This window comes from uncultured Vagococcus sp. (genome assembly GCF_963518325.1).
In the GTDB taxonomy this organism is placed as follows: Bacteria; Bacillota; Bacilli; order Lactobacillales; family Vagococcaceae; genus Vagococcus_D.
In genome coordinates this window covers 1-57,671 of record NZ_CAUQJB010000021.1, presented here as the reverse complement: position 1 = coordinate 57,671, position 57,671 = coordinate 1, and the positions used below count along the sequence as shown (strand labels likewise).

Below are 57,671 nucleotides of genomic sequence, written 5' to 3'. Positions count from 1 at the left end.
CGCAGGTAATATGTTTAATACGAAGTAAGAGAAGGGGATGTCATGAAAAATCAAAGTAAAATTATCGTCGGGTTCATTTTAGTTTTTATCGTGGCGATTTTTTCCGTCATTAATACAAGTAAAGTTGCTGTTAATTTCGGTTTCGGCACGATTCAATCACCTTTAATCTTTATTATTTTAGGTTCAACCGTCTTAGGGGCCTTGATAGTGTTTGTGACGTGGTTTTCTAGTTTTTGGAAGCAACGTAAAGAAATCAAAGAAATGAAATCAACTATTGCTACCTACGAAAGTGAAATTGAAGAACGAGTGGAGCAAGCTCTTGCAGCAGAACGAGTTGAAACGGAACAAGTGATAGCGGGAAAACAGCTGAGAATAGATGAGTTGGAGCAACAATTTCGCGAATTATCTGGTGAACTCTTTATTGAGCCAGAAGAGACGGAAGAGAATACTCTGTTGTAAAAGGGTAGGATGAGGCAGACATAGCAAGTCAATAGGATAACCCATCTTACCTGTTAGGCAGAGGGGTTATCTTTTCTTTTGGCTTCCTCATTAAAGGAATTGTCACTTTTTCAAGCGCTATTCTCGATTTTTTGGTATAATGGTAATAAGTCTTTCGTAAAATAATAGAAGACCAAGTCACTGGATAATAAGTGACTCCTCTTTGGTTGCGGAAAATTAAACAACTAAAATGACTGAATTATGATGATTAGTACGGCTTTTGTCAGCTCTACAGAAAGTCGTTAAATAGGGAAAGTAATAAGGCGAAACAGATCATTTTCCTTGCCTTTCTGCAGTGTTAGGGCTTAAAAAGCGTTTATAAAGGGAGTGGATATTTTTGAAACAGGCTAATTTTTCATGGCAAATACATCAGGATAATCCAGAAGCTGAAGCCTTAATACCTTGGCTAGAGTCTCATCAGTTTCCGGCGTTTTTTGCTAACATGTTATGGCACCGTGAGATCCGAAGTGATGAGCAATTGGAGGCTTTCTTCTCTCCTGGATTGGAACAGTTGCATGATCCATTTCTGATGTTTGATATGGACCGGGGGATTGGACGGATTCAACAGGCTGTTGAAGAAGGGCAACCCATTTTAATTTATGGTGATTATGATGCAGATGGTATCACCAGTACAACAGTGATGAAAGAGGCTATAGAACTTCTTGGAGGTGAGGCCTTCTTCTACCTGCCGGACCGTTTTAAAGATGGCTACGGCCCTAACAAGGCTGCTTATGAGCGTCTTATCGAAGAATATGGCATTCAATTGATTGTCACCGTTGATAATGGGGTATCTGGGCATGAGGCGATTGACTTCGCTAAATCAGTGGGGGTCGATGTCATTGTGACCGATCATCATGAACTGCCTGAAGTGTTACCAGATGCTTACGCCATTATTCACCCGCGCCATCCAAAAGGAAATTACCCTTTTGGTGATTTAGCAGGGGTGGGTGTGGCCTTTAAAGTTGCCTCAGCTTTACTAGAGGATGTTCCTGTGGAAATGTTAGATTTAGTTGCGATTGGGACCATCGCTGATTTAGTGTCAGTTACGGGTGAAAACCGAGCGTTAGTTAAATTAGGCTTGGATATTTTTAAACAGAGCGATCGTATTGGTCTGCAAGCACTTTGCCAAAAGGCGGACTTGAGTCAAGAGGCGATCACAGAAGAAAATATCGGCTTTGGAATTGGCCCACGATTAAATGCCATTGGCCGTTTAGGGGATGCTTCACCAGGTGTGACTTTGTTAGGAACCTTTGACGAAGAAGAAGCGGTGGAACTAGCAGATTTTATTCAATCAAAAAATAGTGAGCGCCAAACTATTGTTAAAACTATTACAGAAGAAGCCTTGGCGATGGTTAAAGAGATGCCAGCCCACGGTGTGTATGTTTTGGCGAAAGCGGGATGGCACGAAGGGGTACTAGGCATTGTTGCCAGCCGGATTGTCCAAGAAACGGGACGACCAGCTTTAATCTTAGGGATTGATGAGCAAACTCAAGTAGCCAAAGGATCTGGCCGAAGCGTGTCTCAAGTTAACTTGTTTGAAGCCATGAGCGCTGCCAGCGAGCTGTTTATTAATTTTGGGGGTCATCACATGGCAGCTGGAATGTCATTGCCTATGGACCGTTTAACCGACTTGCAAGCCGCTCTGGATTTATTTGTTGCTGAAGCAGCCGTTGATTTTTCGAAAGGTCCTGAGCTACAAGTAGAAGCTATTTTGCCAATTGCCGACGGTACGATTGAATTTATTCAACAGCTGACGTTACTTGCGCCCTTTGGCACAGATAATCCGTCCCCACAGTTTTTGTTTGAGCATGTTAAAGCCCTCAATTTAAAACAAATTGGAGCAGGTCAACATCATTTGAAATTCCAACTGACACAACATGGTGAGTTACTTGATTGTATTGGCTTTGATTTTGGCAAGGACTTAGAGGAGTTAGCGACAGCTGATGAGTTGCAGTTAGTGGGTCAACTATCGATCAATGAATGGAATGGTAATCGTAAACCGCAAGTTTTTGTGAAAGATTATCAGGTAGCCGATTTTCAATTGTTTGATTTACGGGGCAAGCCTTTTAATGCTAGTGATTATTCAGTTGAATCGACGGTTTTATTGACGTTTGATCCTAAAAATTATCGCCGTTTAACTAAGGAAGTCCCTCACAAGGTTCTCTTAGTGGCAGAAGGGCAAGTTCTATCAGATGAAAACTGGCAAGAGGCCGTGATTGTCGATTGTGGTCTAAAAGCTGAGGACGTGAAAATGGTGATTCAAGCCCTTGATGTCTCACGTGTTTATCTTTATGCAGAGTCTCAGGAGCAATGTTATTTGAATGGTATGCCAGGTCGGGAACAATTTGGCAAATTATTTAAATTTATTGATCAGCATAAGCAGATTGATGTTCGCTATAAAACAAAAGATATTGCCACATTTTTAAAAATTGAAGAAAGTGTGTTAATTTTTATGATTCAAGTGTTTTTTGACTTGGAATTTGTTACAATAGACAGTGGCGTGATGAACAAGGTGGAAGCACCAGCCAACCGCGCTTTGAGCGAAAGTAAAAGCTATCAAGAGCGTGAGTTAAAAATTGAAGCTGAAAAGTTTTTATTATATAGTAATGCGAGTGAGTTACGTGACTGGCTTTTGCTACAGGAGGAAAAATAGTGAATTTAAAAGATTATATTGCAAGCATTCCAGATTATCCCGCAAAAGGTGTTATCTTTAGAGATATCTCACCATTAATGGGGGACGGTGCGGCTTACCGCGAAGCGACGAAACAAATAGTGGATTATGCCAAAGAAAAGCAAGTTGACATGGTTGTTGGACCTGAAGCTCGTGGCTTTATTATTGGTTGTCCAGTTGCTTATGAATTGGGTATCGGTTTTGCACCAGCGCGTAAAAAAGGCAAATTACCGCGTGAAACCATTGAGGTGGATTATGGCTTAGAATATGGTGAAGCGACGCTAACCTTACATAAAGATGCTATTCAACCAGGACAGCGTGTGCTGATTTGCGATGATTTATTAGCAACGGGTGGTACGATTGAAGCGACGATCCAGTTAATTGAAAAATTAGGTGGTGTCGTTGTTGGCTGTGCCTTCCTTGTGGAATTAACTGACTTACACGGTCGCGATAAAATTGAAGGTTATGATATTTTGGCTTTAATGGATTTTTAACTTAAAAACTGTCTGACACTTTCAGACAGTTTTTTTGGATAGGAGGAACTAATGGCGCACATAACGTTTAGGCCTGCCTTAGTAAGTGACGTTCCATTGATATTACAATTTATTAAAGAACTGGCTGAGTATGAAGGGCTATTGAAGGAAGTCGTGGCAACGGAAGCCTTGCTAGAGGAGTGGTTGTTTGAAAAGCAACGAGCAGAGGTCATCATTGGTGTAGTAGAAGGTCAAAATGTGGGATTTGCTCTTTTTTTTCATAATTTTTCAACGTTTCTAGGCCGCTCGGGTATTTATTTAGAGGATCTCTATGTCAAAAGGGAGTATCGAGGAGCGGGTTATGGACAAGCTTTTATGAAAGAACTGGCTCGGATTACTAAAGAGCGAGGGTGTGGGCGCTTGGAGTGGTGGTGCTTAGATGATAATCACCCAAGTGTGGCATTTTACCAGTCATTAGGAGCAGAGGCGATGGCAGATTGGACCGTATTTAGAGTGACAGGTCCTGCTTTGGAACAACTGGCCAAAAAAAAGATCAACTAGTCCTTTGGGACCGTTGATCTTTTTTTTATTTCTTGAAAATACCAAGTGGTTTTCCCACTGGCAAGAAGGTATAACCGAAGTGTTTGTTTAAAACAGCTGCAGCACTTCCGTAGAAAGACATAATGGCGATTAAGAATTCAGCAACTGCCGCCAGCATATGGAAGAAGTCAACGGCGATTCCTAAAGTGGAAAAAGCTAAACCGATAAACAAAAAATCGATTAAAACAAAAATAGTGAATAACACTTTATGTGTTTCAGCAGCTCCAATCGTCATAAAGATTGAAAAGATTAAGTAGCCAATAAACGCAAAACCTAATTGTTTTGGGTCATAGCTAGCGGCTAGCTGTTCACCTAATAAACCGTTTTGAATCATCCAAGAGCCGGCAACGCCAAGCCAGAAAAAGCCAAAACCGAAGAAAGCAGTCGCGCCAAAGACGTTGTTACATTTGGCATCGTAAGCTCCTGCTACGAGCTGAGCTGCTCCACCTAAGAATAAAGCCCAAGGAATGACACCACCGACGCCTTCAGTCCAACCTAATTTTTGTGAAGAAGCAACTAGTGTGACCATTGCTAAGCCGAAAAGGCCAATAGCCGAAGGGTCAATCAGTTGATGTTTTACTGTGATTTCTTTTTGTTCCATAATAATCTCCTTTAAATTTGAAATATACACAACTTATTAAAAGTATCATCTTGAGAGTGGAAAGTCAATGAAAACTATTTGAAAGTGAGGAAGAGAAAGGGCTGGAGTGATTTCATTTTCTGAAAATGGACTTGTGGCGATGAGTCTACTCGCTCTCTTTTTATATTATTTCAAGTGTTAACTTTCTTTTAGAAAAATCATCGTTGTCTATTTTAACCCTAGAATCATGTTCAGCCAATCAGGTAAGGCGGCTATTGGCCGCAGTAACCCTTTTAATTTTAGCCATTTCTTATTCCTTATCAGTTGTTTTAACCCAAAATTTAGCTGAGGAGTTAACGTCGATTGTGAGCGTCTCTAATGGCGATTTTTTTTACAGAAACATACATATATAGGGTTATTGTAGGTTTAAAGCGCTTAATACAGCTAATAAGTAAAGGGAGTTGACAATTAGCAAAATAAAGTGTATTTTAAAACATACCGATTGAATGTTTTGGTTTAATTAAGTCGAAAATGGATAAATCAATAAGAAAGAGGCGTAAGGATGATGTGGTGATTTGAAACAAACGTCCTAACTGTTTTGATACTAGATTAAAGTAGGGTTGAAGTCAGAATGGTTAGCGTGACAGATAAATGGGATGAATGTAGAAGAATGGGGCGAATATAATGGAAAAAAAACAAGGAACTACCTTAAAAAGAATAGGCAAAACATTTTTAAAAATCATCATTGGCATAATAGTGGTAATCGGGATTCTTTTAGCGGGGATATTTACGGCTCACCGTCTAAGTTTACGAAGTGAAGCCAAAAAAATAGAAGATTACGGCCAGAAGCTTGCCGTTTTTGATGGGACAATGAACGTGGCTATCGATGGGGAGGGACCTGAGACGGTGGTTTTACTGACAGGTTTTGGAACAGCCAGTCCCCGACTGGACTTCACACCACTAATTGATGAGTTGACAGAGCACTATAAAGTGGTCACTATAGAGCCTTTCGGTTATGGCTTAAGTAGCCAAACGGGCCGTGAGCGCAACTTGGAAAATATGGCTGAGGAAATTCATGAAGTGGTCAAACAATTGAAATTAGAGCACTTTATTCTAATGGGGCATTCGATTTCAGGATTGTATAGCTTGGAGTATGTCAATCAGTACCCAGGAGAAGCAACAGCTTTTGTGGGAATCGACAGCAGTGTACCAAAGCAACCATGGCCAGGTTATAATTCAGCGCCTATGGATTTATTGGCCAAATCAGGTATAATGCGAGCTTTTTTGAAAATCTCTGGTGGGGAAAAACCGAAAGATGAAGCAGAAGCTCACCGTAGCGAACAGATGCATATGATTACTATGAAAGTAACGGGAAATGAGACCTTGGCTAGGGAAGCAACGTCTTTGAGTAACAGTTTTGTAGAAGCGCAACAATTAGCATTTCCAAAAGACTTGCCGGTATTATTATTTGCGGATGAAGGATCAGCGGTCAAAGATTGGACAGAATTACATCAGGAACAAGCAGATAGTGTTACTAATGGGAAGTTAGTTCTGTTAGAGGGCTCCCATTATTTGCATCATACTCAATCAAAACGAATGGCTGAAGAGATGGAACAATTTCTAGGAGATACTCAATAATTAACTAAATAGAAAAAGGGAATTGGCTTAATAAAAAGATTGAGCCAATTCCCTTTTCTATTTAATTGAATATATTTGATGGTTACGGTTTACCAAAATGTTGTTAGATGACTTGAAGTGTTTTCAATATCATAGGTAATGAGGGATGTTAACTGGTTTTTATATAACTGCTCGTGTAAGCGAATAGACTATAGCAGAGGAAATCAAGGTTTCATGAGTTTCTCCTTGCGATTATACAAGCATCAGATATTATTTACATATTTTCTCAAGACGATAAAAAAGGGGAGATTCTATCCGATAAAATGATACTCTTTCATTAGGTAACAACGGTTTAAAAAATGACTTAAATGAAGTGGTTTTGTTTTTTTGTTATCGTATGTTTAGTTTATATGTTTAAAAGTGTTGGTTAATCTTTTTTTATATCCTACTTGTGTTGTAATGGAAGAAACTTTCTCGCGAAAAGTGAGTAGTTTTTTTTCTGCTACGAAATTTTCTAAAAAGGAAGAGGGGATGAGCGTTGGTAAAGAATTGAGTGAATATTTTTCAAATTAAATAACACTATCCTAGTGTATTAATTATTTTTTAAGAACCACTTCCAAACTAGGAATTTTTTGGCAGAAGTAGTATGATGGTAATTCGTACTGAGTTTAAAAATTTCCAAACTTGAGTGAATCAAGTTTATAGAGAAAGGTTTGGAAGAGTTATGAAAAGAAAAAGAAAGAGTATCATTGGCAGATTGTTTATGCTTTTTCTTTTGATCGTATTAATTATCGGAATCAGATATATATACATGTTGAAGAAGCAAGTAACAGAGGTCAATAAATGGCAAGAGACAGTGAGTCAAACAGCTGAAGAATATGGCATTAGTGAATACGAGGATATCGTCATGGCGATTATCTTGACGGAAACTAAGGGCAATCATATCGATTTAATGCAAAGTAGCGAAAGCAAGTATGGAACGACCAATCAAATCACAACATCAGAAGAAAGTATTCATTCTGGCGTCGCGCATTTAGCTGAGGTTATTAATGAAAGCAACAATCAAGGCACTGATATTTGGACGGCTGTTCAGGCCTATAACTTTGGTAGTAATTATATTAATTACGTTAGTAAAAATGGCAATAAAAATACGATTGAATTGGCCGAAACATACTCTCGGGATATTTTGGCGCCGATGTTGGGAAATAACACTGGAAAACAATACCGTTACATGAATCCTCAAGCGTTTATGCGCAATAGAGGGTATTTATACGAAAATGGTGGGAACTTTTTCTATGCTGATATTGTCAGATGGAATATGTCAATTATGAAAAAAATTGACAAACTTCCATTCTAAGACGTAACTAGATGAGTGAGAAAAAGGAGACGTACATGGAAAATTATTTAAAGACTCAGCAGGGGTTAACGTTGTCAGAAGTTAAACAACGTCAAGCAGAGGGTCAACAAAACAATTACGAAGAAAACGTAGCAAAGTCAACTAAAGATATTTTAAAAGATAATGTCTTAACGTTGTTTAATTTATTGAATGTACTGATAGGTGTGGGGTTGGCTCTTGTTGGGGCTTATAGCAATATGGCTTATCTAGCCATTATTGCAGTCAATATTTCCATCGGAATTTATCAAGAAATTCATGCCCGTAATATGGTGGCAAAATTATCCCTTGTGTCAAAAGAACAAGCAAGTGTAATTCGTGAAGGCGAAGCCGTAACCATTGACGCGACAGACTTGGTATTAGGTGATTTAGTTCGCTTGAAAGCAGGTGAGCAGGTTCAGTCAGATATGTTAGTAGTGGCGGGGCAAGCTGAAGTTAACGAGTCGTTATTAACCGGGGAATCAGATTTAATTGAAAAAGTGGCTGAAAGCGAATTGTTATCAGGTAGTTTTTTAGCAAGTGGTCAATGTTTAGCTCGTGTTAATCGGGTTGGTAAAGATAATTATGCCACCAAAATTGCCGATGAAGCAAAGGTTCATAAACCCATTCAATCGGAGCTGGTTAACTCAATTCGCAAAGTGTCGAAGTTCACCAGTTTTATTATTGTGCCATTAGGTTTGGTCTTATTATTAGAAGGTTTGTTTTTACGGCAAAGTGATCCTAAAGTAGCCGTTGTTGCAGCCGCAGCGGCTCTCTTGGGGATGCTACCTAAGGGGTTGGTGCTGTTAATCAGTATTGCCTTGGCTACAGCTGTAACGAAGCTTGCCAATAAACGGGTTTTAGTCCAAGATATGTATTCAGTGGAAACATTGGCTCATGTGGATACCTTGTGTCTAGATAAGACAGGAACGATTACCGAAGGCAAAATGAAGGTCCAACAAGTGGAATTATTTGAGACGGATGAGCAGTATTTTTTAGACATTATTGGTAGTTATTTAAAGGCTTCGACCGACAGTAATATTACCATGCAGGCGATTCGTGAGTACTTTCAAGAAAACGAAGCCTTTAAGGCAGAGGAGACCATTGACTTTTCTTCTGAACGAAAGTGGGGAGCCGTTAAATTTGCTGGTTTAGGAACTGTTGTTTTAGGGGCTCCCGAGCGTCTTGTTTCAGAGCGTGACTTGCCGAGTACGGTTTTGAATGGGCAAAAAGAAGGCTATCGAGTTCTAATGATGGCGATAAGTGTTCAGCCGATTGTGGACATGACTTTGCCTCAGCTTAAGCCACTGGCTATTTTTGAAATCGATGATCCGATTCGTCAAAATGCCGATAAAACGTTGGCTTATCTACATGCTGAAGGTGTAGAATTAAAGGTGATTTCAGGCGATAATCCTGTGACGGTTTCAAATATTGCGCGCCGTGCGGGCCTGCCAAATTATCAAAACTATGTTGATCTGTCTTCAGTCGAAACGGAAGAAGAGGTTCGTTTGGCCGTCACTAACTATACAGTTTTTGGCCGCGTATCGCCTCAACAGAAACGAATTTTAGTAAATGAATTAAAGGCCCAAGATCATGTGGTAGCTATGACCGGCGATGGGGTTAACGATGTGTTGGCGCTCCGCGAAGCTGACTGTAGCATCGCCATGGCCGAAGGAGACAGTGCTACACGGCAAATAGCTAATCTGGTCCTATTGGATTCTGATTTCACAACATTGCCTGATGTGTTATTTGAAGGTCGTCGAGTCGTTAACAATGTCACTAAAGTAGCAAGTGTATTTTTTATTAAAACTATTTATTCTTTTTTCTTATCGATTATCTGCGCGTTGACGGCAATTGCATTTCCTTTTGTGCCTATACAAATCACCTTGATTGATCTGGCCATTGAAGGGTACCCGGCCTTTTTCTTATCCTTTGAAGGCGATAAGCGAAAGATTAAAGGTAAATTTTTGCCAACGGTCTTGAGAAACGCGCTACCTAATGCGCTGTTAGTCTTAATAAACGTGATTGCCGTTTACCTGATTGGCGCCAATCGTGGTTGGTCAGAATTAGAAACAACCACCCTCATGTATTACTTATTAATCGCTGTTAGTTTAATTGCAGTTATTAAAGCTTGTTTGCCCCTTAACCCTTTGCGAATCTTTTTAATAATTACTACGTCAATTGGGATCTATGTGGCAGCGATGTTATTTCATTCGATTTTGTTTATTGGGTTTTTAACTAGTCAAACCCTGCCGTTTTTCATCGTTTTATTGGCAATCACGATTGTCCTGCGCCTAATTATCAGTTATTTCCGCCAACGTGATGATTTGAAGTTTGACTGATCAGCTATGGCTGTTTGATTCTTTTATTAAAGGAATCAAACAGCCTTTTCTTCTTTTGGGAAACAGGTATAATAGAGTCAGGCAAAAGTGGTGCTGAGGAGGCCCTTCAGTAATTTGCCTAGTGATAAAATAGACATAGGAGGTTAGTCATGACTATTAGAATTTTATTTTTTTCAGTTTCAGGAAACACTCGAGCATTTGTCAAAAAACTGCAAGCTTATGGTGAGGTTCAGCGAACCTTGTCCCAAGAGATGCCTTTGATTGAATTAAAGGAAATCACCGATCAAAGCCATTTTGAAGATGAAGCAGAACCTTTTGTCGCCTTTGTGCCGACATATCTTGACGGTGGGAATGGATTGGATAACGGTACAACTGAAATTATGACCAATACATTGGGAGAATATATTGAGTACCATGCTAATCGTAGCATGTGTTTAGGAGTGGTTGGCAGTGGCAATAAAAATTTTAATTGGCAATATTGTTTAACAGCCAAACAATACGCAGAAAAATTTAATTTCCCCTTTTTAGCCGATTATGAATTAAGAGGAACGCCAACTGATGTTGAAACCATCTATGGTATTCTCCAAGATTTAGTTAAGAAATATGCATAACGAATGTTTTTTGATGTATAAAACTTAATTATTGTAATTTAATGGTACAATAATAAGTGTCATTTTGCATTGAATGATAGTAAGGAAGGTGAGTTAATGGAAATACGCATTGAAAATTTACAAATGCGTTACGGCGTCAAAGAAGTCCTAAGTGTGGAACATCTGCGTCTGGAACAAGGAAAGACCTATGGTTTGGTTGGTCACAATGGGGCTGGGAAAACCACTCTGTTTAAATGTCTGACAAACATCATCGCCACTTATTCGGGTGATATCTTTATCGGCGACGCCAATGTGAAAGAAGACAACCAAGTGTTGTTAAATGTGGGAATTGTGCTAGATGGAATGTCGGTTTATCAAGACCATACTGGTTGGTTTAATATTCTCTATTTTTCTGGATTACGTGGCGAACAGAACGAGGAGGAGGCACGCCGTTTAGCGGTAGAACTGGATCTATTGGACGCTTTAGATGAAAAAGTATCTCATTATTCCTATGGCATGCAAAAAAAGTTAATCTTATTAATTGCTTTATTGCATAATCCTAAGATTCTAATTTTAGATGAACCCTTTCGTGGTTTAGACGTTAAAACAGTGGCGTGGTTTAAAGAGTATTTGAAGACACTGACTAAAAATGGTCAAACACTTTTAATTTCGAGTCATGTCCAAAATGATTTGGAAACCTTATGTGACGAAGTGATTGTGATTGATAAGGGAAGAATTTTAGAGTCAATCGACCTTGTTGAAGAACGTAAAACAGCTGTCCGTCTACTTTTGACTACTGACAATCAAGCTGTAGCAGACATTCTGCGAGAGTATCAAGTGCCATTCCAAATGAATAAAGAAGGGGTTATTAAGTTAGATACGGCTAACCCACAATGGATGGAAGTGTATCACCTGTTGTACAACAAACATATTATGATTACCGAGATGAGCAAGGTTCCAGTCTTGGCAGATAAATTAAACTAGGAGGGATGATTCAATGACTGGTGGATTAATTTTTAAAATGGAGTTGTTTAAATTCCTCCAAGATAAAAAATATTTATTGGCAGTCGCAATTTTAGCGGCTTTAAACACACTTACAGCGTTATTTTATTCAATATTATTTACGACAACCCAACATCTCGGCAGTGAAAGCTTTTTAATGAGATTTTCATCTATTATGACGGTGATTTTTGTTTTACTGATTTTTGCTAATGGTATCTTTTTATTTCTGTTTCCCTTTCACGTGTTGTCCATTGACTATAAAAATAATGTCATGGCTATGATGATCGCGTCTGGCGTGAACCGTTCCAAGTTATTTTTTGCTAAGATTGGGGCGGTGATTTTATTATCTTTAGGGGTTTTTATAGCGGTTATGGCAGGACCGTTTGTGATTGGCTTGGTTCAAATGACAATTGGTGGTCAAATCAATGAGGTCTTCAAAGGGTTTGTTGAGCTCTTTAATCTCCTAAATCTTGATATTGATGTTTTGGTAATATTGTTTAGCAGTCTCTTATCTGTCTTAAACAGTGTGGTGATGATTACGGCGGCTACGATTTTAATGAAGGGGCGTAATACGGCCATCCTAGTGTCAATCGGTTTTAGTATGGCCAATAGTTTTATCAGTAATTTTTTCAACATTTTTGGCTTTTCAACAGATATTTCTGTTTCGAGTATGAGTATGGTTCAAGGGATGACGGCTGTTATCTCAATGGCGATTTTCATCTTTATCGGACTGAGAGCTCTACAGACTCAAAACTTATAACAGGCACTGGTAGCTTTCAATCAAAAGCTGCCAGTGTTTTTTTCTGAAAAACACATTTTTTATCTCTCTAAATGGTCTGTTTGCCATTTAAGACCGCTTTCTTTTATGTTATTCTAAAGGTGTTGAAGGGCAAATTAAAAAAAGCTCAACGTCATTCAACTTGCTCGTGAGATTCTGCTTAGTTAATTTTAGCAGTAAATATAATCAAATGGAGGGTTATCATGTCAAGAAATGCATTGAAAATCGTTACAATTGGTGGCGGATCAAGTTACACGCCGGAGTTAATCGAAGGCTACATCAAACGTCAAGATCAATTACCTATCAAAGAAATTTGGTTAGTTGATATTGAAGCAGGAAAAGAGAAATTAGAAGTGGTCGGGGCAATGGCCAAACGAATGGTTGCAGCAGCTGGTCTTGATTGGGAAGTTCATTTGACTCTTGATCGCCGGGAAGCTTTAAAAGATGCCGATTATGTGTCAACGCAGTTCCGAGTTGGCTTATTGGACGCTCGAATTAAAGATGAACGCGTGCCACTTTCTCATGGTGTCTTAGGTCAGGAAACAAATGGGGCAGGAGGGATGTTTAAAGCATTCAGAACGATTCCTGTTATTTTAGATATTATTAAAGACATGGAAGAAATGTGTCCAAATGCTTGGTTAGTTAACTTTACTAATCCAGCTGGAATGGTCACAGAAGCAGCCATTAAACATGGTGGTTGGAAAAAAACGGCTGGTTTATGTAATGTGCCGATTGGTCATTCCAAACAAGCTGCTGAAAAATTAGGCGTTCCAGAAGAAGAATTATTTATTAAATATGCCGGAATCAATCATTTCCATTGGCATCGTGTGTGGGATAAAGAAGGCAATGAACGGACGGACGAATTAATTGATTTAATTTATGGGCCTCAAGAAGAAGCGGACAGCCACTTAAAAAACATTCATTCAGCGCCATTCCATTACGAACAAATCAAAGATTTGGGAATGTTGCCTTGCGGTTACCACCGTTATTACTACATTGAAGACGAAATGTTAGCTCATTCAATTGAAGAATTTGAAAAAGGCGAAACACGTGCTCAAGTCGTGAAGGCAACGGAAGCCCGTTTGTTCGAACTTTACAAAGACCCTAAGTTGGATTATAAGCCAAAAGAGTTAGAGCAACGTGGCGGCACTCACTACAGCGATGCAGCTTGTGAGTTAATTGCCTCTATTCAAAATGACAAACGGACCGATATGGTTGTTTCAACTGAGAACAATGGGACGATTGTAGACTTACCTTACGACTGTGTGGTTGAAGTATCTGGACCGGTAACAAGTCATGGACCAGAGCCTTATAACTGGGGAAGTTTCCCACCAGCTGCTCGTGGTTTGATTCAAGGCATGAAAGGCATGGAAGAAACAACGATTCGCGCTGCGATTACAGGGGACTATGGTGCAGCTCTACAAGCTTTCACTGTGAACCCATTAGTGCCAGGTGGAACAATGGCTAGAACCTTGTTGGATGAGTTATTATTAGCTCATGAAGACCACTTACCACAATTTGCAGAGTCAATTAAACGCATTAAAGAGACTCAACCTGAAACAGTTAAATACGTTGAAGAATTGATGAAATCTAATTAACAAAAAACAGGCTAGTCGCGATATTATCGCCCTAGCCTGTTTTTTGTTTGACCGGGGGCCTCTCTATAGGTGTTCGTCAAAAAAATCGGCAATTTGTTCCATTAATTCAATTGTTACGAGATGTCCTTCTCCCTGGCCAGTTAAAAAGACCGTATTTTGACTATAGGATTGCTCTAGGTTGTCGAGATAAAAGTCGTAGGCCTGATGATACGGTATTTTTTCATCTTCAGTGCCGTGCCAAAAAAGAATTGGTCGGTTTGCCATTTTTTCGGGTTGAAGAGATAAATCAAATTGGGGAATCCAACTTAAAATTAACCTTAAATCTGCTGGCAAGGGATAATTATTTTGGCGAACTTTCGTTTGAATTAGCCTTAAATAATCAAAGGGTTTCGGCGTTCCCATGATACTTGAGGCCACTTTGATTTCAGGATGTTGGCTTAAAAGGGCGGCAGTAGTGATTCCACCCATGGAATACCCACCAACACCGATTCGCTTGTCAAGAATCCATTGACGATCTTCGAAATAGGCCACAATCACGTTGAACTCGATGATGTTGTATTGAATACTGGACCAAAAGGTGACGCCAGGAATGGTTGAAATCTCAGTCACTTTGCGTTCGCCGTGATTCATGGCGTCGGGCAAGATCACTCGGAATCCTTTTCCAGCAAGCCGTCGTGCTTGTGTTAGCATCAATTCTTTGTTGTTGCGCCAGCCATGGTAGTAAACGATAAGTGGTAAAGGTTGATTGGCTAAATGCTCAGGGACAACTTCTAGGGTCGGAATTGTCTGAATTTGTCGTTCTCTAATGCTTAGTTTCATAAATAGACGTCCTTTTATTTGAAAAATGATTGTCTTACTAAAGATAAGTTTATCTTTTTTGACTAAAAAAAGCAAAGTTAGTGTTTGTTAACCTAACCCTTTTTGTTTTAATTTGGACTATTTAATGAAATATTGTGAAAAAATGATTATTTTGTTGAAATTTCTATTTTTTTGCGGTAAAGTTATGATATCGTTCACAATACGTCCGTTTCGGTCGGTGGACGAAAATAAAATTGAAGGAGCACACTTTATGAGTAAAATAGTTTTAATTGGTGCAAATCATGCCGGGATTGCTGCTGCAAATACACTTTTGGATAGTTATCCAGAGAACGAATTAGTTATCTTTGACCGTAACACGAATTTGAGTTACCTAGGATGCGGAACCGCCCTTTGGGTTGGTCGTCAAATCAATTCCTACGAACACTTATTTTACACAAATAAAGAAGCTTTTGAGGATAAAAGTGCGAAGGTTCACATGGAAACTAGTGTTGAATCAATCGATTTTGACAAGAAAAAAGTATTTGCTAAAACAAAAGAGGGCGAAGAAATTGTCGAAAGTTATGATAAATTAATTTTAGCAACGGGTTCTGTTCCAATTGCACCGAATATTATCGGCAGTGATTTGGAAAATGTTCAATTCGTTAAATTGTTCCAAGATGGACAAACAGCGGATCAAGCTTTATCTGACCATCACGTGAAGGAAGTTGCTGTTATCGGCGCTGGTTATATTGGTGTTGAGATTGCTGAAGCTGCTAAACGTCGGGGCAAAAATGTTCGTTTGTTCGATGCAGCCGATACATGTTTAAATACGTACTATGATTCTTGGTTTACAAAAGATATGGACAAAGTGCTAGAAAACAATGGCATCCATAATCATTTTGGGGAATTGGTTCAGGAATACAAAGGTGTGGACAGAAAAGTAACGACTGTCGTGACTGATAAAGGTGAATATGCCGCTGATTTAGTCTTAATGGCCATCGGATTTGCCCCTAATAACACACTTGGAAAAGATAATATCGAAACATTTACAAATGGCGCCTATAAAGTTAACCTAAAACAAGAAACAAGTTTGCCTGATGTTTATGCAGTCGGCGATTGCGCGACTATTTACAGTAATGCCTTAGAAGATACGACGTATATTGCCTTAGCGACAAATGCTGTTCGAAGTGGGATTGTTGCTGGCCATAACGTTGGTGGAACCCCTCTTGAGTCGATTGGTGTCCAAGGTTCTAACGGGATTTCAATCTTCGGCTACAACATGGTTTCAACTGGACTAAACATTGCTGCCGCTGAAAAAGCTGGCTTTGAGGTTAAATACACGGAGTTTGAAGATTTGCAAAAACCGGCCTTTATGAAGGACAATGGGAATGTGAAGATCAGAATCATTTATGACGCTAAGACTCGTCGTGTATTAGGGACGCAAATGGCCTCAACTGAAGATATTTCAATGGGCATTCACATGTTCTCATTGGCAATCGAAGAGAAAGTCACCATCGATAAATTGAAGTTATTGGATATTTTCTTCTTGCCACATTTTAACCAGCCATATAACTATATCACCATGGCTGCTTTATCTGCAGAATAATCGTAACAGCGAAGGATTGTTTAAAGGTCCTTCGTTGTTTTTTTGAAAAAGTGCAGAAAAGTTATTGACAATTTTTTTCAACTTGTGTATAGTCATTATTAACAACTGAATTAATAGTCTCAAATGAAAAGAAGAGTAAATTTAGGCATCATTTTAAAGAGAGCCCTGTTTGGTGAAAGTGGGCAATGATTAATAAATTGAAGATGGTCTTGGATGGGCAATTGGTGAGAAGCTACTTTTAGCCAATTACGGTGAAGACACCCGATAGCGTGTCACAGTATGCAAAGACAATGGTGCTTTGTGAACTGGTTAAGATTTCTTTAGTGATAAAGAAATAAATCAAGGTGGTAACACGAATGTTTAACTTTCGTCCTTGCAGTACATTAAGTATTGCGAGGGCGGAAGTTTTTTTCTGTTTTCCCATACCCCGCCGGGAAAACCTTAATTCAGATGTCTGTAGTTTATCAATGGAATGGTTAAAGCGAGACGTGTAGATAAGGCGCTAGGTAGGCCCCTGAGTTAATGGGTTAGTGAGAACTGGAAAGACAGATTGATCGGAACAAATATATAAAATAAGTAAATGCGATGAAAAGGAAAGTAAGTAGGTCACACTTTTACAGAGAATCTGGCAATTAGATGAGAGCAGATGAAGTAAGTGAGCTAGTGAAAATGGTCTTGGAGCAGCGTACCGAGTGGGAGACCACAAGGCTACGATGGGAGCACCCGTTATAGTGCTAGAGTATTGTTTCAGTACTTGAAGAGGATTAAGATGGTAGTCTTAATCGAATGAAGGTGGTAACGCGAGTTAAATCGTCCTTCTAATCTGTTAGCGAATAGGCTGATGGGTTAGAAGGGCGATTTTTTTATAGACAAGAGGAGGATATAGGATGATTAAATTAGAAAACATTGAGGTTACCTTTACAGGTAAAGAGAAAGTTGTTAATGCCGTTCGTGATGTCTCGCTGACGATAAAAAAAGGTGAAGTTTATGGCATTGTTGGGTACAGTGGGGCCGGGAAAAGTACGTTGGTGAGGGTGATTAATTATCTTCAACCTCCTACGAAGGGGCGGGTTGTGGTGAATAATCAGGACTTGGGAACTTTGTCAAAAAAAGAACTTCGCCAAGCTCGCAAAAAAATTGGCATGATTTTTCAACATTTCAATTTAATGGAAGCTCGGACAGTATTCGATAATGTGGCTTATCCTTTGCGTGGTTCAGGTCTAACTAAAATTGAGAAGCAGCAAAAGGTGAATTCACTGTTAGAGCTAGTGGGGATTTCTGATAAAGCGAATCAGTATCCCAGTCAATTGTCAGGTGGTCAGAAACAGCGTGTGGCAATTGCTAGGGCTTTAGCTAATGATCCTGAGGTATTGCTCTGTGATGAAGCTACTAGCGCTCTTGATCCTAAAACCACGGTTGCTATTTTAGATTTATTAAAGGAATTAAATAAACGATTGAATCTGACCATTGTGCTAATTACCCATGAGATGCAAGTGGTAAAAGAAATTTGCCACAAGGTAGCAGTCATGGAAGATGGCCGTGTGATTGAATCGGGTGATATCGTGACCCTTTTCAGTAAACCTAAAAATGAGTTGACGCGTGACTTTATTCAAACGGCTAATCATTTAAATAAAGCCTTGGAAACTATCGGTGATCATCCAGCTATTGTTCAACTAAAAGAGAGTGATCAATTGGTCCATTTGTCCTATGTTGGCAGTCAAACCAGTCAACCTTTAATCGCTCATCTCTATAGTAAGTATCAGATTGAAGCTAATATTTTATACGGTGATATTGACGTCTTAAATCAAACGCCAATTGGCAATTTAATTGTCATATTAGTTGGGGACACCAAACAAATTGAGCGAGCAAAAGTCTATTTAATTGAACTGGGTGTTTCAGTTGAAACTCTAACTATCCAACGGTCGCGAACGATTCCTTTTGTTAAACAAGCAGCCGTTTAAGAGGTTTTAGTAATTGAATTAGTAGGAGGAAAGAGAATGAATGAATTTATTAACCAGTATTTCCCCAACGTGGTGAAATTATCTGATGAAGTGGTCCAGAGTACTATCGAGACCATTTATATGACGTTAGCTACAGCAGTGATTGCTGGCGCCTTTGGCATTATTTTAGGCGTAATTCTTGTGGTCAGCGACCGACAGGGTATTGCCCCCAATAAGGTTGTTTATGAAACATTAGACAAAATTATCAATATCTGTCGGTCGATACCTTTTATTATTATGTTAGCCGTAATTGCTCCTCTTACCCGTTTGGTAGTTGGGACAACAATCGGCACAACAGCTTCGATTGTCCCCTTGGTTATTGGGACGGTCCCATTTTTTGCCAGACAAATACAAAATGCCTTACTTGAAGTCGATGGCGGTGTGGTAGAAGCGGCTCAAGCAATGGGATCAAGTACCTTGGAAATTATTTTCCGAGTCTACTTAAAAGAAGGACTGCCTGGGATTGTTAGAGCTAGTGCCTTAACCGTCATTAATTTAATTGGTTTAACGGCCATGGCAGGGGCGGTTGGCGGTGGTGGCTTAGGTAACTTAGCCATTGCAAGAGGGTATAATCGATTTCAAAATGATGTGGTAATTGTCGCCACGCTCATCATCTTAATCTTAGTCTTCATTAGCCAAATGATTGGCAATTATTTTATTAGAAAAACAGAACATGCTTAAATAATTATAACAGGCTTAGAGCCATGAAAAGGGGAAACAATGATGAAAAAGAGAACATTAGCAGGATTAATCGGGTTAGTAGCGGTGAGTTTATTAGTAGTCGGCTGTGGTAAAAAGGCTGAAGAAGTGAAAGGGTCTGAAAAAGTGAAGTTAGGTGTGATTGGTGAAAATAATGAAGTCTGGGAAGATGTCCAAAGTCGTCTGAAAAAAGAGGGGATTGACTTGGAAATTGTCAGCTTTACAGATTATAACCAACCTAATGCGGCTTTAGCGGATGGGGAAATTCAATTAAACTCATTCCAACATCAAATCTTTTTAGATAACTACAACGAGGAGCATGGTACGGATTTGGTGGCGATTGGTAATACGGTAACAGCGCCTCTAGGGATATATTCGGAGAAAGTTAAAGACATTAAAGAACTAAAAGACGGTGCGAAAGTATCGATTCCTAATGATGTAACCAATGGTGGTCGAGCGTTGCTGTTGTTACAAACAGCTGGCTTAATTAAAGTGGATCCAGCAGCTAAATCAACACCTAGACCAAAGGATATCACTGAAAATAAATTGAATTTGGAAATTAGCGAGTTAGATGCGGCTCAAGTCGCCCGTTCATTGAAAGACGTGGATATTGCGATTATAAACAATGGATTGGCAATTGATGCAGGATTGTTACCTCAAGAAGATGCAATTTTCTTGGAGCCAATCGATGATACCTCAAAACCTTATATCAATATTATTGTGGCTAAAAAAGAAGACAAAGACAATGAGTTGTACCAAAAAATCGTTAAAGCCTACCAAACAGAGGATACGAAAAAAATTATTGAAGAAACCTCAAAAGGAAGCTCTATTCCTGCTTGGTAAAAAGTATCATGACTCAGAAGAATAATTAGGAGGAATTAGATGTCAGTTAAATGGGAAACAATTCAAGCTGAATTAAAGGCGTTGGAGCCTCAAATTATTGAGTGGCGACGTCATTTGCACCAATTTCCGGAAGCGAGTTTAAAGGAATACAAGACGCAAAAATGGATTCAAGAGAAACTAGCGGAATTCGACATTGACTTTGTAAGTGTCGGCGAAACAGGAACCCTAGGGACGATTGAAGGGGCCGGAGAAGGACAGACGATCCTTCTCCGAGCGGATATTGACGCGTTGGAATTACCTGATGAAACGGGCAAAGAGTATGCCTCTAAAAATGAAGGTCTGAATCACGCTTGCGGCCATGATGGCCACACTGCTTCATTATTAGGGGTGGCAAAACTGTTAAAAGAACATCAAGGGGAGTTTAATGGGACGATCTTACTGGCCTTTCAACAAGCAGAAGAAATTGGCGCTGGTGCACGACAATTTGTAGAGGCTGGTTTGATTGAAGGGGTTGACCAGGTGTTTGGAATTCATTTGGATTCAAGTGTCCCTGTTGGTCAACTAGTTGCCACGGCTGGACCGACAAACGCTTCTTGTGATATTTTTAAAATTTATGTTCACGGGGAAAGTGGTCATGCGGCTCGTCCTGATTTAGGTCGCGATGCAGTTTTGGCAGCGGCTAGCATTGTGGTTGAGTTACAAAAAATTGTCGCTCGTGAAGTCAGTCCCTTGGAAAGTGCGGTCGTGGCAGTGGGCGTTCTGGATGCGGGGACCCGTTATAACATTATTGCCAATGAAGCGCGAATTGAAGGGACTGTTAGAACGTTTAGTCACGAGACGCGAGGCTATGTGATTGAGGCTGTTGAACGAATTGCTAAAAATATAGCAGAGGCTCATCGGACGACTATTGATTTTGACGTGTATGATGCGGCGGCTCCGTTGATTAATGATCCGAAAGCGACTGCCTTGGCTGCTCAAGTGGCCGCTGAACTGGTGGGGGCTGATAATGTGATTACCAACAATCCTCAAAGCTTGGGTGCCGACGATTTTGCCGATTTTCTTGCAGTGGCTCAAGGGGTGTATGGTCGCGTAGGAAGTCGTAATCCAGATAATCCAGAGACGCAATATGGTCATCATCATGAGCGGTTTGATATTGATGAACGAAGTCTAGTTTTAGCTAGTGGGTATCATTTGAAGTACGCATTGACCTATTTAGGCGCATTGTAAGATGTCGAGATAGAGCCAGAGATGACTGGTTCTATCTTTTTTTATTTCTCAATTTTCTTGGGAGGTGATACAATGTGTATGAGATTATTTTTTAAGAAAAGGTGGCAACATGTTAGAGTCGTATTTGAATATTTTAGTGGTATTTGCGTTGGTTTTTATGGGCTACTGGTTGTCCTTTAAAAAGTGGTTTGATAATCGGACGATTGATCTATTTTCTAAGTTAGTGTTAAATATTGCCTTGCCTTTTAACATGTTTTTAAACATGACGGAGCGCTTTACAAAGGCTGAATTCTTGCACTTATTTACAGGCATGTTGTTGCCGATGGTTTCCATATTAGTCACTTTTTGTGTCAGTTATTTGTATGCAAAAATAACTAAGGTGCCTCAAAGTCGCATGGGTGTTTTTCAAACCATGTTTACGGCATCCAATACAATTTTTATGGGGTTGCCAATTAATTTAGCCATCTTTGGTGAAGTTTCAGTGCCTTATGTGTTGCTTTATTACATTTGTAACACGACTTTTTTTTGGACGGTGGGAATCTATCTGATTTCAGGTGATAGCACAGATCCGACCATTGACCGTGTGCAGATGGATGTTCTTGGAGTGATGAAATTATTGCTATCACCGGCCATGTTGGGATTTATTGTGGGGTTGCTATGGATGTTATTGGAACTACCTACTATTGATTTGGTGACCAAATTTTCACGGCATCTGAGTCATTTAACGACACCGTTGTCGATGTTTGTGATTGGAATAATTGTGTTTCAGACAGGGATTCGCAATTTGAAAATAAACAAAGACACGTTTGGTATTTTGTTAGGACGTTATCTGATTTCGCCTATAATTGTCATTTTATTATCCTTCGTGATTAAGGTGCCGGAGATGATGTTAAAGGTTTTTATTATTCAATCCGCCATGCCAGCTCAAAATTCAATGCCGATTTTGGCACGTCAATATAAAGCGGATGTTGAATTTACAACGACGACTCAAGCCTTAACTTTTGTCGTTTATCTGTTTATTATTCCTATCTTAATCTTTTTAGTGAATTAAATTTAGATATGAGTGGCAAATTGTGCTATAATGCAAAAGTGCTTTAATGGTCTGACTATCCCTTAAATGATGTTACATGAAAGCAGGGGAGGTTCCCTTGAAGGCGTGGGATACCCTACATTATTTTGATTGTTTTTGTAGGAGAAGCCGATTCACGCCCTGTAACTTAATTAATAACCCATATTTATGTAACAAGGCAACAGATGACTAGAAAATGAAGCAAAACAATCAAAAGAAGAGGAAGAGGTGAAGGTGTTGAGTTCTTTTAAACAATTTAATTTACAGCCTTATTTAGAAAAAGCTCTTGAAGCTAAAGGGTTTGTAGAACCAACAGAAGTTCAAGAAAAACTGATTCCAGTTATTAAAAAGGGCAAGAGTGTCGTCGGACAGTCCCAAACTGGTTCAGGAAAAACACATACATTTTTATTACCGTTAATGGATAAAATTGATCCAAGTAAAGATGAAGTTCAAATTTTGGTAACAGCGCCAAGTCGTGAGTTAGCCAATCAAATTTATCAGGCGGCTGTGGAATTAGCAGAAGCAAGCGATGTTGAGATTCGCGTCTCTCGTTTTGTTGGTGGTACAGATAAAAAACGTCAACTAGCAAAACTTGAAAAACAACAACCTCATGTTGCCATTGGGACGCCAGGACGTATTTTAGACTTGATGAATGAACAAAATGGTCTAGGTGCTCATACAGCCACGGCATTTGTTGTGGATGAAGCAGACATGACCTTGGATATGGGATTCTTGGAAGAAGTGGATAAGATTGCAGGTAAGTTGCCAAATAACTTACAAATGTTAGTTTTTTCTGCCACAATTCCTGAGAGTTTAAAACCATTTTTGAAAAAATACATGGTTAACCCCGTTATTGAGCACATTAAACCTAAATCAATTATTTCTGATACGATTGATAACTGGTTAGTGTCAACTAAAGGGAAAAATAATAATGAACTGATTCATAAATTATTAACAACAGGTCAGCCTTATTTAGCTATTGTATTTGCTAATACCAAACAACGTGTTGATGAAATTGCTGGTTATTTAAAAAATCAAGGCCTGAAAGTGGCGAAAATTCATGGAGATATTTTACCTCGTGAACGTAAGCGCGTCATGAAACAGGTTCAAAATTTAGAATATCAATATGTTGTTGCAACGGATTTAGCAGCCCGTGGTATCGATATCGAAGGTGTCTCTCATGTCATCAATGCTGAAATTCCTAATGAACTGGATTTCTTTATTCACCGAGTGGGCCGTACGGGTCGTAATGGCTTAGATGGAATTGCTATTACTTTGTATGATCCAAGTGATGAAAAAGCAATTAACGAGCTTGAAAAAATCGGCATCGAATTTGTTCCAAAAGAGATTAAAGGCGATGAAATTATCGACAGTTATGACCGTAATCGCCGGACTCAACGTAATAAATCTCAAAAGAATTTAGATACTGAAATGATTGGTCTTGTTAAAAAGAAAAAGAAAAACATCAAACCTGGCTACAAGAAAAAAATTAATTGGGCGATTGCTGATAAAGAAAAAATGCAACGACGAATTGAACGCCGTTCTCAAGCGCGTGTGATTAAAAAAGCCAAAAAAACCAAGAAATAATAAGACGCAAAAAAGCCTAATCACACCAAAGAGGGGATTAGGCTTTTTTGCATCTCAACATACAAGTTTCCTTCTTCAATGTATTCTTCAGAAGCGACACTGTAACCTAACTGATGGTAGAAAGGAATCGTTGAAGTGTGAGCACGGATCACTGAGAAAATGCAACCATTCTCAAGGGCTTTTTGTTCAATCATCAGCATTAAGCGAAAGCCAATCGAACGATTGCGGTAGTCTTCCAAGACACACAAGCTGTCTGGATGAACGGTATGTTCGTCTTTCTGTAGGTAACGGACCGCTCCAACCGGAATACCGTTATCCATCATCAGTAAATAGGGATGGTCGTCATTATCCAAATGATCAAATTCAACACTGGGAGAAACGCCCATTTCTTGAACGAACACAAGAGTTCTGAGATAAAAGGCATAGGTCTGCACCCACGGCTCATCAGAGAAATAAGTTTTCATTTATACCAATCTCCTTTATAATTGAAACTAAAGAATCCCATAATTAATTATATTATATACGAAATGGAGCACGAATGGTGAAAAAATTAGGAATTATTGTTGGAATTGTTGCGTTACTCTCTATAATAGTAGGATTAGGCTGGGGTGTCAATTACCTTTTTAACTACGCTATTGTTCGAGGAGAAAAAGATTTTCTTTCTGCCAGTGAAGCAAGTGGCAGTCAAGGGAGTGATTTTAGTAAGTGGGCTTTTATTAAAGAGGAACCGACTACTTTGCATCAAACAAGTTTTGATGATTTAAAGTTAGTTGCTACTCATTTTAAGCAAAGCCAGGAAGGTACGCCTAAATTAGCGATACTATCCCATGGTTATGGCAGTGATGCTGAACACATGCAGGATTTTGGTGAATTATTTTATGAAATGGGCTATGATTTACTTGTACCTGATGCACGTGCTCATGGTAAAAGTGAAGGGGAATATATCGGCTTTGGCTGGCCTGATCGTCTTGACTATGTTGAATGGATTAAAATGATGGTAGACAGCTACCCTGATGGCGTGGACATTATGTTGTATGGCATTAGCATGGGGGGCGCCACCGTTATGATGACCTCTGGTGAAGACTTGCCAGATAATGTTAAAGTTATCATTGAAGACTGCGGCTATGACACTGTGGCTAATGAATTGTCTTATCAGTTAAAAGACATGTTTAACTTACCAAGTTTTCCCCTGGTCCCATTGACTTCAGTCTACTCAGGCATTAAAGCGGGGTATAATTTCAATGAAGCCAGCTCAATTGATCAGTTGAAAAAAAATACCTTGCCAATGCTATTTATTCACGGGGACGCAGACAAGTTTGTGCCTTTTGAGATGTTGGCTAAAAATTATGAAGCTACCCAGGGACCGAAAGAGAAGTATGTGGTCAAAGGGGCAAAACATGGAACGAGTTTTAAAGACGACCGTGAAGGGTATCGAAATGTGGTTAGCCAGTTTTTAGACAAATACATGAAGTAAGAAGGAGCTCATGGTAATGGAGTTTTATGACTGTTTGCAGGTACATAATTGGAAGCAATTGACTGACGAGGAAAAGACTGAGTTATTCGCGGGAGTCATTAAGTTTTTTTTGAACCCGCGGCTGTCTCTTGATTGGCAGCGATTAGTGACCTTTGACATGTGTGGCATGAAATGCCGAACCTTTGAATTGATGATCAATGGCGAAATGTTCGTCTTTATTCCTGGTCAAAAAGAAGTCATTTTAGGTTGGGATTTCGGTAGCCAAGGGCTCAAAAGTCAGGACTTACTGAAGGAATTGAATGGATCCAAGGGTATGAGCCAAACGTATGGGACGCCTTTAACAGCTGCTGACTTATCGTCGTTGGGAGCGTCGATTGATTATGAGGGTGAGTCTTATGACTTTAGGTTCTTAGAAGATATTGATCGTTATATTAATCAAGGGACCAGTCCGTTACGGAAAGTTGACATTCCGCCAATGATTGTTGCCAAAAGCAGTCAACCAGTTGGCACTAATTTAAGAGGTTCCTATAATGTGGTGTCAGGAAGTTTTGTTGGAGATGAGGCTTTTTTTAAACCGCATCAAGAAGCTGTATCCCGTACGTTTAATCCGGAGCTGTCTTTAGCTGATAGTCTGGCATGGACCTATCCTGTTAGCCTTTTTAAAGTCGACCAGTATTATTTGGAGCAGCGACGTGACGATCCAGACCATTACCATGTCTACGACCATCAGGATTGTAATTACGGTGAATTGTGGTTAGCGCTACACCGGGTGGGTTTTCAGTTATTATCTGAAGATGCCTGGGAATTTGCGGTAGGAGGTGGGACTCGTCGTTTATTCCGTTGGGGAAATGAGATTAAATTAGATACCACTCACCCCTTTGAATCTGCTTTAAAAAAAGTCGGTCGTGAAAATATGTTTGGTTTGGTACAGCCTGATGAATTGGTACATTATGAATTAACCGATAATAACGACACGGTGAAGCTAGACATTCATTCGATGAAAGGGCGCCATTTAATTGAACAAATTTTACCTTTTTCCAGTTACTATCAGCCAAAGTATCAATTTAAGGTGAACGAAAAATTGGATCCACGGTTTTATCATTATCGCAAAAGCATCGTGATTGATCCTAACTAAAATAAGCCCTCCGACTAATAGTGGAGGGCTTATTTTAGTGGGAACTGGCGGTATTTTCCTTGACTCGAAAGGTGACCATTTTAGAAATCAAGTCATAAGGGATTTCTTTGGCGTAAGGGAATTGTACCGCACCTTTAGAGGTTTTGTATGGGGCTAAGTCCTCTGAAAATTCGCTGATGGCACTGGGGGTTGGGTAAAAGCCCAAATGTTTTTTTGCCGCGGCAAAATGGACCAAATTGCCATTTAAGTAATAAGTTGGCATTTGATAACTGATCTTTTCAACGCTGTCAGGGGCGGCGGCTTGGATTGTTTCTCTAGTTTTTGTTAGAATATCCTGAATGTCCGCCGGGTAGTTGTGAATGTAATCAGTAATGTCTTGGGAATGAATCATCGTTATCGCCTCCTGTTGGTAGTATCTATAGTTTACTACATCTTACTAGGTTGGGCGATAATAATCCATTTTTCTGCGATTAAAATTGACTTTTGGTCGTAGGTTTATTATACTTTGAGATGGAAAAGGATATGTTTTAGTGACGGGTGACGATTAGAGAGCTTTTTATTTGCTGAAAAAAAAGCCGTCTCACATTAAAATGCTCCCTTTAACGGATTTTGATAAGAAATTATCACGCCACTCTGCGTTATCGAGCTTAAGAGGTAATGATTGACATCATTGCAAACAAGGTGGTACCGCGTGTCGACGTCCTTGTTTTGCATGATGTTTTTTTGTGCCAATTTATCAGCTCTCAAAATAGAAAGGAAGTATTATCAATCATGAAAAAATTAAGTAGTAGCCAAGTGCGTCAAATGTTTTTAGATTTTTTTAAGGAGAAAACTCATTCTGTTGAACCTAGTGCCTCGCTTGTGCCGATTAATGACCCGACGTTATTATGGATTAATTCAGGTGTAGCTACCTTGAAAAAATATTTTGACGGAACTGTGGTACCTGACAATCCACGAATCGTCAATGCTCAAAAAAGTATTCGGACAAATGACATTGAAAATGTTGGTAAAACTGCTCGTCATCACACGATGTTTGAAATGCTTGGTAATTTCTCGATTGGAGATTATCAAAAGAAAGAAGCAATTCACTGGGCTTGGGAATTTTTAACCGATGAGAAATGGATTGGCTTTGATGCTGAGAAATTGTATGTGACGGTTTATCCTGAAGATAAAGAAGCTCGTCGTATTTGGGAAGAAGAAGTTGGGTTAAGCACGGAACGAGTGATTGATATTGCAGATAATTTCTGGGATATCGGTGCTGGCCCTTGTGGTCCCAATTCTGAAATTTTTTACGATCGTGGTCAAGCGTATAATGATGTTGCGGAAGACGATCCGGAAAACTATGCTGGTGGCGAAAATGAACGTTATTTGGAAATCTGGAACTTGGTTTTTTCTGAATTTAACCACACCTTGGAAGGGACTTATGAACCTCTACCGAATAAAAACATTGATACAGGAATGGGCTTGGAGCGTTTATTGTCGATTCTTCAAGAGGCACCGACAAATTTTGAAACAGATTTATTCATGCCAATTATTAATGCGACGGCTCAGTTAAGCGATGGCAAAGTCTATGGACAAGATGCTGCTACAGATACCTCTTTTAAAGTCATTGCCGACCATACTCGTGCGGTTTCCTTTGCGATTGGCGATGGGGCATTACCATCAAATGAAGGCCGTGGTTATGTCTTGCGCCGTTTATTACGCCGGGCTGTTATGCATGGGAAAAAACTGGGAATTGATAAGCCATTTATGTATCAACTTGTGCCAGTTGTGGGCAACATTATGGAAAGTTATTATCCGGAAGTCTCCGAGCAACAAGCGTTTATTGAAAAAGTGATTCGCACCGAAGAAGAGCGATTCCATGAAACCATCAATGAAGGGTTACAAATCTTAACGGATTTGATTGCTTCAATGAAAGAGAAAAATGAGAGGGTCTTAAGTGGCAAGGATATCTTTAAATTGTATGATACTTTTGGCTTTCCTGTGGAATTAACTGAGGAAATCGCCGAAGATGAAGGCTTAACCGTTGATCATGCAGGTTTTGAAACGGAGATGACGGCTCAGCGTGAACGAGCTCGTGCAGCCCGTCATACAGATCAATCCATGAATGTGCAGTCAGCTTTGTTAACAGACATTAAAGAGAGCAGTACCTTTGATGGTTATGGGCAAACTGATTTAAGAAGTGAATTAACGGTGATTATTGCCGATGAAAGGATTGTTCCTGAATTAGACAAAGGGGACGGCCAGCTAATTTTTAAGGAAACGCCATTTTATGCTGAAATGGGTGGTCAAACCTTTGATATGGGACTGATTAAAACCGAGGCAGGCGAGGTTGTGGCGAAAGTAGTGGATGTTCAAAAGGCGCCAAACGGTCAACCCTTGCACAAAGTTGAAGTTTTAGGGAATTTAGTTACGGGTCAAACCTATGAATTAGTGGTAGATCAAACTCGTCGCAATAAGATTTTAAAAAATCACACAGCGACACATTTGCTGCACCGGGCTTTAAAAGATATGTTAGGTGAGCATGCTAATCAAGCCGGCTCTCTTGTGACACCGACTCACTTGCGCTTTGATTTCACTCATTTTGGTCAAGTGACGAGTGAAGAATTAGCTCAAATGGAGCAAATCGTCAATGAAAAAATTTGGTCAGGAATTCCCGTTGAAACAATTGAAACGGATATCGATACAGCGAAAGGCATGGGCGCAATGGCTCTCTTTGGCGAAAAATACGGTCATGATGTGCGAGTTGTGAAAATGGCTGATTATTCCATCGAGCTATGCGGGGGAACCCATGTTTCAAACACGTCAGATATTGGTATTTTTAAGATTGTTTCTGAATCAGGAATTGGGGCGGGGGTTCGTCGTATCGAAGCGGTAACCAGTCAAGAGGCATACGAATTATTAAAAGGTGAGGAAGACATGCTGAAAGGCGTGGCAACCTTAGTGAAAACACCTCAACTGAAAGAAGTTTCTAGCAAAGTTGAACAACTGCAAAAGCAAATAAAAGAATTGCAAAAAGAAAATGAGAGCTTGAACGCGAAACTAGCAAATCAGCAAGCGGGTGATATCTTTAAAGACGTGGAAGAAGTTAATGGAACCAGTTATATTGCCGCACAAGTCTCTGTCAAAGACATGAATCAATTGCGTCAATTAGCCGATCAGTGGAAACAAAAGAATCTGTCGGATATCTTGGTATTAGGTACTTCTCAAGGCGAAAAAGCTAACTTATTAGTGGCAATGTCTCAAGCCGCAAATGATAAGGGGCTTAAAGCTGGGGATTTAATCAAAGCTATTGCACCAAAAGTTGGCGGTGGCGGTGGTGGTCGTCCAGATATGGCTCAAGCTGGTGGTAAAAATCCCGCTGGTATACCAGATGCTATTGAAGAAGTGGCTAACTGGCTAGCATCGTTTTAGGAATGGAAATCTCTGTTTTAACGTGAAACAGAGGTTTTTATTTTTGCAGTAATTTAGGTATAATAGGGGAAGATATTAAATAGTCTAGTTTTTGCGAGGGGCCTTAAGCCATCGCAAAAGCTTTACAAATAGGGGCTGAAAAGATGGATTTTAGACTGGCTGAAGAAGCAGATGTGTTAGAGATTTTGACGATTTTGACGCAGACAAAAGCGTTTTTTAGAGAACAGAAGATTGATCAATGGCAGGGAGATTATCCTGGAATTCCTGAAATTAGACAGGACATCGCTTTAAAACAATGTTATGTTGCGGTGGAAAAAGAGTTGATTTTAGGGGTGATTGTTCTTAGTTTAAATCCTGAAACCAGCTATGACTCATTGCTTGGAGGCGCTTGGAATAGTCAGGAACCTTATACGGTCATCCATCGTTTGGCTATTAACAATGATTATCAAGGTCGAGGCACGTCGCTGAAATTATTGGCATATGTAGAAGAGGTGACGTTAGACCTTGGTCGTCAGGTAATTCGAACGGACACTCACGAGTCAAATGATGGCATGCGTTATATGTTAACCAAAACTGGGTATCGCAATACAGGGCGATTGTTTTTAGACGATGGTAGTCCGCGAATCGGCTATGATAAGTTGTTAGGTGAAGCGGAATTAGTTGAGGGCGACGAAATAGAATAAACCAATAAACCACCTCTTGAGACTCTCAAGAGGTGGTTTAACTTAGAGGATAAAGCGTTCGATTGCTTCGGCAACAGCGTGGTGATTATGATCATTTTGACACTGGTAGTTGGCCTTTTCTTTTAATTCAGGCACGGCATTGGCCACGGCAACACCTAAGCCTGCCAACTGAATCATAGTGCGGTCATTCATATTGTCACCGATGGCAAGGACTTCTTCTGGTGACACGTCTAGGATTCTCATCAATTGGCGTAAGGCATTGCCTTTATTGACGCCGTGAGGGTTAAATTCCAAGTAGCGGTTTGAGGAATAATTAATGTCCAGACTCTCACTAATTTGGGGAGATAGGCTCATTTCAATCTCTTTTAAAAAGGCTAAATTTAAATGTTGAAAATTAATTTTTAATATCGGGGAATCAGCTAAATGGCTGATATCGGGTTTGTCTAATAATGTTAAAACGATGTGTCCATCAAGATAGTCGTGTTCATCCGAATTCATGTTGAGCGTATGAATGTCCTTTAAAGTGAACAGGTGAATCAAAACGTCGTGTTTAACGCCAAGGTCGAAAATATGTTGAACTAACTCAAAAGGTAGGGCCGTGGTGGTGATGAGCCGGTTGCGTTTATTTTCGGTGATTACGCCGCCATTGTAAGAAATAGAGTACTGATTTTCCAAATCATGAACATTTGTCAACTTTAAAATATGCTGAAAGTCATTAAAACTACGGCCAGTGGCAGGCACGAATTTAATACCTAAATCTTGCGCTTTTTTTATAGCCGTTAAATTTTCTTGTGACACATTTCCGTGGCTGTCGATAAGGGTTTCATCCAAATCGCTGACGATTAATTTATACATGTTAGTCATCCGTTCTATTCGTTAATTCGTGGATTGAACCTTCAGTTATGGTTTTCTTAGGGGTTTTTCTCAACGAATTTATTTTACGTTTCACTAATAGATTACCATAACTTTCCACTAAAAAGGAACAGAAGTGTTTTTTATCTTAAAAAAATATGCTACACTGTAGAAGACAGAACGTTAAAGGACTGATGATTAATGGAATTTGCAGATAAACGTAAAAATTTTAGATTTCCGGCTTTTGATGACAAGGAAGGCGTCAAGCTACCAAAATCAAGTGGCCGAGATTTATTTAGTGATGAGTTCAAAACCCCATTTTCTGAAAACCAAACGGTGGCAGATGAGCCTGAGGCATCTGAGGCGCGATTCCAGCAGGAAGCTGCGGAACCAGTAATGCCTGAACCCTATGTGCCGGCTAAAGCTGAGCCTTTAAAAAGAGAAAAGCGTCCGGATTTCTCTTATCAGGGACCGCCGATGGAGGAATCCGTTGTTGAAGTTAAAAAGCCAGTCTTTTATAGCGATCATCGGGCTAGTCTGGAAAAGAAACTGACGCGTGAAAAAAAATTGGATCAGCGGGCCAGTAGTAACGCACAACCAGGTAAATACAAAGGGCGCTCTTATTTTGTCCCAAAACACATCCCAGCCTCGATCGTGCCAGAAGGTGTCGAACCTGCCTACAGTAAAAAAGAGATTATTGATCGGATGAAGAAACCAAAAGCTAGTTATTTGATTTTAGAGGATAATGAGGACCGATCATTCCAATATGATGAAATTGAAAAACGTGAAATCAGTGAATTTGAAGTTCGTGAAGAAGAAACGACTATTCCTTTTACACGTCGAGAGTTCAAACAGATGAAAAAGGGCTCAAAGAATGATGAAACGATTCCTGCTATTACTCGAAAAAAGAAGGAACAACCTGATCAAACAGGTAAAAACACTCGTTTGGAAAAGTCGTTATCGGGGATCATGGAAGAAGAAACGTCACAGTCAATAGCCAATAAGTACTTTGATTAATTATTAAGCTTTCACTGTTTAAGCTCAGTGAAAGTTTTTTTGGTTGAATTATCAGCCAGAATGTATCATAATGGTAATCGGTATAAAAACAAAGGAAACGTTAGAAGTCGAAATACTACAATTAAATTAACCACCAACCTAACATAAAAGTTTAAACATTAGAAAAGAGGATTTTCATGCAAAATCAAGAAAAACCATTGTATCACTTTGTCGGAATTAAAGGTGCTGGCATGAGTGCCCTAGCATTAGTACTACATGAAAAAGGTTACCGTGTTCAAGGGTCAGACATTGAGCAGTACACGTTTACACAACGTGAATTAGAAAAAGCGAATGTGACAATCTTACCATTTGATGAAAATAATATAAAAGACGGCATGATTATCATTGCTGGAAATGCCTTCCCCGACAGTCACCGCGAAATACAGGAGGCGTTAAAAAAAGGTTTGCAAGTTATTCGTTACCATCGCTTTATTGGCGACTTTATTAAAAACTTTACTAGTATTGCTGTGACAGGTTCACATGGTAAGACTAGTACCACAGGGTTGTTGTCACACGTTTTAAGCGGCATTGAACCCACAAGCTACCTAATCGGTGACGGTACGGGGCATGGTGTCTCAGGCGCGAGATTCTTTAGTTTTGAAGCTTGCGAATACCGTCGTCACTTTTTAGCCTATGCCCCCGATTATGCGATCATTACCAATGTTGATTTTGATCATCCTGATTATTACAAGAGCATTGACGATGTTTTTGATGCCTTTCAAACTTTCTCAACTCAGGTCACAAAAGGACTAGTTGTTTTTGGTGACGATGAGTACTTGCGCAAATTGGATACGGATGTGCCTGTTTATTATTATGGCATTAACGATAATGATGATTTCCAAGCGAAAAATATTGAGCGTGATACCTTAGGTTCTAGATTTGAAGTCTTTCATCAAGGGGAAAGTATTGGGAAGTTCGCTGTTCCAACTTATGGCATGCACAATGTGTATAATGCATTAGGGGTTATCGCCATTGCGTATTTAGAGCAGTTAGATATGAAGCGCGTAGCCGAAGAAATGTTAACCTTTGGTGGCGTTAAGCGACGTTTTAGTGAGAAAAAAGTGAGTGACATGATTATTGTAGATGATTATGCCCATCATCCGGCAGAAATTACTGTAACAATCGATGGTGCCCGACAAAAGTATCCAGATAAAGAAGTCATTGCCGTCTTCCAACCTCATACTTTTACTAGAACAGTTGCTCTTTTAGATGAGTTTGCCGAAGCTTTAGATACAGCAGATGAAGTTTATTTATGCGATATTTTTGGTTCAGCCCGTGAGCAACAAGGGGAAGTTCGAATTGAGGATTTAGGTAATAAAATTACTAAGGGTGGAACTGTGGTTAAAGAAGACAATGTATCGCCGTTATTGGATTTCCACAATGCGGTCATCATATTTATGGGTGCCGGTGATGTCCAAAAATTCCAACACGCCTATGAAAACCTCTTAGGTACGACACGTCGTAACAAAATGTAAAACGATTGAAGATAGTTCTAAAGAGGAGAGTGGGAAACCAGTCTTCTCTTTAGGCTATTGATAAAGCGCCAGTTGCTTTGGTCTGTGGTTCTTGTTAAAAAAGAGAGAGGTGGCAAGTATTTTTCACGAAAGGAATTGAAAACTTGCGATTTTTGTCTTTTTTGGTACAATTAGAACATAAAAGATGGAGGTGTCTGTTTTAAAATGATTGGAAAGCCGAGAAAAATAGGCAAGACAATAGAGGATATTGAAGAGGGGCAGTCTTTAAGTGTAACGGAGTCGATTGAGGACGATCGATTGTTGTTATATCTGGGGTTAACCAACGATGCGAACCCACTCTATATTCAACATGATTATGCAAAAACCACGGAGTATCAGAAACCGATTGTGCCATCCGCTATGTTGATTGGGATTATCACTAGTGCGGTGTCTAAGCATTTGCCTGGTCCAGGGTCTCATGTTGTCAATTTTTCGATTAACTTTATTGAACCAGTGTATCATTATGAAACATTAACTTTTGACTTTGAAGTAATTAAAGTCGATAAAATGAAAGATGTCGCCACTATTTCAGTTGAAGCGATTAACGGAGTTGGTGATCGCGTGTTAGATGCTGTTGTGATGGTTAAACCGCCATTGGCGAAAATAGAAGAAAGCAAGGAGCAATAATTATGGAACAAAATCAATACAATCAGGTATCGCAAAGGTCAGATGCAGGTTTGGCCGCTTTTTTCTCAAAGATTTATGCTTATTTAGGAATTGGGATTGCACTTAGCGCTGTTTCAGCCTATTTAGTGCTAAATGTGTTTGCGGAACAGGCTAACCAATTTATGCAGAATAATCCTTTTGGGCTAATTATTTTATGGGTAGCCCAAATTGCTTTAGTGGTTTTTTTAAGTGCTAAAGCAGTTAAAAACCCTTCATTAGCTTTAGGCGGATTTATTGCGTATGCTCTTTTGAATGGGGTAGTGATGAGTTTTACTTTGGCTATGTACAGTGGTGAAGCAATTACGAGTGCTTTCGTTGCTGCGTCTGCAACGTTTGGTGTGATGGCAGTATTTGGAGCACGCACGAAAAAGAATTTAAGTGCTATGGGGCAGGCAATGAGAGTCGCCTTAATTGGTGTGATTGTGGTGCTATTGGTAAATGGTCTCTTTTTAAGAAGTGAGCCATTAATGCTGTTCATCTCAATCGTAACAGTCTTTGTATTTGCAGGACTAACGGCCTACGATCACCAACGAATCAAAGCTATTTACAATCAATTTGGTGATGCACCAGAATTAAAAGGAATGGCTGTTTTCTGTGCGTTACAATTATACTTGAACTTTATCAACTTGTTATTAGCTTTCTTACGTATTTTTGGTAGAGATTAATTAAATCCATTGAAACTTCCTCCTAGGCCTAATCTAAGGAGGAAGTTTTTTTTGTAGGTAAGAAAATGTTATGGCGTGAGTTTCCGGATTCCGAAGTCTCATGACTAATTCAGTGATTGTTACGAGTGAAAAGCGTTTATCATTGTGGGGCAAGGGTATTTTGACAAGGGTCAGGAGTGAAAACGTATTGTGCTGCTTAAAAGAAAATTTATTTTCAGTCACTTAACTTCGCAAACCAGTCTGTTTTTTGGTAAAATGGAGAAGAGTGTTAAGAATGGAGAAATGTTATGTCAAAAAATAAACTGTTACTGATTGATGGCAATAGTGTGGCTTTTAGAGCATTCTATGCGATTCAAAATTTTGAATCTTTTAAAACTAAAAGTGGGTTGCATACCAACGCGATTTTATTTTTTAACAATATGTTGGATAATATCATGCAAAAGGAAGAGCCGAGCCATGTTTTAATCGCTTTTGATGCGGGGAAAACGACCTTTCGTCACGCCTTTTTTGATGAGTACAAAGCTGGTCGTGCTAAAACACCAGGTGAGTTTAAAGAGCAAATGCCTTATATTCGCGAACTAATCGAGGCATTTGGTATTCAACACTATGAGTTGGCAGATTATGAGGCAGATGATATTATTGGCACCTTGGCTCGCCGTGTGGGTGCAGATGACTTTGAAGTCGTGGTTATCTCTGGAGATAAGGATTTAACGCAGTTAGCTGATCCTAACATTCGAGTGGAAGTGACAACTAAAGGCGTTAGTGAGTTAACGACCTATACTCCTGAATTTATTAAAGAAAAATACGGCTTGGAGCCTTTACAAATTATTGATATGAAGGGACTGGCTGGTGATAATTCCGATAATATTCCAGGTGTTACTCGCGTTGGTGAAAAAACTGCGATTAAATTGTTAATGGAATATGGATCGGTTGAAGGTCTCTATGAGCACATTGACGAGTTGAAACCAAGCAAAATGAAGGAAAACTTGATCAATGATAAAGAGCAAGCTTTTCTGAGTAAAAAACTAGCAACCATTGATGTGGATGCACCGATTGATGTGGATGTTGAGAAACTGGCATATAGTGGTAAAGATATTGATAAGTTGGTTCCTTTTTACCGCGAAATGGAATTTAAGCAGCAGTTAAACAAATTGGATACTTCTGGTTTAACCTCTTCTAGCGAGCCGTTAGCTGAAGTGACTTATGAAGTGGTAACAGAAGCTAAAACGAGTATGTTTAGCGACAATATGAGTCTCTATGTCGAGATGCTTGAACCTAATTATCACACGGCTGATATCTCCGGTGTGGCTTGGGGGAATGCTGATAAATTATATGTGTCCTATGGCGATGATGTGTTACAGCAAGAATCATTTAAAGAGTGGTTGGACGATGAAAATCTGACAAAAGTAGTATACGATGCCAAAGCCAATCAAGTAGGGCTGAAACGTTATGATATTGATTTAAAAGGGGTTAGTTTTGATGTGTTGTTAGCTTCGTATTTAATTGATACCAATGATAAGAGTGAAGATTTGGCAGAAGTAGCTTTTAATTATGATTATTACGATATTGACACAGATGAAAGTGTCTATGGTAAGGGCGCTAAAAAAGGGTTACCAGAAGAGAACTTGTTATTTAAACATTTGGCTCGCAAAGTCAAAGCTTTGGTAAGTTTGCAACCAAAGTTGGATCAGTTGTTAGTTGAAAAAGAACAACATGATTTGTTTTACGAGATGGAATTGCCCTTGTCTCATGTTCTGGGAGAAATGGAAATCGAAGGCATCACGGTCAATGCCCAACGATTACAAGAGATGAAACAGGAGTTTGCTGTCCAGCTTAAAGGCATTGAAGAGCGGATTTATGAATTAGCCGAAGAGGAATTTAACATTAATTCACCGAAGCAACTAGGGGTTATTCTCTTTGAGAAGATGCAATTACCAGTGATTAAAAAGACTAAAACAGGTTATTCAACGGCGGTTGATGTGCTAGAGCAGTTAAAGGACCAGGCACCAATCGTGGAGCATATTTTAGAATATCGTCAAATTGCAAAAATTCAATCCACTTATGTGGAAGGTCTGTTAAAAGTCATTCAACCAGATGGCAAGATTCACACTCGCTATGTGCAGACGTTGACACAGACTGGTCGTTTAAGTTCAGTGGACCCTAACTTACAAAATATTCCGATTCGCTTGGAAGAAGGACGCAAGATTCGTCAAGCCTTTGTCCCTCGCAAAAAAGACTGGCAAATTTTTTCATCGGATTATTCTCAGATTGAACTGCGTGTTTTGGCAGACATTGCCAACGATCAACATATGCGTGAGGCCTTTATTGAAGGGCAGGATATCCATGCCAGTACAGCCATGCGGGTCTTTGGAATCCCTTCTGAAGAGGAAGTGACAGGAAATATCCGTCGTCAAGCGAAGGCAGTTAACTTTGGAATTGTTTACGGCATCAGTGATTATGGTTTATCACAAAATCTGGGGATTTCCCGCAAAGAAGCACAACAATTTATCGATACTTATTTTGAGAAGTATCCTGATATTAAAACGTACATGGAAACGATTGTTCGTGATGCAAAGGATAAAGGGTACGTGGAAACCTTATGGCACCGTCGTCGCTATTTGCCGGACATCAATGCTCGTAACTTTAACTTGCGGACATTCGCTGAAAGAACGGCAATCAATACACCGATTCAAGGAAGTGCTGCTGATATCTTGAAAATTGCCATGATTAAAATGGCTAAACGGTTGAAAGAAGAAAACTTGGAAGCAACTATGTTGTTGCAAGTTCATGATGAGCTAGTTTTCGAAGCACCGAAAGAAGAAATTCCGAAATTAGAGCAACTTGTTAGAGAAGTCATGGAAAATGCGGTAGAATTAAGTGTGCCACTTAAAGCCGATAGCAGTTATGGCGACACTTGGTATGAAGCCAAATAAGTCTTAAAAAGTTGTCCTTACAAAGACGTTGAGATAAAGGGTCACTAACCTTTATCTCAGCTTCTTTTTACGAGAACTTTTCACATAGGAGGTAATCGGTATGCCAGAGTTACCAGAAGTAGAAGCAGTTCGCACTGGATTGGAGCAGTTAATCCTTGGCAAAGAAATTAGTCAAGTTCATGTTTTTTGGCCAAGGATTATTGAAAGTCCAGAAGTAGAGTTGTTTAAAGTCAATTTAATTGGCGAGAAAGTCGGTGCTATTAATCGTCGTGGTAAATTTCTGATTTTTGAATTGAGTCATTATGAGATGGTGTCCCATCTGCGAATGGAGGGAAAATACGAATTCCATCAGCAAGAGGACGAGGTTGCCAAACACACCCATGTGATGTTTGATTTTACCGATGGCACTCAATTGCGATATTTAGATGTGCGTAAGTTTGGCCGGATGACCCTGTTACCTAAAGGGCTTGCCAGTGAATACAGTGGCATTTTGAAACTAGGCCCAGAGCCTGTGCCAGAAACCTTTTTTTTGAAGGCTTTTAGTGCCGGCTTAAAAAGATCTAGTAAAGCGATTAAGCCACTGTTGTTGGATCAAAAACTGGTAACGGGTTTAGGCAATATTTATGTAGATGAAGCCCTCTATGAAGCCCGAATCCATCCTGAGCAACCTGCAGGAACGTTGTTGCGGAAAGAAGTGGAAGCACTCTACCAAGCGATTATCGATGTTTTGGGACGGGCAGTTGAAGCTGGAGGGACGACTATTCGGACCTATAAGAACGCCTTGGGAGAAGCTGGGAAATTTCAGGTCTCCCTCAATGTTTATGGTCAAACAGGAGTTCCTTGTCCCCGTTGTGGCACAGGGATTATCAAAACGAAGGTGGCCCAGCGTGGCACCCATTATTGTCCGACTTGTCAGAAATTGCGCCAACGAAAGATGAGGGATTAAGAGATGACCTTTATACTAGGCTTAACTGGTGGGATTGCCACTGGAAAGACGACCGTTGCCAATTATTTCAAAAGGCGGGCCATTCCAATTGTTGATTCAGATATTATCGCCCGGGAAGTAGTTGAACCGGGAACGGTTGGTTTGGAGAAAATTCGTCTTCATTTTGGCGATGGTATCCTGACAGAAGAGGGTCACTTAAATCGAAAAAAACTTGGGAACATTGTTTTTTCGGATGAGCTTAAACGCCAATTGTTGAATCAGCTTTTAAGTGAAGAATTGGCGGAAGCTATCTCAGGTGAGATTAAAAAATGGGTGGTCCAAAAAATTCCATTAGTGGTAGTAGATGTGCCGCTAATGTACGAGGCTCACTATGATCGGCGGGTCAATCAGGTGATGGTGGTTTACGTGCCGGAAAAAATACAGTTGGAACGGCTAATGGCTCGTGATCAGTTGTCTGAAGCTGAGGCTAGAAAACGAATCGCCAGTCAGCTGCCAATTGAAGAGAAACGACACTTGGCGGATATCTTAATTGACAATTCAGGGACTGTTGCGGAAACAGAGGAGCAGTTAGATAAATGGATGGCAACTTGCAACTAGATTAAACAACTAAAAGAAAGAACATCTGGAAAAATACCAAGGTGTTCTTTCTTTCTTTATTTATCAGGGTATAAGGACTATACCATTGACTGCTTTTCATGTTATAATAACTGTAATATAGTGATTATTAGTAACTTAAAATAGATAGAATACACGAGGTGAAAAAACATGCAGTGTCCAAAGTGTCAATACAACGGGTCTCGTGTCGTCGATAGTCGACCTGCTGATGATGGCCGTGCCATAAGAAGAAGAAGAGAATGTGAATCCTGTGGGTTTCGTTTTACCACATTTGAACGAATAGAAGCAGCACCATTATTGGTGATTAAGAAAAATGGTGGACGTGAAGAATTTAATCGAGATAAAATTTTAAGAGGGTTAATCCGTTCGGCTGAAAAGCGTCCAGTATCGATGGAACAAATGGAACAAATCGTGGATCAAGTAGAAAATAAGGTTCGTGGACTTGGGGAAAATGAAGTCTCAACTACAAAAATTGGTGAATATGTGATGGAAGATTTGGTTAACTTGGATGAGATTGCTTATATTCGTTTTGCCAGTGTTTACCGTCAATTTAAAGACATGGGTGTTTTCTTAAAGGAAATGCAAGAGATTCTTAATAAGGAAGATGAAACGCCTGAATCCTGAGAAATCGACAATGAATGATAAGAAATTAGCGTATTAGCATAAGGAGGCCTCGATTTGAATAGTTCGTGGAAGCAACTTCATCCGCAAGATAGTTTTACTGTTAAATTGGCAGCTCCGATTACCAGTCATGATGAACAATTACTTAGCTATTTATATCAGCCAATTATTGGCATGGATGCTTTTAGCATTTATCACACCTTTTTAACGGCTGTAGATGAGTCTGATTATGACAGTCACGAGTTGCGCCATTCGGATTTGTTTAATCAGTTAAACATTGATTTACCCCGTTTATTTAATGCTCGAGTTAAGCTTGAAGGCATCGGTCTATTGCGGGTATTTGTCAAAGAGGCAGGTGGACGCCGCCATTTCATTTATGAATTACAGGCGCCATTAAAGGCGGAAGAACTTTTCCAAGACGACGTCTTAGCTGTCTTATTATTGGACAGTGTCGGCGATCGTCGCTACCAAAAGCTTGTGCAGCGTTTTGCTATTCCAAAAGTGAATACGACGGAATACGCTGACGTTACTAAAAAATTCTTGGATGTTTATCAGTTTAATCAAGAGAGCATTGCTTCACATGAAGTGACCTTAAGTGTGGCTAAGGATGAGTTTTTTAGTTCGGAAAAACCTAAGCTTTCCAGCGTGAATGAAACCTTTGACTGGGCCTATTTTGTCAGCTTATTAGATGGTTTGTATATCGATAAAGAGCAAATTCAGCAAGAGTTAAAAGAGACGGTTTTTACCTTGCATCAGCTTTATGGCATTAATGAACTAGAGATGAAAAGTTTAGTTGAGAATGAAGTCGACTACGTAACGAATAAAGTGGCGCTTAATCAATTGCGTAAAAGCGTGGTTTTGAAGTACCATGGTGTCAAGAAACAAAAGACAATGCCTGTAGAAGAAGCCGCCGTTGAGCTATCGGCCGATGATCAACTGGTTCGTCGACGGAATACCTTGAAGTTATTAGGTTACAATGATGGTGAAATTCAAGTCATTGTTTCCAGTGAAAGTATTTCGCCAATGATTTTCTTAAGTGCGATTAAAAAGCAAAAAGGCGGTTTTGTGGCAAACGAAGAACGGTGGGCTGTTGAGAATTTGGTGAAACAATCTGGTTTACCGGATTCAGTCATCAATGTCTTGATTCACTATATTCTGGTTGGTAAGGGCAATGCGGCTGTCAATCAGAAATTTGCTAATTCAATTGCTAACGATTGGGCTCAGGCTCAGATTTTTTCGCCAGAAGATGCGATGACTAAGGTCAAAGAAATGGGAGCTGCCGCACAAAAACAATCGGCACCTCGTAAAAATAATTACCGTAAACAAACCTCTGGTCGGAAAGAAACGTTACCTGACTGGGTAGGCAAAACCAATGCTGAAACTAAAGTGTCTCAAGAAGAAGAAGATTACTTTAAAGAGCAGTTGCGTAAAATGCGTGAAAAAGGGAAAGAAGGTGAGTCGTAATGGAAGATGTCGGAAAAGAAATGACAAAAGTAATTAATCAGCGAGATTGGTCTGAGCGCTTTGACAAATTGGTCCAAGAGGTCTTAAAAGACCCGGATGTGATTAGCTTTATCGAAGCCCATAAGGAACAATTAACCAAAGAGGATATTGATAAAAGTTATTCCAAACTGTATGAATTTGTTCAGGAGAAACGTAAGTTTAAACTGAATGAGCCGACGATGATTGCTCCTGGTTATGAGCCTAAACTGTTTATGAATTTTCATTACATCGATGTGACCTATGTTCCGACGGAAGCGTTATTGGCTCGTCAGAAGGAAGAGGAGATACGTGGTCGAGTGAAAGCCATGGACATGCCTCGCGATATTCGCGAGGCGAGTATGGATCATTTCGAAATTACGGCTGAACGAAAAGAAGCCTTACAAGGGGCTTTTGATTTTGTTAGCAAGTACAGGGAAAATCCGAAACACTTTCATCAAGGTTTATACTTACAAGGTTCTTTTGGTGTAGGCAAAACGTATTTATTAGGAGCCCTTGCTCAAGAATTAGCTGAATATGGCTACAGAACGACCCTGATGCACTTTCCAACCTTTGCCGTAGAGATGAAACAGTCCATCGCGCAAAACACCACAGGCGATAAATTAGACGCTGTTAAGAAAGCGCCAATTTTAATGCTGGATGATATTGGCGCAGATTCCATGAGTAGTTGGATTCGTGACGATGTGCTGGGGGTTATTTTACAATACCGAATGCAAGAGCAGTTACCGACCTTTTTCAGTTCTAACTTCAGTATGAATCAACTGGAAAAAGAACATTTAAGTGTCACACAACGGGGAGAAGATGAACCTCTGAAAGCGAAGCGTATCATGGAGCGCATTCGTTATTTAGCCAGAGAAATCAATATGATTGGTGAAAATCGTCGCCAACATTAAGAGGGAAATAAGGTCAGCCTGTATCGGGATGGCCTTATTTATGGTGTTATTTTAAGTAAAAAGAGATTGACAACGGTTTCTTTATTTGGTATTGTTTTCTTTCGAGTGAATTTTGAAGGTTAAGCTTGCAAAAGAAGCCTCAACACTTGTTTTGTAAGTTAAACGTTTCAATAAGGAGGGTTTATCATATGATTGTTGTTGAGAATTTAAGTAAGACGTTTAGAGTGCAGCAGCGGGAGGCCGGTTTTCAAAATGCGGTCAAATCGTTCTTTAAACGGGAGTACCGAGAGATAAGGGCGCTAAACGATGTCAGTTTTACTATTCCTGATGGTGAAATTGTCGGCTATATTGGGCCTAATGGCGCTGGCAAAAGCAACACGATTAAGATTCTTAGTGGGATTTTAACGCCAGATAGTGGTAAATGTCAAATTAACGGCAATACCCCCTGGAAAGATCGGGTGGCTCATGTTAAGGATATTGGTGTCGTCTTTGGCCAACGTTCTCAACTTTGGTGGGACATCCCTGTCATTGACTCCTTTCATTTATTGAAAGATATTTACCAAGTACCAGAAAACGTGTTTCAAGAAACCCTCCGAGATCTGAGTCAGATGTTAAACTTATCTGATGTCTTGAAAACACCGACACGACAACTTTCATTAGGGCAGAGAATGCGCTGTGAGATTGCCGCATCTTTATTACATCGCCCCAAAATTTTATTTCTCGATGAACCGACCATTGGTTTAGACGCTATTTCAAAAGTAGCTGTGCGAGAATTCATCACAAAAATCAACAAAGAATTCCAAACAACGGTTATCTTAACCACTCATGACATGCAAGACATTGAAAAATTAGCCACTAGGATCATTTTAATTGGTAAAGGGACTATTTTATTGGATGGCAGTCTGACTGAATTTAAAGCGTTAAAACAACATGAGGACGATACTTTAGATGAGATTTTAGTGACTCTCTATCAAAAGTACGATATTTGAGGTGGTCTGATGAGTAAATATCAGTCATTATTTCGTGTGAAGTTTATTGGCGGTTTGCAATACCGGACGGCAGCATGGGCGGGGATTGTGACTCAATTTGTCTGGGGATTTTTAGAAATTCTACTGTTTCAAGCTTTTTATCAGTCGGATCCATCAGCTTTTCCCATGAGTTTAGAAGCAACTGTCTCTTATGTTTGGCTACAACAGGCCTTTTTAGCTTTGTATATGATTTGGTTTTGGGAAAATGATATTTTTGACAGCATTCAAAGTGGCAATGTTTCCTACGAATTGGTTCGGCCAATCAGTGTCTATAATATGTGGTTTGTTCGAGGGGTTGCCACCCGGATTTCGCGGACGCTTCTTCGTTGTTTACCGATTCTGATTGTGGCCTTTTGTTTACCTAAGCCATATAAATTAATCCCCCCAGCTTCCATCGGTGTCCTTGGTTTGTTTATGATGACGATGGTTTTATCCTTACTGGTTATTATTTCCCTTAACATGATTGTTTATTTCCTGTCATTTTATACCCTTAATGCTTTCGGCTTAAGAATGATTTTTCAGTCAATTGGCTCAATTCTATCGGGTGAAATTTTACCCCTGCCATTTTTCCCAGATGGCGTTGCCCGGATTTTAGCTTTCTTGCCTTTCGCGTCTATTCAAAACGTGCCTTTTAGGGTGTACAGCGGTGATTTGGCTGGTGAGGCCTTGACTCAAAGTGTTTTGCTTCAAGTTTTTTGGATTGTCATATTGGTGATGGTCGGTAAATTACTGGAACGTCAGGTAGTTAAAAAAGTTGTCATTCAAGGAGGGTAGCGATGAGACTCTATAAAAAGTATTTGGACTTGCACTTGCAGGCTTTAATGGCCTATAAACTGTCCTTTATATTAACAGCATTTGGCCAGTTTTTTGTCTCATTCAATGTATTTTTAGGTGTTTATTTTATGTTTGATCGATTCTCGACAGTTAAAGGGTATAATTTTCAGGAAACATTACTTTGTTTTAGTATTATATTACTATCATTTTCCTTAGCAGAGTGTTTTTTTCGGGGATTTGATTCTTTTCCAACCATGATTGGTAACGGAGAATTTGACCGAATTTTAGTCAGACCAAGAAACATCATTTTGCAAGTTCTTGGAAGTAAAATCGAATTCACACGGTTTGGCCGAATGATTCAAGCGATAGTGATGTTTGCATATGGTGTGACTGCTAGTCATGTAGAGTGGACCCCGATGAAGATCGGGATTGTTTTCTCAATGATAATCGGTGGTGTTTTTCTGTTTGCCAGCATCTTTTTATTATATGCAAGCTTGTGTTTTTTTACCTTGGAAGGTCTAGAGTTTATGAATGTATTGACAGATGGGGCACGGGAATACAGTAAGTATCCAATTGATATTTATGGGAAAAATGTCTTGAAGTTTACGACTTACATTGTCCCCTTTGCGTTAATTCAATACTATCCCTTCCTGTACTTAATCGACCGAGTGAACGATCCCAGAGTTATTATCATGCCTTTGGCGGGTATTCTTTTTGGAATTCCTTGTTATTTATTTTGGCGTTTTGGGCTGCGACATTATCAATCCACAGGCTCATAGAAAGCTTAGGCAGATAACAGCTTAATAATGAAGGGTGTCAAGAAAATTTCATTGACAAAGGCTTGTAAGCCTAGTATAATAACTCTTGTTGCTTAGAGGTGATGAAAATGAAATGGTCTTTATTGGAATTAAATAAATACAAAGACGATACGCTGGAAATTAATGAAGAATTGAATATTGAATCATCGTTATTGGCTCGCGATAAAGAAATATTAGCAGTTGATCCCGTTAAAGTTAAAGGGATGTTGTCTGTTAGTAAGTCGGAATATGTGTTGTATTTTACACTGGAGACGGTTTTGACCCTTCCTTCAACACGTTCGCTAACGCCAGTGCGCTTGCCACTTGCTTTTGAGGTGACAGAAGTCTATATGACTCCTGCTCAGTTTGAAATGGCAAAGGACATCCTCGCTGACAAAGACATGGTGATGGTAGTGGAGAATGATACCATTGACTTAGCTGAGGCGGTTGAAGATCACATTCTATTGTCGATTCCGTTACAAGTATTAACTGAGGAAGAAAAATTATCCCACGAGTCAATTAAAGGCGAAGCATGGGAATTGATGTCCGAAGAAGCTTATATGGAGCGAAAAGTGCAGCAAGAAGAAAATAAAATTGATCCTCGTCTTGCAAAATTGTCGTCTTTATTAGATAATAGTGAAGGATCCGATGAGTTGTAGGATTGGAATAGATGGTAGTTGATGGCGAAATCCATTGATTGCTAAATGATTTAAGGAGGTGTAGTTAATATGGCAGTACCTGCTAGAAAAACTTCAAAAGCTAAAAAAGCTAAGCGTCGTACACATTACAAATTATCAGTACCTGGTATGAGCACTTGTGCTAACTGTGGTGAAATGAAACGTAGTCATCACGTATGTCCAGCTTGTGGGCATTATGATGGTAAAGACGTTAACGCGTCAACTGAAGAATAAGACATTTCTGAAATGTTTAAACCCTTAAGACAACCATGGAGTCTTAAGGGTTTTTTGTTGTTAGTTGTTTATCTGAAACAAAAAAAGAAAGTCTGAAACGGGTTTGACAACGCTTTAAAAAGGTGCTATATTTTAGTTAATAACTGGGTGCTACTATTAAATTAGGCACGACCTAAGAAAATGAGTCTATTTTCTTAGGTCGTTTTTTGTATGTTGGGAAAGGAGAGCAATGGGATGCGAGTAATTAAAAAAATTAACCACAATGTGGTGCTAGTAGATGATAACAGTATTGAAAAAATCGCAATGGGTAAAGGGATAGGTTTTTCAGTGACATCTGGTGAAACCTTTGATGTAAGGACTGCGGATAAGTTATTTGTTTTGGACACGCAAGAAAAAGTGAAAATGTTTACTGAAATGGCCAAGCAAATCCCGCTAGCATATATTGAGTTTTCCGAAGAAATGATTCAATTTATCTCTCAAGAGATTGCGTCGCCTCTTGATTCGAATATTTATATTTCGTTGACAGATCACATCTACTTCGCGATTCAGCGGCAAAAGGAAGAGTCTCAAGTCACGGCCATCATGCTGCCAGAGATGAAGCTCTTATATCCTGAGGAGTATCGAGTGGCGGCTGAGGTAGTTGAAAGGATCAATCTGCGCTACTTAACAGAGTTGGGGAATAACGAGATTGGATTTATTACGATGCATATTATTAACGCCGAATTAGGCGAGCGGAACAGTCTGAATAGTTTGAAAATTATCGAAATTTCCACTGCTATTATTCATATGATTGAAAAACAATATAATAAGATTTTAGATAAGGATTCCCTCAGTTACAATCGCATGTTAATTCATTTAAAATTTTTAGTGAAGCGGTTAATTTACGAGGAAGAGATGCCTGAGGAGGAAATCACTTTTATCAATCAAACATTTAAGGAATCCAAGCAATATCAGACGGCTGAGATGATTACCACGTTTATCAAACAAACTTACCAGCTGGACGTGAAGGATAATGAGACGATTTATTTGGCCATTCATCTTGCGCGAATTTAATAAACTTTGTAGGGTGCAACTATTCGGTAGGCATGACCTCATAAGAAGAAGGAGACACCTCTTTTTTCTTATGGGGTTATTTTTATAGAAAAACGGAGGTAGATCATGGGAAAAGTAATAATGAATTCAGATGATTTTGGTTACAGTAGAGGGGTTAATTATGGCATTATTGATGCTTATCAGCTAGGGATTTTAACCTCCACCACATTGATGGCAAACATGCCTGGTTTTGATCACGCTGTTAGCTTGAAAAAGGCGTTTCCTAACTTAGGGGTGGGGGTTCACTTGACGCTGACTTGCGGGCAACCGTTATTAACTAATGTGGGAACACTAACAGAGGGACGTTTATTTAGGTCCTTGAGTTTTTATCGAGAGGGTTTTGAAATTGACTGTGACGAGTTGTATCAAGAATGGAATGCCCAAATTCAAAAAGTTTATCGAGCTGGAATTGTCCCTACTCATCTAGATAGTCATCATCATACTCATTCGTTTGGTAAAAATCAGGAAGTAGTTGTAGCCTTAGCTCAAAAATATGATTTACCTGTCAGAGGTAATTTTCAATTGGCGAATAAGGTTCAACATACGACATACTTCGAACCGTTATTTGATGAAGTGGGAGTGGATGATCGAAAGGACTCGCTATTAAAGGTTGATTTACATGTGTATTTAGAGGGGCTTTTAAGGAAGTTGCGAAGGACTGAAAGTACGGAGGTTATGTGCCATGCCGCTTATTTGGATCAGTCCTTGTACCGGCAGTCGAGCTTTCTTTATCCGCGATTGAATCAAGTTGAATTTTTGATTCATTCGGATTTTGCCAAGGAAGTTCAAGGAGATCGCCACATTGAACTAATCACTTATGGGGACTTGTAGTTAGTGGCTTGTTTTATCGGAGAGTCATAGATTAATCAGTATTAAAATAGGAGGAGCGATTATGTCAAATTTTAAAACAACTATTCAAAAGTTAGGTCGGGCAATGCTACTGCCGGTGGCTGCTATGCCACTAGCAGGACTGATTTTACGGTTATCAGCAGATGATATGTTAAACATTCCTGTTTTAGGGGCAGCAGGTAATGCGGTTTTTGGTAATTTAGATGTCCTGTTTGCCATCGGAGTGACAATCGGTTTTGCTAAGGCAAAGGATAAGGGAATCCCGGCATTAACTGGCTTTCTAGCCATCGCCACTTTGAAATCAGGTCTTGCCATTATCAATCCAGATGTCAACATGGGCATCTTTGCTGGCATTATTTCAGGATTGGTGGCGGCTTGGACCTACAATCGTTTCAAAGAGCAAACATTACCTTTGGTTTTTTCTTATTTTGCTGGTGAAAAGTTCCCATTAACGATGGTCATGATATTACAAACGGTTTCTGCTGTTGCCTTCGGTTATATTTGGCCTTTTATCCAAAATGGGATCGATAATTTTGCTAAATTACTGGTTGATATGGGAGCGCTAGGTGTTGGGATTTTCTTGTTCCTCAATCGTTTGCTGATTCCTTTTGGCTTGCACCACGTCTTAAACACTTATGTTTATTATGATTTGGGCAGTTACACCGCACCTAACGGGGAAGTCTTTCGAGGCGAAATGACCCGCTTCATTAATGGCGATCCGAATGCAGGGCTCTTTCTTTCAGGTTTTTTCGTGGTGATGATGTTTGGTATTCCTGCTATTTGTTTGGCGATTTATCGGGCTGCGTTTAAAGAAAATCAAAAGATGGTTAAGGGGATTATGGGAAGCGGGGCCGCCACTTCCTTTATTTCAAATATCACTGAGCCTGTTGAGTTTAGTTTTATGTTTATTTCGCCAATGTTATATGTGATCCACGCTTTTTTTGCTGGATTAGCCGGTGTTATTTGCTATTTATTTAATATTAGGATCGGCTTTACCTTTGGTGCTTGTATCGTTGATTATCTAATCAATTTTCGAATTGCCACCAACCCTTTGTTGATTTTGCCAATTGGCCTTGTCTTTTTCTGTTTGTACTACTTTACTTTTTATTACATCATCAAGAAGCGTAGTGTTCCGACTTTAGGGCGGGAAGTGGTTGCCACAGAATTTGGTGATATCCCCATTGAGGAGGAAGGGTTGAGTTTGGCTAGTAAGAACTATCAATATATGGCTAAAAAGTTGCTGGCAGCTTTTGGCGGGAAAGATAATATTAATGATTCCTATAGCTGTAACACACGGCTCCGTGTGGAGGTTTTAGATTCATCAGTAGTAGATGAGTCTCGGATTAAACAACTAGGTGTCAGCGGCATTATCAAGCCGTCAGCGACTAATTACCAAGTGATCATTGGCCTTGAAGTAACTTATATAATGGCTGAGTTTGATAAATTATTAACAGAATAGGAGAAATGAAGATGACGAACAAGCAGATTATAACAATAGCAGGTGGCGGTAGTACTTACACACCGGGAATTATTCAAGCGGTGCTGAAGAATGCCGAGAGTTTGCCGGTTAAAGAGATCCGATTATATGACAATGACTCGGAACGGAATCAGGACATGTTTCTAATCATTGAGCTACTCTTAAAAAAAGAAGGCCATGGAAGGGTGAAGTTAACGGTGACGGAAGACCCTCGGGTGGCTTTTAGTGGCTGTGATTTTATTTTCTCTCAAATTCGAGTAGGCGGGTTGAAGATGCGCGAGCAAGATGAAAAAATCCCTTTACGTCATGGGCTCGTGGGTCAAGAAACCTGTGGCTTAGGTGGCTTTGCTTATGGCATGCGATCCATGGCCGGTTTATTGGAAATTGTTGGTTATGTCCAAGAATTTGCGCCGGAAGCCTGGCTGTTAAACTATACAAACCCGGAGTCGATCGTCTCGGAAGCGATTCGTCGCCAATACCCTCTGATTAAGATGATCAACGCCTGTGATATGACGATTTCTCTGGAAGAAACGATGGCAGTTAATTATGGTTATGACCGCAACAACTGGGTAGCGACTTATTACGGTTTGAATCATTTTGGTTGGTATACCGAAATTTATGATAAATCTTTAGGTAGGGATATCATGCCTGAATTAATCGAAAAATTAAACAAACAAGAAATGAACGTGGCTGATTTTAATGAGGGGGATGTGTCGTGGCAAGAGGCATTTAACATGCTGTCTGTTATGACGAAGGATTTCCCGACTCAAATCCCTAATAACTATTTGGAATACTATCTGTACGGCGACATGATTGTGGAAAAAGCTGATAGAGATTACACGCGAGCCAATATGGTGATGGCGGGTCGAGAGAAAAATACCAAGGAAATGGCACAAAAAATTCGCTGCGGTGTGACCGATGATGTTTTGAATTTTAATTTTGGCGAACATGGCCAGTATATCGTAGACATGGCAACCAGTATTCTCAATGATGAGCACCGTCGTTTTATGTTATTGGTGCCTAATCATGGCGCGATTCCTAATTTGCGTCCAGATGCAGTTGTAGAGGTTCCAGCGTATGTGGGGGCGACAGGGGTTGAACCAATCTCGTTGAGAGGTCCGATTAATGATTTTCACAAAGGTCTGATGGAAGCCCAAGTAGCTGCAGAAAAGTTATTGGTAGATGCTTATTTTGAGGGTTCTTACCAAAAAGCTCTTCAAGCCTTTACGTTAAATCAAACGGTGCCAAATGTTCGTGTGGCAAAAAAAGTCTTGGATGAGATGATTACTGCAAATCATGGATATTGGCCCGCGCTATCGTAGAATGGCGTGTTAATGAACTGAATTATTAAGAAGTTTTTACAGTGAGATAATTGAAAGAAGGTAACTCCCATGTTAAACTGTGAGTATAAATAAGGCTAAGTTAATGGCGTGCTGCAAGAAAAAATTCGGAGAGGTGATGGATTAGACGTAAGGAAGTGATGATAGTTGACTGACCAATCACAAACGGTTTCGCCGATGAGAGATTTAGAGAACAAACTATTGTTTAGTGATCCAAAAAATAAACTGGCGCTCCTTAGCTTAATTAGTGCCACATTGGGATTAAAAGTAAAGGAAGCAACGGTTATTGATGGGAAAACAATTCGCTCAAAGGAAAGAGCCAGTATTGATAACGAGAAAGACATTGCGTTGTCTTTTACAGAAGTTGACGTTTTAGCAATTTTACCAGATAAATCGAAGGTTATTATTGAGTTTCAAATGGCTTATCAAAAGTTCTGGGGAAAACGCGCTTTGTTGTATGCAGTTAATCGGTTTGCGCAGCAGTTAGAGTTTTTGACGGATGAAAAAACAAGCACCTATCAAAATATCTACCCGGTCTATATTGTTAGTATTCTGGATCATAATTTTTTCAGGACTTACAAAGGGCTGATGTCGGTGTTCAGAGTTTTGGAGGAAAATCGTTTAGAGCCTTTATTAGATGAGTTTGGGAAGGAAATGCTGAAATTAATTTTTGTGGAATTACCAAAATATGATCAAGCCGATGAGAGTGTCAGTCAATTGTTAAAGGATTGGTGTCAGTATTTTAATAATGAGGAACTTAGTGAGGAAACAGACCAAGATGTAAAGTTCGCCAAAAGGATATTAGAAAGTTATCAACATAATAAGGAGGTGCAACAAATGATTGAGACAGCGAGATTAAGGGATATTGCCAATCGTGATGTTGGCCGAGAGGAAGGAAAAAGAGAAGGGAAAAAAGAAGGAAAAAAAGAAGTCGCAATCAAATTGCTTGAATCGGGATTTTCTATGAAACAAATCACTCGGTTAACCGGATTAAGTATAGCTTCCCTTCAAGAGTTAGCGAGAAAACACAATATCACTGGAAAAAATATCACATAGCTTTAGAAAGCTCTTGCAAGTGCAGGGGCTTTTTTGATAGTCCGGCTGTATGTCATTCCTTGTTGTCACGTGATAATAGTGCAGAAAAGCATGGACGAAAAAATGCCTAGTAAATACTGTTGGAAACACTTATGATAAAAGAGGTAATAGGAGTGAAAATAGTTTAAGTAGATGTGAATCAATGACTTTTCAGAGCTTTTACCAAATTATTTTCAAAAATATTTCAAGATAGTTTTAAATAAAGGTAAAATAGGCTATAATTAAAAGAGTTAAAAGTACTTAAACTTTTTCGACTAAAAGTAAGATAAAAAATAGGAGGAATTTCATGTCTAAACAACAAATCGGGGTAGTTGGAATGGCGGTTATGGGGAAAAATTTAGCCTTAAATATTGAAAGCCGTGGCTACTCAGTTTCAATTTTTAACCGAACAGGTGCGAGAACAGAAGAAGTTGTCGCTGAACATCCAGATAAAAAATTAGTGCCAACCTATACGGTCGAGGAGTTTGTTGAATCACTTGAAAAACCACGTCGTATTATGCTGATGGTTCAAGCTGGCGATGCAACAGATAAAACAATTCAAAGTCTATTACCTCATCTTGATAAAGGTGATGTTTTGATCGATGGTGGGAACACATTCTTCCAAGACACGATTCGTCGTAATGAAGAATTGGCTAATTCAGGAATTAACTTCATTGGAACAGGCGTTTCTGGTGGCGAAGAGGGGGCTCTAAAAGGCCCGTCAATCATGCCAGGTGGCCAAAAAGAAGCCTATGATTTAGTGGCGCCAATCTTTGAAAAAATTGCGGCAGTCGCTGAGGATGGCGAACCGTGTGTGACTTACATTGGTCCAAACGGAGCAGGTCACTATGTGAAAATGGCTCATAACGGGATTGAATATGGTGACATGCAATTAATCGCGGAATCTTATGATATATTAACCAAATTACTAGGTCTTTCTGTTGAAGAATGTGCGGAAATTTTTACTGAATGGAATCAAGGAGAACTGGATAGTTACTTGATCGAAATCACTTCAGATATTCTGACTCGTAAAGATGAGGAAACTGGTAAACCAATTGTGGATGTCATTCTTGATGCAGCTGGAAATAAAGGAACAGGTAAATGGACGAGTCAAAGTGCATTGGACTTAGGTGTCCCATTACCCCTTATTACAGAATCTGTATTTGCCCGTTATATTTCAGCGATGAAAGACGAACGTGTGGAAGCAAGTAAAATTATTCCAGCACCAGCAGCCCCTGCTTTTACAGGAGATAAAGCGGAATTTGTTGAAAAAGTTCGTGAAGCTTTGTATTTCAGCAAAATCATGAGTTACGCGCAAGGGTTTGCTCAATTACGGATTGCCAGCGAAGAGTATGGTTGGGATTTACAATACGGCGAGATTGCTAAAATCTTCCGTGAAGGTTGTATTATCCGTGCTAAGTTCTTACAAAAAATAACAGATGCATACGATCGTCAAGCTGATTTGAAAAACTTGCTATTAGATGAGTATTTCAACGAAATTACTCAAAAATATCAACAAGCCGTGCGTGACGTCGTATCAGTTGCGATTCAAGCAGGTGTTCCAGTACCAACCTTTAGTTCTGCTATTTCATACTATGATTCATATCGTAGTGCTGATTTACCAGCTAATATTATTCAAGCCCAACGAGATTACTTTGGAGCGCATACTTATGAGCGCAAGGATAAACCAGGGATTTTCCATTATGACTGGTATACAGAAGCGTAAACGAATCTTTAATTTAGCACTGAGTGTGTCGCTGCTCAGTGCTTTTTTTTGTCTGGGTTGCTAAGTCGAAAAGGGATTTCACAAAAATTTCAGTGTATGGTTGATTATTGAATAACAGGTTGCATTCGATTATTACTAAAGAGTGTCTATCTTTTTCTAAAGATGAAACTCTTCAGAAAAGTCTTTTGGTAAAGCGGGTAGAGTCGATTATTCTGATAAAATGAAAGTGACAATTATTTTTAAGGTTCTTTTTTTGCTTGATTAAAAATCTGTGTAAAGATAGAATGGATTTTTTCCCTCAATATCGTTATAATGGTAATGAGATTGAGAATTTTTCAACAGAGAAAGGAACTTACCACAATGAGTAATATTTTAATCATCGAGGACGAGAAAAATTTAGCTCGCTTCGTCGAACTGGAGTTAAAACACGAAGGTTATAACGCTGAGGTTCACTACAATGGAAGAACAGGCTTGGAAGCTGCTTTAAGCGGGGATTGGGACGCGATTCTTTTGGATTTAATGTTACCAGAATTAAATGGGTTAGAAGTTTGTCGTCGCATTCGCCAAACAAAAAATACGCCAATTATTATGATGACGGCACGTGATTCTGTGATTGACCGCGTATCCGGTTTAGACCATGGGGCTGATGATTATATCGTGAAGCCTTTTGCTATTGAAGAGTTATTAGCGCGTTTGCGTGCTTTGCTGCGCCGAATTGACATTGAAGGCGATAAAAATATTACCAAACAAACCACGATATCTTATCGCAACTTAACTATTGAAAAAGAAAATCGAATTGTACGTCGTGATACAGATATTATTGAACTGACTAAGCGTGAGTATGAATTACTCTTAACCTTGATGGAAAACGTCAATGTGGTTTTAGCACGAGATGTGTTGCTTAATAAAGTATGGGGTTATGAAACAGAAGTGGAAACAAACGTTGTAGATGTGTATATCAGATATTTAAGAAATAAAATCGATGTGCCTGGCGAAGAAAGTTACATTCAAACTGTTCGCGGTACTGGATATGTGATGAGATCCTAATGCGTAAGCGTCTCAAAGCAACAAAAGAAAAATTTAGTTTCAATCTGGTGCTCACTGCAAAGTGGGCACTTCTTACATCTACGTTTATTTTTGTTTTATTTATGATCTTTGCGTTTATTACGTACCAAACTAGCACCAATTTGATGGTTAAACAAGAGAAAGACAATTTAAAAGATTCTCTGTCTCAATTGACAGGACGTTTAGAACAATCAGAAGTTGATTTGACTATTCGGAATACGACATTTTATTTGAAAAATTCGCCACGAAATTCTTCTGGAGATATGACAGTTGAGACGATCGAAGCGAATTTAATTCAATTAAATAGCTTTCTTTCGGATTTATCACAACCTAATCTCTCAGTCTCGGTCTTTAATTCTGATAAAAAGCAGGTCTTTGAAACCAGAACAACAGGCTTGTCTTATCAGGGAGGCAATAAGAAAAAGATAAGTGAAGAACAATTTGGTGATAAAACCGGTTATTTAGCAACTCAACCAATTTATTCTTCTAAAACAAACGAATTAGTCGGGTACGTCCAATTATTTTACGATTTAACCTCAGTTTATTCGATTCGTTCGAAGCTATTAAATACAATGATTTTGTTGGTATCGGTGGGAATGGTTGTGAGTTTAATTTTAGGATTTCTGTTATCTTCCTACTTTTTAAGACCTTTGAAGAAGATCACTGATACGATTGCCATCATTAAAAGTGAACCTCAATCAGATGTTAGACTGCCAGAGTTGCAGACGAAAGATGAGTTCTCGGATTTAACAGAAGTTTTTAATGATATGATGGATCGGATGCAAAAGTTTATTATTCAGCAACAGCAGTTTGTTGAAGATGTCTCTCATGAGCTAAGGACGCCTGTGGCAATCATAGAAGGACATCTAAAGCTCTTAACTCGTTGGGGGAAGGATGATCCGGAAATACTGGAAGAGTCCTTAGAAGCATCGTTACAGGAGATCACGCGGATGAAAAGTTTGGTTCAGGAGATGTTGGATCTCTCACGGGTTGAACAAGTGGAATTTCAGTATAAAAATGAATCTTCTCAGGCTCAAGAGGTCACTCATCAAACCTTTAATAACTTTAAAATTCTCTATGAAGATTTCACCTTTATTTTGGACGATGATTTGCCCCATGAGCTAAAAGTCGGCATTTACCGGAATCATTTTGAGCAACTGTTGATTATCATTTTAGATAATGCCGTTAAATATTCCCAGGATCGCAAGGAAATCCATATGTCCGTGTCTTCTAATCAAGATGAACTGGAGATTGCGATTCAAGATTATGGTGAGGGCATCAGCGAAGAAGAGGTAGGGCAAATTTTTAATCGTTTTTACCGGGTGGACAAAGCTCGAAGTCGGCATAAAGGCGGTAACGGACTTGGTTTATCAATTGCTAAGGAATTAGTTGAAAGTTATGGCGGCCGCATATACGTGGAAAGTGCAACGGGTGTAGGCACGATTTTTAGAATCTTCCTGCCAATCAAAAAAGAACCAATTAACCAGCTTTAATCTGGCTAATTGGTTCTTTTTTTCTCATTAAGCAACCTCTATAATATCAGAAGTAATGCCTAGTTCTTTACGATAGTACTGCATTAGGTTCGCTCCATTAGAAGCTTGCTCGCCAAAGTTAACATAGTGTAGTTTTTCGTAAAATTGCCACGCGGATTCTCGTGCGTATAAGACAATTTCTTGATAGCTATGTTGAATGGCGATGTTTTCAGCATAAGTCATCAAGTGTTGACCGATCTTGCGGCCACGATGTTCAGATGACACCGCAACTTGCTTAATTTGCGCCACATAATCCCGTTCAGTTCCATCTAAAAAGAGGGTGCCTACAACTTCACCTTTAATGGTAGCGACAATGTGAAGGGCATGTTCTTCTTGGACCGGTGGGCTTGTAATGAGGTTTAACCCGCTTGGGCGGTTTAAACTGTCATTGCGTAATTCAATGGCAGCGAAGTACTCAGGGCTTTGCCAAGGAACCATCTTGAGTTTTAAGTCGTTATTGCGTCCTTTTCGTAAACGTTTTTTTAGAAGTCTGATTTTATTTTTCATCAGGACCTCCTATAACAATGTAGAGTATACATCAAAATCAGTAGAGTGCTCAGAAGTTGGTGCATAAATTAAACTGGTGTCTCTAAATAAAGTTATGATTAATAATACAAATTTTTTCATGGTTAAAAAACCCTCTTTCACTTATAATAGGTCAAACAAAATAAGTGGAAAGAATAAGGATGGGCTGATCATTACACCACAAGGCTGAGAAAAAACACAGCGTATGTTTAAGTAGTTGTGGTTGAATCTGTCGAGCTATTTTCTTCTTCTTTCCTGGTTATCGATATACTCTCGTCCATCTTCAACCACCTCCTAATAATGTTAAAAGTTATTAATACAACCCTTGGTTTGCCGCATAGAAAAAGCCCTACATTGAGCACACTCAGCGTAGGGCAGACAGTCCAAAAAAATGTCGCGATTCTACGTTGAGCTTTAGCACTAGACAACGTAAAAGATTAATTGCTTAATCTTTAGATGCATTCAGAAAAGCCTTAATCGACGATTCATGTTTTACCCATTGGCATCTCTCGATGTTTCTGGGCAGCATCCTGTGTTTGTATAGAAGCCTCACCTAACAAATCA

General features: G+C 39.5%; 52 protein-coding genes, 1 riboswitch and 2 other annotated features (1 of these 55 running past the window's edge). Of the genes, 46 read left to right on the top strand and 6 right to left on the bottom strand.

The window, feature by feature from the left end:
- The 5 genes from RWN13_RS15720 to RWN13_RS15700 all read left to right on the top strand — a co-directional run.
- A protein-coding gene (locus RWN13_RS15720; protein WP_314065530.1) for an SDR family oxidoreductase crosses the window boundary here: on the top strand, positions 1-28 show its 3' portion. Its footprint begins 776 nt before the window's first position; only the last 28 of its 804 coding nucleotides appear in the window; its start codon lies beyond the left edge, outside the window; it ends in the stop codon at positions 26-28.
- Positions 29-42: 14 nt separating this feature from the next.
- Positions 43-459 (top strand): lipopolysaccharide assembly protein LapA domain-containing protein, encoded by a 417-nt coding sequence (locus RWN13_RS15715; RefSeq protein WP_314065528.1) that lies wholly within the window; start codon positions 43-45, stop codon positions 457-459.
- 376 nt (positions 460-835) lie between these two features.
- On the top strand, positions 836-3,151 hold the full coding sequence (recJ, locus tag RWN13_RS15710; RefSeq protein ID WP_314065527.1) for a single-stranded-DNA-specific exonuclease RecJ: 2,316 nt from the start codon (positions 836-838) through the stop codon (positions 3,149-3,151).
- Positions 3,151-3,663, top strand: coding sequence for an adenine phosphoribosyltransferase (locus tag RWN13_RS15705; protein ID WP_314065525.1), 513 nt, complete (start codon positions 3,151-3,153; stop codon positions 3,661-3,663). The genes recJ and RWN13_RS15705 overlap by 1 nt, the downstream gene beginning before the upstream one ends.
- 51 nt (positions 3,664-3,714) lie before the next feature.
- On the top strand, positions 3,715-4,203 hold the full coding sequence (locus tag RWN13_RS15700; RefSeq protein ID WP_314065523.1) for a GNAT family N-acetyltransferase: 489 nt from the start codon (positions 3,715-3,717) through the stop codon (positions 4,201-4,203).
- Between the two features lie 25 nt (positions 4,204-4,228).
- Here the strand turns inward: RWN13_RS15700 and RWN13_RS15695 are convergent, their stop codons facing one another.
- Positions 4,229-4,843 (bottom strand): acetate uptake transporter, encoded by a 615-nt coding sequence (locus RWN13_RS15695; RefSeq protein ID WP_314065521.1) that lies wholly within the window; start codon positions 4,841-4,843, stop codon positions 4,229-4,231.
- A gap of 663 nt (positions 4,844-5,506) precedes the next feature.
- Between RWN13_RS15695 and RWN13_RS15690 the strand changes: the two genes are divergently transcribed.
- The 7 genes from RWN13_RS15690 (at position 5,507) to RWN13_RS15660 (ending at position 14,121) form a co-directional block, all read left to right on the top strand.
- Positions 5,507-6,460 carry an alpha/beta hydrolase gene (locus RWN13_RS15690; protein WP_314065519.1) on the top strand — a complete coding sequence of 318 codons (954 nt, stop codon included), beginning with the start codon at positions 5,507-5,509 and terminating at the stop codon, positions 6,458-6,460.
- Positions 6,461-7,163: 703 nt separating this feature from the next.
- Positions 7,164-7,796 carry a lysozyme family protein gene (locus RWN13_RS15685; protein ID WP_314065517.1) on the top strand — a complete coding sequence of 211 codons (633 nt, stop codon included), beginning with the start codon at positions 7,164-7,166 and terminating at the stop codon, positions 7,794-7,796.
- Positions 7,797-7,831: 35 nt separating this feature from the next.
- Positions 7,832-10,153, top strand: coding sequence for a cation-translocating P-type ATPase (locus tag RWN13_RS15680; RefSeq protein WP_314065515.1), 2,322 nt, complete (start codon positions 7,832-7,834; stop codon positions 10,151-10,153).
- 149 nt (positions 10,154-10,302) lie between these two features.
- Positions 10,303-10,764, top strand: coding sequence for a class Ib ribonucleoside-diphosphate reductase assembly flavoprotein NrdI (gene nrdI, locus RWN13_RS15675; RefSeq protein ID WP_399553684.1), 462 nt, complete (start codon positions 10,303-10,305; stop codon positions 10,762-10,764).
- Positions 10,765-10,860: 96 nt separating this feature from the next.
- The gene (locus RWN13_RS15670; RefSeq protein WP_314065513.1) at positions 10,861-11,727 is read left to right on the top strand and encodes an ABC transporter ATP-binding protein; all 867 of its coding nucleotides are present in this window, start codon (positions 10,861-10,863) and stop codon (positions 11,725-11,727) included.
- 13 nt (positions 11,728-11,740) lie between these two features.
- Positions 11,741-12,505, top strand: a complete 765-nt coding sequence (locus RWN13_RS15665) for a hypothetical protein (RefSeq protein WP_314065511.1) — start codon at positions 11,741-11,743, stop codon at positions 12,503-12,505.
- A 221-nt stretch (positions 12,506-12,726) separates the two neighbouring features.
- Entirely contained in the window at positions 12,727-14,121 is a 1,395-nt protein-coding gene (locus RWN13_RS15660; protein ID WP_314065509.1) for a 6-phospho-beta-glucosidase, read from the top strand.
- Positions 14,122-14,184: 63 nt separating this feature from the next.
- On the opposite strand, the gene RWN13_RS15655 is transcribed toward RWN13_RS15660, so the two are convergent.
- Positions 14,185-14,940 carry an alpha/beta fold hydrolase gene (locus RWN13_RS15655; protein WP_314065507.1) on the bottom strand — a complete coding sequence of 252 codons (756 nt, stop codon included), beginning with the start codon at positions 14,938-14,940 and terminating at the stop codon, positions 14,185-14,187.
- A gap of 250 nt (positions 14,941-15,190) precedes the next feature.
- On the opposite strand from RWN13_RS15655, the gene nox reads away from it, so the two are divergent.
- The 7 genes from nox (at position 15,191) to RWN13_RS15620 (ending at position 23,950) form a co-directional block, all read left to right on the top strand.
- Positions 15,191-16,525, top strand: coding sequence for a H2O-forming NADH oxidase (gene nox, locus RWN13_RS15650; RefSeq protein ID WP_314065505.1), 1,335 nt, complete (start codon positions 15,191-15,193; stop codon positions 16,523-16,525).
- A 114-nt stretch (positions 16,526-16,639) separates the two neighbouring features.
- Positions 16,640-16,903: a binding site (T-box leader), on the top strand.
- A gap of 198 nt (positions 16,904-17,101) precedes the next feature.
- Positions 17,102-17,346, top strand: a binding site (T-box leader).
- 66 nt (positions 17,347-17,412) lie between these two features.
- Positions 17,413-18,486, top strand: a complete 1,074-nt coding sequence (locus RWN13_RS15645; RefSeq protein WP_314065503.1) for an ATP-binding cassette domain-containing protein — start codon at positions 17,413-17,415, stop codon at positions 18,484-18,486.
- 36 nt (positions 18,487-18,522) lie between these two features.
- Entirely contained in the window at positions 18,523-19,206 is a 684-nt protein-coding gene (locus RWN13_RS15640) for a methionine ABC transporter permease (RefSeq protein WP_314065501.1), read from the top strand.
- Positions 19,207-19,248: 42 nt separating this feature from the next.
- Complete coding sequence (locus RWN13_RS15635; protein WP_314065499.1) at positions 19,249-20,067, top strand: MetQ/NlpA family ABC transporter substrate-binding protein; 819 nt, start codon at positions 19,249-19,251, stop codon at positions 20,065-20,067.
- A gap of 39 nt (positions 20,068-20,106) precedes the next feature.
- Entirely contained in the window at positions 20,107-21,294 is a 1,188-nt protein-coding gene (locus tag RWN13_RS15630; RefSeq protein WP_314065497.1) for an amidohydrolase, read from the top strand.
- 109 nt (positions 21,295-21,403) lie between these two features.
- Positions 21,404-22,345, top strand: a complete 942-nt coding sequence (locus tag RWN13_RS15625; RefSeq protein ID WP_314065496.1) for an AEC family transporter — start codon at positions 21,404-21,406, stop codon at positions 22,343-22,345.
- Between the two features lie 255 nt (positions 22,346-22,600).
- Positions 22,601-23,950, top strand: coding sequence for a DEAD/DEAH box helicase (locus tag RWN13_RS15620; RefSeq protein WP_314065494.1), 1,350 nt, complete (start codon positions 22,601-22,603; stop codon positions 23,948-23,950).
- A gap of 20 nt (positions 23,951-23,970) precedes the next feature.
- On the opposite strand, the gene RWN13_RS15615 is transcribed toward RWN13_RS15620, so the two are convergent.
- Positions 23,971-24,414, bottom strand: a complete 444-nt coding sequence (locus tag RWN13_RS15615; RefSeq protein WP_314065492.1) for a GNAT family N-acetyltransferase — start codon at positions 24,412-24,414, stop codon at positions 23,971-23,973.
- A gap of 74 nt (positions 24,415-24,488) precedes the next feature.
- Here RWN13_RS15615 and RWN13_RS15610 point away from each other — a divergent pair, with 74 nt between their 5' ends.
- Both RWN13_RS15610 and RWN13_RS15605 read left to right on the top strand, forming a co-directional pair.
- Positions 24,489-25,424 (top strand): alpha/beta hydrolase, encoded by a 936-nt coding sequence (locus RWN13_RS15610; RefSeq protein ID WP_314065490.1) that lies wholly within the window; start codon positions 24,489-24,491, stop codon positions 25,422-25,424.
- A 16-nt stretch (positions 25,425-25,440) separates the two neighbouring features.
- A complete protein-coding gene (locus RWN13_RS15605; protein WP_314065488.1) occupies positions 25,441-26,559 on the top strand; it encodes a hypothetical protein in 1,119 nt (372 codons plus the stop codon).
- A 34-nt stretch (positions 26,560-26,593) separates the two neighbouring features.
- Here RWN13_RS15605 and RWN13_RS15600 read toward each other — a convergent pair whose 3' ends face one another.
- Complete coding sequence (locus RWN13_RS15600; protein ID WP_314065486.1) at positions 26,594-26,950, bottom strand: DUF1801 domain-containing protein; 357 nt, start codon at positions 26,948-26,950, stop codon at positions 26,594-26,596.
- Positions 26,951-27,330: 380 nt separating this feature from the next.
- Between RWN13_RS15600 and alaS the strand changes: the two genes are divergently transcribed.
- Positions 27,331-29,973, top strand: a complete 2,643-nt coding sequence (gene alaS / locus RWN13_RS15595; protein WP_314065484.1) for an alanine--tRNA ligase — start codon at positions 27,331-27,333, stop codon at positions 29,971-29,973.
- 143 nt (positions 29,974-30,116) lie between these two features.
- Complete coding sequence (locus RWN13_RS15590) at positions 30,117-30,656, top strand: GNAT family N-acetyltransferase (protein ID WP_314065481.1); 540 nt, start codon at positions 30,117-30,119, stop codon at positions 30,654-30,656.
- Positions 30,657-30,698: 42 nt separating this feature from the next.
- On the opposite strand, the gene RWN13_RS15585 is transcribed toward RWN13_RS15590, so the two are convergent.
- Positions 30,699-31,511 (bottom strand): Cof-type HAD-IIB family hydrolase, encoded by an 813-nt coding sequence (locus RWN13_RS15585; RefSeq protein ID WP_314065480.1) that lies wholly within the window; start codon positions 31,509-31,511, stop codon positions 30,699-30,701.
- 198 nt (positions 31,512-31,709) lie between these two features.
- On the opposite strand from RWN13_RS15585, the gene RWN13_RS15580 reads away from it, so the two are divergent.
- The 23 genes from RWN13_RS15580 (at position 31,710) to RWN13_RS15470 (ending at position 56,543) form a co-directional block, all read left to right on the top strand.
- A complete protein-coding gene (locus tag RWN13_RS15580; RefSeq protein ID WP_314065478.1) occupies positions 31,710-32,525 on the top strand; it encodes a hypothetical protein in 816 nt (271 codons plus the stop codon).
- Between the two features lie 176 nt (positions 32,526-32,701).
- On the top strand, positions 32,702-34,039 hold the full coding sequence (gene murC / locus RWN13_RS15575) for a UDP-N-acetylmuramate--L-alanine ligase (protein WP_314065476.1): 1,338 nt from the start codon (positions 32,702-32,704) through the stop codon (positions 34,037-34,039).
- Positions 34,040-34,243: 204 nt separating this feature from the next.
- Positions 34,244-34,705 carry a MaoC/PaaZ C-terminal domain-containing protein gene (locus RWN13_RS15570; protein ID WP_314065474.1) on the top strand — a complete coding sequence of 154 codons (462 nt, stop codon included), beginning with the start codon at positions 34,244-34,246 and terminating at the stop codon, positions 34,703-34,705.
- Between the two features lie 2 nt (positions 34,706-34,707).
- Positions 34,708-35,409, top strand: coding sequence for a Bax inhibitor-1/YccA family protein (locus RWN13_RS15565; protein WP_314065472.1), 702 nt, complete (start codon positions 34,708-34,710; stop codon positions 35,407-35,409).
- A 287-nt stretch (positions 35,410-35,696) separates the two neighbouring features.
- Positions 35,697-38,342: a DNA polymerase I gene (gene polA, locus RWN13_RS15560; RefSeq protein ID WP_314065470.1), complete on the top strand. Its 2,646-nt coding sequence runs from the start codon at positions 35,697-35,699 to the stop codon at positions 38,340-38,342.
- A gap of 100 nt (positions 38,343-38,442) precedes the next feature.
- The gene (mutM, locus tag RWN13_RS15555; protein WP_314065468.1) at positions 38,443-39,288 is read left to right on the top strand and encodes a DNA-formamidopyrimidine glycosylase; all 846 of its coding nucleotides are present in this window, start codon (positions 38,443-38,445) and stop codon (positions 39,286-39,288) included.
- A 3-nt stretch (positions 39,289-39,291) separates the two neighbouring features.
- On the top strand, positions 39,292-39,885 hold the full coding sequence (coaE, locus tag RWN13_RS15550) for a dephospho-CoA kinase (RefSeq protein WP_314065466.1): 594 nt from the start codon (positions 39,292-39,294) through the stop codon (positions 39,883-39,885).
- Between the two features lie 168 nt (positions 39,886-40,053).
- Positions 40,054-40,527: a transcriptional regulator NrdR gene (nrdR, locus tag RWN13_RS15545; protein ID WP_314065464.1), complete on the top strand. Its 474-nt coding sequence runs from the start codon at positions 40,054-40,056 to the stop codon at positions 40,525-40,527.
- 54 nt (positions 40,528-40,581) lie between these two features.
- A complete protein-coding gene (locus RWN13_RS15540; RefSeq protein WP_314065462.1) occupies positions 40,582-41,988 on the top strand; it encodes a DnaD domain protein in 1,407 nt (468 codons plus the stop codon).
- Positions 41,988-42,917: a primosomal protein DnaI gene (gene dnaI, locus RWN13_RS15535; RefSeq protein WP_314065460.1), complete on the top strand. Its 930-nt coding sequence runs from the start codon at positions 41,988-41,990 to the stop codon at positions 42,915-42,917. The genes RWN13_RS15540 and dnaI overlap by 1 nt, the downstream gene beginning before the upstream one ends.
- Before the next feature lie 188 nt (positions 42,918-43,105).
- Positions 43,106-43,906: an ABC transporter ATP-binding protein gene (locus tag RWN13_RS15530; RefSeq protein ID WP_314065458.1), complete on the top strand. Its 801-nt coding sequence runs from the start codon at positions 43,106-43,108 to the stop codon at positions 43,904-43,906.
- Positions 43,907-43,915: 9 nt separating this feature from the next.
- On the top strand, positions 43,916-44,719 hold the full coding sequence (locus RWN13_RS15525; protein WP_314065456.1) for an ABC-2 family transporter protein: 804 nt from the start codon (positions 43,916-43,918) through the stop codon (positions 44,717-44,719).
- Between the two features lie 2 nt (positions 44,720-44,721).
- Positions 44,722-45,498: an ABC-2 family transporter protein gene (locus RWN13_RS15520; RefSeq protein WP_314065454.1), complete on the top strand. Its 777-nt coding sequence runs from the start codon at positions 44,722-44,724 to the stop codon at positions 45,496-45,498.
- 107 nt (positions 45,499-45,605) lie between these two features.
- Positions 45,606-46,175, top strand: coding sequence for a YceD family protein (locus RWN13_RS15515; protein ID WP_314065451.1), 570 nt, complete (start codon positions 45,606-45,608; stop codon positions 46,173-46,175).
- A gap of 69 nt (positions 46,176-46,244) precedes the next feature.
- A complete protein-coding gene (gene rpmF / locus RWN13_RS15510) occupies positions 46,245-46,427 on the top strand; it encodes a 50S ribosomal protein L32 (protein WP_209528475.1) in 183 nt (60 codons plus the stop codon).
- Between the two features lie 234 nt (positions 46,428-46,661).
- The gene (locus RWN13_RS15505; RefSeq protein WP_314065449.1) at positions 46,662-47,480 is read left to right on the top strand and encodes a PRD domain-containing protein; all 819 of its coding nucleotides are present in this window, start codon (positions 46,662-46,664) and stop codon (positions 47,478-47,480) included.
- Positions 47,481-47,585: 105 nt separating this feature from the next.
- Entirely contained in the window at positions 47,586-48,350 is a 765-nt protein-coding gene (locus RWN13_RS15500) for a carbohydrate deacetylase (RefSeq protein ID WP_314065448.1), read from the top strand.
- Between the two features lie 61 nt (positions 48,351-48,411).
- Positions 48,412-49,827: a PTS transporter subunit EIIC gene (locus RWN13_RS15495; protein WP_314065446.1), complete on the top strand. Its 1,416-nt coding sequence runs from the start codon at positions 48,412-48,414 to the stop codon at positions 49,825-49,827.
- 11 nt (positions 49,828-49,838) lie between these two features.
- Entirely contained in the window at positions 49,839-51,167 is a 1,329-nt protein-coding gene (locus RWN13_RS15490; protein WP_314065444.1) for a maltose-6'-phosphate glucosidase, read from the top strand.
- A 165-nt stretch (positions 51,168-51,332) separates the two neighbouring features.
- The gene (locus tag RWN13_RS15485; protein WP_314065442.1) at positions 51,333-52,241 is read left to right on the top strand and encodes an Rpn family recombination-promoting nuclease/putative transposase; all 909 of its coding nucleotides are present in this window, start codon (positions 51,333-51,335) and stop codon (positions 52,239-52,241) included.
- A gap of 325 nt (positions 52,242-52,566) precedes the next feature.
- Positions 52,567-53,985 carry an NADP-dependent phosphogluconate dehydrogenase gene (gndA, locus tag RWN13_RS15480; RefSeq protein ID WP_314065440.1) on the top strand — a complete coding sequence of 473 codons (1,419 nt, stop codon included), beginning with the start codon at positions 52,567-52,569 and terminating at the stop codon, positions 53,983-53,985.
- A gap of 360 nt (positions 53,986-54,345) precedes the next feature.
- Positions 54,346-55,032, top strand: coding sequence for a response regulator transcription factor (locus tag RWN13_RS15475; RefSeq protein WP_209528463.1), 687 nt, complete (start codon positions 54,346-54,348; stop codon positions 55,030-55,032).
- The gene (locus RWN13_RS15470; RefSeq protein WP_314065438.1) at positions 55,032-56,543 is read left to right on the top strand and encodes a HAMP domain-containing histidine kinase; all 1,512 of its coding nucleotides are present in this window, start codon (positions 55,032-55,034) and stop codon (positions 56,541-56,543) included. The genes RWN13_RS15475 and RWN13_RS15470 overlap by 1 nt, the downstream gene beginning before the upstream one ends.
- A 27-nt stretch (positions 56,544-56,570) precedes the next feature.
- Here the strand turns inward: RWN13_RS15470 and RWN13_RS15465 are convergent, their stop codons facing one another.
- Positions 56,571-57,089: a GNAT family N-acetyltransferase gene (locus RWN13_RS15465; RefSeq protein ID WP_314065436.1), complete on the bottom strand. Its 519-nt coding sequence runs from the start codon at positions 57,087-57,089 to the stop codon at positions 56,571-56,573.
- 411 nt (positions 57,090-57,500) lie between these two features.
- Positions 57,501-57,671: riboswitch (M-box (ykoK) riboswitch) on the bottom strand. This riboswitch is flagged as partial in the annotation.

Coding starts and splice junctions, on each gene's coding strand:
- RWN13_RS15630 (WP_314065497.1), top strand. CDS start 20,107: ATGTCAGTTAAATGGGAAACAATTCAAGCTGAATTAAAGGCGTTGGAG.
- RWN13_RS15680 (WP_314065515.1), top strand. CDS start 7,832: ATGGAAAATTATTTAAAGACTCAGCAGGGGTTAACGTTGTCAGAAGTT.
- rpmF (WP_209528475.1), top strand. CDS start 46,245: ATGGCAGTACCTGCTAGAAAAACTTCAAAAGCTAAAAAAGCTAAGCGT.
- RWN13_RS15525 (WP_314065456.1), top strand. CDS start 43,916: ATGAGTAAATATCAGTCATTATTTCGTGTGAAGTTTATTGGCGGTTTG.
- RWN13_RS15670 (WP_314065513.1), top strand. CDS start 10,861: ATGGAAATACGCATTGAAAATTTACAAATGCGTTACGGCGTCAAAGAA.
- RWN13_RS15600 (WP_314065486.1), bottom strand. CDS start 26,950: ATGATTCATTCCCAAGACATTACTGATTACATTCACAACTACCCGGCG.
- RWN13_RS15580 (WP_314065478.1), top strand. CDS start 31,710: ATGGAATTTGCAGATAAACGTAAAAATTTTAGATTTCCGGCTTTTGAT.
- RWN13_RS15660 (WP_314065509.1), top strand. CDS start 12,727: ATGTCAAGAAATGCATTGAAAATCGTTACAATTGGTGGCGGATCAAGT.
- nox (WP_314065505.1), top strand. CDS start 15,191: ATGAGTAAAATAGTTTTAATTGGTGCAAATCATGCCGGGATTGCTGCT.
- dnaI (WP_314065460.1), top strand. CDS start 41,988: ATGGAAGATGTCGGAAAAGAAATGACAAAAGTAATTAATCAGCGAGAT.
- RWN13_RS15500 (WP_314065448.1), top strand. CDS start 47,586: ATGGGAAAAGTAATAATGAATTCAGATGATTTTGGTTACAGTAGAGGG.
- RWN13_RS15700 (WP_314065523.1), top strand. CDS start 3,715: ATGGCGCACATAACGTTTAGGCCTGCCTTAGTAAGTGACGTTCCATTG.
- RWN13_RS15570 (WP_314065474.1), top strand. CDS start 34,244: ATGATTGGAAAGCCGAGAAAAATAGGCAAGACAATAGAGGATATTGAA.
- coaE (WP_314065466.1), top strand. CDS start 39,292: ATGACCTTTATACTAGGCTTAACTGGTGGGATTGCCACTGGAAAGACG.
- RWN13_RS15470 (WP_314065438.1), top strand. CDS start 55,032: ATGCGTAAGCGTCTCAAAGCAACAAAAGAAAAATTTAGTTTCAATCTG.
- alaS (WP_314065484.1), top strand. CDS start 27,331: ATGAAAAAATTAAGTAGTAGCCAAGTGCGTCAAATGTTTTTAGATTTT.
- RWN13_RS15655 (WP_314065507.1), bottom strand. CDS start 14,940: ATGAAACTAAGCATTAGAGAACGACAAATTCAGACAATTCCGACCCTA.
- RWN13_RS15505 (WP_314065449.1), top strand. CDS start 46,662: ATGCGAGTAATTAAAAAAATTAACCACAATGTGGTGCTAGTAGATGAT.
- RWN13_RS15475 (WP_209528463.1), top strand. CDS start 54,346: ATGAGTAATATTTTAATCATCGAGGACGAGAAAAATTTAGCTCGCTTC.
- RWN13_RS15685 (WP_314065517.1), top strand. CDS start 7,164: ATGAAAAGAAAAAGAAAGAGTATCATTGGCAGATTGTTTATGCTTTTT.
- RWN13_RS15610 (WP_314065490.1), top strand. CDS start 24,489: ATGGTGAAAAAATTAGGAATTATTGTTGGAATTGTTGCGTTACTCTCT.
- nrdR (WP_314065464.1), top strand. CDS start 40,054: ATGCAGTGTCCAAAGTGTCAATACAACGGGTCTCGTGTCGTCGATAGT.
- RWN13_RS15565 (WP_314065472.1), top strand. CDS start 34,708: ATGGAACAAAATCAATACAATCAGGTATCGCAAAGGTCAGATGCAGGT.
- mutM (WP_314065468.1), top strand. CDS start 38,443: ATGCCAGAGTTACCAGAAGTAGAAGCAGTTCGCACTGGATTGGAGCAG.
- RWN13_RS15615 (WP_314065492.1), bottom strand. CDS start 24,414: ATGAAAACTTATTTCTCTGATGAGCCGTGGGTGCAGACCTATGCCTTT.
- RWN13_RS15690 (WP_314065519.1), top strand. CDS start 5,507: ATGGAAAAAAAACAAGGAACTACCTTAAAAAGAATAGGCAAAACATTT.
- RWN13_RS15645 (WP_314065503.1), top strand. CDS start 17,413: ATGATTAAATTAGAAAACATTGAGGTTACCTTTACAGGTAAAGAGAAA.
- polA (WP_314065470.1), top strand. CDS start 35,697: ATGTCAAAAAATAAACTGTTACTGATTGATGGCAATAGTGTGGCTTTT.
- RWN13_RS15665 (WP_314065511.1), top strand. CDS start 11,741: ATGACTGGTGGATTAATTTTTAAAATGGAGTTGTTTAAATTCCTCCAA.
- RWN13_RS15625 (WP_314065496.1), top strand. CDS start 21,404: ATGTTAGAGTCGTATTTGAATATTTTAGTGGTATTTGCGTTGGTTTTT.
- RWN13_RS15520 (WP_314065454.1), top strand. CDS start 44,722: ATGAGACTCTATAAAAAGTATTTGGACTTGCACTTGCAGGCTTTAATG.
- RWN13_RS15635 (WP_314065499.1), top strand. CDS start 19,249: ATGAAAAAGAGAACATTAGCAGGATTAATCGGGTTAGTAGCGGTGAGT.
- RWN13_RS15495 (WP_314065446.1), top strand. CDS start 48,412: ATGTCAAATTTTAAAACAACTATTCAAAAGTTAGGTCGGGCAATGCTA.
- RWN13_RS15605 (WP_314065488.1), top strand. CDS start 25,441: ATGGAGTTTTATGACTGTTTGCAGGTACATAATTGGAAGCAATTGACT.
- RWN13_RS15715 (WP_314065528.1), top strand. CDS start 43: ATGAAAAATCAAAGTAAAATTATCGTCGGGTTCATTTTAGTTTTTATC.
- RWN13_RS15515 (WP_314065451.1), top strand. CDS start 45,606: ATGAAATGGTCTTTATTGGAATTAAATAAATACAAAGACGATACGCTG.
- RWN13_RS15530 (WP_314065458.1), top strand. CDS start 43,106: ATGATTGTTGTTGAGAATTTAAGTAAGACGTTTAGAGTGCAGCAGCGG.
- murC (WP_314065476.1), top strand. CDS start 32,702: ATGCAAAATCAAGAAAAACCATTGTATCACTTTGTCGGAATTAAAGGT.
- nrdI (WP_399553684.1), top strand. CDS start 10,303: ATGACTATTAGAATTTTATTTTTTTCAGTTTCAGGAAACACTCGAGCA.
- gndA (WP_314065440.1), top strand. CDS start 52,567: ATGTCTAAACAACAAATCGGGGTAGTTGGAATGGCGGTTATGGGGAAA.
- RWN13_RS15695 (WP_314065521.1), bottom strand. CDS start 4,843: ATGGAACAAAAAGAAATCACAGTAAAACATCAACTGATTGACCCTTCG.
- RWN13_RS15490 (WP_314065444.1), top strand. CDS start 49,839: ATGACGAACAAGCAGATTATAACAATAGCAGGTGGCGGTAGTACTTAC.
- RWN13_RS15585 (WP_314065480.1), bottom strand. CDS start 31,511: ATGTATAAATTAATCGTCAGCGATTTGGATGAAACCCTTATCGACAGC.
- RWN13_RS15465 (WP_314065436.1), bottom strand. CDS start 57,089: ATGAAAAATAAAATCAGACTTCTAAAAAAACGTTTACGAAAAGGACGC.
- RWN13_RS15640 (WP_314065501.1), top strand. CDS start 18,523: ATGAATGAATTTATTAACCAGTATTTCCCCAACGTGGTGAAATTATCT.
- RWN13_RS15590 (WP_314065481.1), top strand. CDS start 30,117: ATGGATTTTAGACTGGCTGAAGAAGCAGATGTGTTAGAGATTTTGACG.